Source organism: Blautia sp. AM42-2 (assembly GCF_003480245.1).
GTDB lineage: Bacteria > Bacillota > Clostridia > Lachnospirales > Lachnospiraceae > Fusicatenibacter > Fusicatenibacter saccharivorans.
In genome coordinates, this window is record NZ_QUIM01000004.1 from 57,672 (window position 1) to 115,342 (window position 57,671).

Annotated in this window: 53 protein-coding genes (1 of these 53 only partly in view); 38 read left to right on the top strand and 15 right to left on the bottom strand. The window is 49.0% G+C overall.

The genetic code is table 11. The annotated features are described in order from the left end of the window. Positions 1 to 263: 263 nt before the first annotated feature. On the top strand, positions 264 to 938 hold the full coding sequence (locus DW915_RS06750; protein WP_118741829.1) for a rhomboid family intramembrane serine protease: 675 nt from the start codon (positions 264 to 266) through the stop codon (positions 936 to 938). Here DW915_RS06750 and DW915_RS06755 read toward each other — a convergent pair. Next, positions 913 to 1,596: a two-component system sensor histidine kinase NtrB gene (locus tag DW915_RS06755; RefSeq protein WP_055219129.1), complete on the bottom strand. Its 684-nt coding sequence runs from the start codon at positions 1,594 to 1,596 to the stop codon at positions 913 to 915. The genes DW915_RS06750 and DW915_RS06755 overlap by 26 nt on opposite strands. Before the next feature lie 202 nt (positions 1,597 to 1,798). Between DW915_RS06755 and DW915_RS06760 the strand changes: the two genes are divergently transcribed. Together DW915_RS06760 and DW915_RS06765 are read left to right on the top strand one after the other, a co-directional pair. Beyond that, positions 1,799 to 2,215, top strand: a complete 417-nt coding sequence (locus tag DW915_RS06760; RefSeq protein WP_172680766.1) for an HIT family protein — start codon at positions 1,799 to 1,801, stop codon at positions 2,213 to 2,215. Between the two features lie 59 nt (positions 2,216 to 2,274). Further along, a complete protein-coding gene (locus DW915_RS06765; RefSeq protein ID WP_158581033.1) occupies positions 2,275 to 2,799 on the top strand; it encodes an RNA polymerase sigma factor in 525 nt (174 codons plus the stop codon). Between the two features lie 3 nt (positions 2,800 to 2,802). On the opposite strand, the gene DW915_RS06770 is transcribed toward DW915_RS06765, so the two are convergent. Continuing rightward, on the bottom strand, positions 2,803 to 3,870 hold the full coding sequence (locus tag DW915_RS06770) for an undecaprenyldiphospho-muramoylpentapeptide beta-N-acetylglucosaminyltransferase (protein WP_022461936.1): 1,068 nt from the start codon (positions 3,868 to 3,870) through the stop codon (positions 2,803 to 2,805). Positions 3,871 to 3,980: 110 nt separating this feature from the next. Here DW915_RS06770 and DW915_RS06775 point away from each other — a divergent pair, with 110 nt between their 5' ends. The 3 genes from DW915_RS06775 (at position 3,981) to DW915_RS06785 (ending at position 7,747) form a co-directional block, all read left to right on the top strand. After that, on the top strand, positions 3,981 to 4,907 hold the full coding sequence (locus DW915_RS06775) for a DUF4367 domain-containing protein (RefSeq protein WP_158581034.1): 927 nt from the start codon (positions 3,981 to 3,983) through the stop codon (positions 4,905 to 4,907). Positions 4,908 to 4,965: 58 nt separating this feature from the next. After that, positions 4,966 to 5,463 carry a DUF6147 family protein gene (locus DW915_RS06780; protein ID WP_118741832.1) on the top strand — a complete coding sequence of 166 codons (498 nt, stop codon included), beginning with the start codon at positions 4,966 to 4,968 and terminating at the stop codon, positions 5,461 to 5,463. 661 nt (positions 5,464 to 6,124) lie between these two features. Continuing rightward, positions 6,125 to 7,747: an MBL fold metallo-hydrolase RNA specificity domain-containing protein gene (locus DW915_RS06785; protein WP_022461365.1), complete on the top strand. Its 1,623-nt coding sequence runs from the start codon at positions 6,125 to 6,127 to the stop codon at positions 7,745 to 7,747. A gap of 184 nt (positions 7,748 to 7,931) precedes the next feature. Here the strand turns inward: DW915_RS06785 and DW915_RS06790 are convergent, their stop codons facing one another. Next, positions 7,932 to 8,174, bottom strand: a complete 243-nt coding sequence (locus DW915_RS06790; RefSeq protein WP_118741833.1) for a TIGR03905 family TSCPD domain-containing protein — start codon at positions 8,172 to 8,174, stop codon at positions 7,932 to 7,934. A 304-nt stretch (positions 8,175 to 8,478) separates the two neighbouring features. Between DW915_RS06790 and DW915_RS06795 the strand changes: the two genes are divergently transcribed. The 3 genes from DW915_RS06795 (at position 8,479) to DW915_RS06805 (ending at position 11,590) form a co-directional block, all read left to right on the top strand. Beyond that, entirely contained in the window at positions 8,479 to 9,177 is a 699-nt protein-coding gene (locus tag DW915_RS06795) for a 5'-methylthioadenosine/adenosylhomocysteine nucleosidase (RefSeq protein ID WP_022461363.1), read from the top strand. 495 nt (positions 9,178 to 9,672) lie between these two features. Further along, the gene (locus DW915_RS06800; protein ID WP_118741834.1) at positions 9,673 to 10,458 is read left to right on the top strand and encodes a hypothetical protein; all 786 of its coding nucleotides are present in this window, start codon (positions 9,673 to 9,675) and stop codon (positions 10,456 to 10,458) included. Positions 10,459 to 10,633: 175 nt separating this feature from the next. Next, positions 10,634 to 11,590 carry a D-2-hydroxyacid dehydrogenase gene (locus DW915_RS06805; RefSeq protein ID WP_022461361.1) on the top strand — a complete coding sequence of 319 codons (957 nt, stop codon included), beginning with the start codon at positions 10,634 to 10,636 and terminating at the stop codon, positions 11,588 to 11,590. 147 nt (positions 11,591 to 11,737) lie between these two features. On the opposite strand, the gene DW915_RS06810 is transcribed toward DW915_RS06805, so the two are convergent. Further along, on the bottom strand, positions 11,738 to 12,001 hold the full coding sequence (locus DW915_RS06810; RefSeq protein WP_055219147.1) for a hypothetical protein: 264 nt from the start codon (positions 11,999 to 12,001) through the stop codon (positions 11,738 to 11,740). Positions 12,002 to 12,055: 54 nt separating this feature from the next. Continuing rightward, positions 12,056 to 12,931: an AraC family transcriptional regulator gene (locus tag DW915_RS06815; protein WP_118741835.1), complete on the bottom strand. Its 876-nt coding sequence runs from the start codon at positions 12,929 to 12,931 to the stop codon at positions 12,056 to 12,058. Positions 12,932 to 13,135: 204 nt separating this feature from the next. On the opposite strand from DW915_RS06815, the gene DW915_RS06820 reads away from it, so the two are divergent. From DW915_RS06820 to DW915_RS06835, 4 genes are all read left to right on the top strand, one after another. Then, positions 13,136 to 13,774 (top strand): bifunctional 4-hydroxy-2-oxoglutarate aldolase/2-dehydro-3-deoxy-phosphogluconate aldolase, encoded by a 639-nt coding sequence (locus tag DW915_RS06820; protein WP_055265555.1) that lies wholly within the window; start codon positions 13,136 to 13,138, stop codon positions 13,772 to 13,774. Further along, positions 13,771 to 14,322, top strand: coding sequence for a glycoside hydrolase family 3 N-terminal domain-containing protein (locus tag DW915_RS06825; RefSeq protein WP_243033801.1), 552 nt, complete (start codon positions 13,771 to 13,773; stop codon positions 14,320 to 14,322). Before DW915_RS06820 ends, DW915_RS06825 begins: the two co-directional genes overlap by 4 nt. Positions 14,323 to 14,403: 81 nt before the next feature. Next, complete coding sequence (locus DW915_RS06830) at positions 14,404 to 14,661, top strand: hypothetical protein (RefSeq protein WP_022461406.1); 258 nt, start codon at positions 14,404 to 14,406, stop codon at positions 14,659 to 14,661. A gap of 26 nt (positions 14,662 to 14,687) precedes the next feature. Then, complete coding sequence (locus DW915_RS06835; RefSeq protein WP_055219153.1) at positions 14,688 to 15,293, top strand: NUDIX hydrolase; 606 nt, start codon at positions 14,688 to 14,690, stop codon at positions 15,291 to 15,293. Positions 15,294 to 15,402: 109 nt separating this feature from the next. Here DW915_RS06835 and DW915_RS06840 read toward each other — a convergent pair whose 3' ends face one another. The 8 genes from DW915_RS06840 to DW915_RS06875 form a co-directional block, all read right to left on the bottom strand. Beyond that, positions 15,403 to 17,223 carry an ABC transporter ATP-binding protein gene (locus DW915_RS06840; protein WP_118741836.1) on the bottom strand — a complete coding sequence of 607 codons (1,821 nt, stop codon included), beginning with the start codon at positions 17,221 to 17,223 and terminating at the stop codon, positions 15,403 to 15,405. Then, positions 17,223 to 19,025 (bottom strand): ABC transporter ATP-binding protein, encoded by a 1,803-nt coding sequence (locus DW915_RS06845; RefSeq protein ID WP_055219157.1) that lies wholly within the window; start codon positions 19,023 to 19,025, stop codon positions 17,223 to 17,225. Before DW915_RS06845 ends, DW915_RS06840 begins: the two co-directional genes overlap by 1 nt. 184 nt (positions 19,026 to 19,209) lie before the next feature. Continuing rightward, positions 19,210 to 19,869, bottom strand: coding sequence for a sensor histidine kinase (locus tag DW915_RS06850; protein ID WP_055219159.1), 660 nt, complete (start codon positions 19,867 to 19,869; stop codon positions 19,210 to 19,212). Between the two features lie 51 nt (positions 19,870 to 19,920). Next, positions 19,921 to 20,661: a LytR/AlgR family response regulator transcription factor gene (locus DW915_RS06855; protein ID WP_055219161.1), complete on the bottom strand. Its 741-nt coding sequence runs from the start codon at positions 20,659 to 20,661 to the stop codon at positions 19,921 to 19,923. Position 20,662: 1 nt separating this feature from the next. Continuing rightward, on the bottom strand, positions 20,663 to 21,568 hold the full coding sequence (locus DW915_RS06860) for an alpha/beta hydrolase (RefSeq protein WP_022461400.1): 906 nt from the start codon (positions 21,566 to 21,568) through the stop codon (positions 20,663 to 20,665). 58 nt (positions 21,569 to 21,626) lie between these two features. Further along, a complete protein-coding gene (locus tag DW915_RS06865; RefSeq protein ID WP_118741837.1) occupies positions 21,627 to 23,015 on the bottom strand; it encodes an alanine/glycine:cation symporter family protein in 1,389 nt (462 codons plus the stop codon). A gap of 213 nt (positions 23,016 to 23,228) precedes the next feature. Continuing rightward, positions 23,229 to 24,623, bottom strand: a complete 1,395-nt coding sequence (mgtE, locus tag DW915_RS06870; protein ID WP_022461398.1) for a magnesium transporter — start codon at positions 24,621 to 24,623, stop codon at positions 23,229 to 23,231. A 418-nt stretch (positions 24,624 to 25,041) separates the two neighbouring features. After that, on the bottom strand, positions 25,042 to 25,446 hold the full coding sequence (locus DW915_RS06875; protein ID WP_082424869.1) for a GGDEF domain-containing protein: 405 nt from the start codon (positions 25,444 to 25,446) through the stop codon (positions 25,042 to 25,044). A 245-nt stretch (positions 25,447 to 25,691) separates the two neighbouring features. Here DW915_RS06875 and DW915_RS06880 point away from each other — a divergent pair, with 245 nt between their 5' ends. Together DW915_RS06880 and DW915_RS06885 are read left to right on the top strand one after the other, a co-directional pair. Next, positions 25,692 to 26,387 carry a response regulator transcription factor gene (locus DW915_RS06880; RefSeq protein ID WP_022461396.1) on the top strand — a complete coding sequence of 232 codons (696 nt, stop codon included), beginning with the start codon at positions 25,692 to 25,694 and terminating at the stop codon, positions 26,385 to 26,387. 16 nt (positions 26,388 to 26,403) lie between these two features. Then, the gene (locus DW915_RS06885; RefSeq protein WP_117509947.1) at positions 26,404 to 29,082 is read left to right on the top strand and encodes a sensor histidine kinase; all 2,679 of its coding nucleotides are present in this window, start codon (positions 26,404 to 26,406) and stop codon (positions 29,080 to 29,082) included. A gap of 104 nt (positions 29,083 to 29,186) precedes the next feature. On the opposite strand, the gene DW915_RS06890 is transcribed toward DW915_RS06885, so the two are convergent. Then, positions 29,187 to 30,002, bottom strand: coding sequence for a YesL family protein (locus DW915_RS06890; RefSeq protein ID WP_070100805.1), 816 nt, complete (start codon positions 30,000 to 30,002; stop codon positions 29,187 to 29,189). A 349-nt stretch (positions 30,003 to 30,351) separates the two neighbouring features. On the opposite strand from DW915_RS06890, the gene DW915_RS06895 reads away from it, so the two are divergent. The 5 genes from DW915_RS06895 (at position 30,352) to DW915_RS06915 (ending at position 38,101) form a co-directional block, all read left to right on the top strand. After that, positions 30,352 to 31,464 carry an ABC transporter ATP-binding protein gene (locus tag DW915_RS06895; RefSeq protein ID WP_055219170.1) on the top strand — a complete coding sequence of 371 codons (1,113 nt, stop codon included), beginning with the start codon at positions 30,352 to 30,354 and terminating at the stop codon, positions 31,462 to 31,464. 196 nt (positions 31,465 to 31,660) lie between these two features. Next, positions 31,661 to 32,752, top strand: a complete 1,092-nt coding sequence (locus tag DW915_RS06900; RefSeq protein ID WP_055219318.1) for a PucR family transcriptional regulator — start codon at positions 31,661 to 31,663, stop codon at positions 32,750 to 32,752. A 119-nt stretch (positions 32,753 to 32,871) separates the two neighbouring features. Next, positions 32,872 to 35,160 (top strand): hydratase, encoded by a 2,289-nt coding sequence (locus DW915_RS06905; protein ID WP_055219172.1) that lies wholly within the window; start codon positions 32,872 to 32,874, stop codon positions 35,158 to 35,160. 895 nt (positions 35,161 to 36,055) lie between these two features. Then, a complete protein-coding gene (locus DW915_RS06910) occupies positions 36,056 to 36,721 on the top strand; it encodes an RluA family pseudouridine synthase (RefSeq protein WP_118601529.1) in 666 nt (221 codons plus the stop codon). Between the two features lie 159 nt (positions 36,722 to 36,880). Then, the gene (locus tag DW915_RS06915; protein WP_158580611.1) at positions 36,881 to 38,101 is read left to right on the top strand and encodes an ABC transporter substrate-binding protein; all 1,221 of its coding nucleotides are present in this window, start codon (positions 36,881 to 36,883) and stop codon (positions 38,099 to 38,101) included. 77 nt (positions 38,102 to 38,178) lie between these two features. Here the strand turns inward: DW915_RS06915 and DW915_RS06920 are convergent, their stop codons facing one another. Beyond that, complete coding sequence (locus DW915_RS06920; RefSeq protein WP_158565052.1) at positions 38,179 to 39,270, bottom strand: TM7S3/TM198-like domain-containing protein; 1,092 nt, start codon at positions 39,268 to 39,270, stop codon at positions 38,179 to 38,181. A 163-nt stretch (positions 39,271 to 39,433) separates the two neighbouring features. On the opposite strand from DW915_RS06920, the gene DW915_RS06925 reads away from it, so the two are divergent. From DW915_RS06925 to DW915_RS07005, 18 genes are all read left to right on the top strand, one after another. Beyond that, complete coding sequence (locus tag DW915_RS06925; protein WP_117762052.1) at positions 39,434 to 39,859, top strand: hypothetical protein; 426 nt, start codon at positions 39,434 to 39,436, stop codon at positions 39,857 to 39,859. A gap of 147 nt (positions 39,860 to 40,006) precedes the next feature. Beyond that, positions 40,007 to 41,164 (top strand): class I SAM-dependent methyltransferase, encoded by a 1,158-nt coding sequence (locus DW915_RS06930; RefSeq protein ID WP_022461540.1) that lies wholly within the window; start codon positions 40,007 to 40,009, stop codon positions 41,162 to 41,164. Next, the gene (locus DW915_RS06935) at positions 41,164 to 43,632 is read left to right on the top strand and encodes a hypothetical protein (protein WP_118741838.1); all 2,469 of its coding nucleotides are present in this window, start codon (positions 41,164 to 41,166) and stop codon (positions 43,630 to 43,632) included. The genes DW915_RS06930 and DW915_RS06935 overlap by 1 nt, the downstream gene beginning before the upstream one ends. Positions 43,633 to 43,708: 76 nt before the next feature. Further along, entirely contained in the window at positions 43,709 to 45,100 is a 1,392-nt protein-coding gene (asnS, locus tag DW915_RS06940) for an asparagine--tRNA ligase (protein WP_022461542.1), read from the top strand. A 129-nt stretch (positions 45,101 to 45,229) separates the two neighbouring features. Next, the gene (locus DW915_RS06945) at positions 45,230 to 46,294 is read left to right on the top strand and encodes a metallophosphoesterase family protein (protein ID WP_118741839.1); all 1,065 of its coding nucleotides are present in this window, start codon (positions 45,230 to 45,232) and stop codon (positions 46,292 to 46,294) included. A gap of 26 nt (positions 46,295 to 46,320) precedes the next feature. Continuing rightward, a complete protein-coding gene (locus DW915_RS06950; protein WP_055219190.1) occupies positions 46,321 to 47,853 on the top strand; it encodes an ATP-binding protein in 1,533 nt (510 codons plus the stop codon). 60 nt (positions 47,854 to 47,913) lie between these two features. Continuing rightward, on the top strand, positions 47,914 to 48,744 hold the full coding sequence (locus tag DW915_RS06955; protein WP_117509937.1) for a deoxyribonuclease IV: 831 nt from the start codon (positions 47,914 to 47,916) through the stop codon (positions 48,742 to 48,744). Positions 48,745 to 48,763: 19 nt separating this feature from the next. Beyond that, complete coding sequence (gene rlmD / locus DW915_RS06960) at positions 48,764 to 50,053, top strand: 23S rRNA (uracil(1939)-C(5))-methyltransferase RlmD (RefSeq protein WP_118741840.1); 1,290 nt, start codon at positions 48,764 to 48,766, stop codon at positions 50,051 to 50,053. 89 nt (positions 50,054 to 50,142) lie between these two features. Next, complete coding sequence (locus tag DW915_RS06965; protein ID WP_118720392.1) at positions 50,143 to 51,078, top strand: carbohydrate kinase family protein; 936 nt, start codon at positions 50,143 to 50,145, stop codon at positions 51,076 to 51,078. A 12-nt stretch (positions 51,079 to 51,090) separates the two neighbouring features. Then, a complete protein-coding gene (locus tag DW915_RS16335) occupies positions 51,091 to 52,215 on the top strand; it encodes a non-canonical purine NTP pyrophosphatase (RefSeq protein WP_118741841.1) in 1,125 nt (374 codons plus the stop codon). A gap of 85 nt (positions 52,216 to 52,300) precedes the next feature. Further along, positions 52,301 to 52,852 carry a flavin reductase family protein gene (locus DW915_RS06975; protein ID WP_117813520.1) on the top strand — a complete coding sequence of 184 codons (552 nt, stop codon included), beginning with the start codon at positions 52,301 to 52,303 and terminating at the stop codon, positions 52,850 to 52,852. Between the two features lie 140 nt (positions 52,853 to 52,992). Further along, the gene (locus tag DW915_RS06980; protein WP_022461550.1) at positions 52,993 to 53,310 is read left to right on the top strand and encodes a PadR family transcriptional regulator; all 318 of its coding nucleotides are present in this window, start codon (positions 52,993 to 52,995) and stop codon (positions 53,308 to 53,310) included. Next, entirely contained in the window at positions 53,307 to 53,924 is a 618-nt protein-coding gene (locus tag DW915_RS06985; RefSeq protein ID WP_022461551.1) for a DUF1700 domain-containing protein, read from the top strand. Before DW915_RS06980 ends, DW915_RS06985 begins: the two co-directional genes overlap by 4 nt. Further along, positions 53,921 to 54,850, top strand: coding sequence for a DUF4097 family beta strand repeat-containing protein (locus tag DW915_RS06990; RefSeq protein WP_022461552.1), 930 nt, complete (start codon positions 53,921 to 53,923; stop codon positions 54,848 to 54,850). Before DW915_RS06985 ends, DW915_RS06990 begins: the two co-directional genes overlap by 4 nt. 327 nt (positions 54,851 to 55,177) lie before the next feature. Beyond that, positions 55,178 to 56,155 (top strand): LacI family DNA-binding transcriptional regulator, encoded by a 978-nt coding sequence (locus tag DW915_RS06995; protein WP_022461553.1) that lies wholly within the window; start codon positions 55,178 to 55,180, stop codon positions 56,153 to 56,155. Positions 56,156 to 56,406: 251 nt separating this feature from the next. Then, positions 56,407 to 56,562, top strand: a complete 156-nt coding sequence (locus DW915_RS15720) for a hypothetical protein (protein WP_158565053.1) — start codon at positions 56,407 to 56,409, stop codon at positions 56,560 to 56,562. Between the two features lie 141 nt (positions 56,563 to 56,703). Continuing rightward, positions 56,704 to 57,645 (top strand): ABC transporter permease, encoded by a 942-nt coding sequence (locus DW915_RS07000; protein ID WP_022461554.1) that lies wholly within the window; start codon positions 56,704 to 56,706, stop codon positions 57,643 to 57,645. Between the two features lie 19 nt (positions 57,646 to 57,664). Continuing rightward, on the top strand, positions 57,665 to 57,671 hold the beginning of the coding sequence (locus DW915_RS07005; RefSeq protein WP_082426161.1) for a carbohydrate ABC transporter permease. Its footprint extends 905 nt past the window's final position; the window shows 7 of its 912 coding nt (coding positions 1-7); it begins with the start codon at positions 57,665 to 57,667; its stop codon lies beyond the right edge, outside the window.

The window sequence follows — 57,671 nt, forward strand, 5'->3', positions numbered from 1 at the left end:
CTGTGAGTTGAAACAATATGGCAGAATGATCGAAGAAAAAAGTTATGCGAATGAAACAAAAATATTATAGAAAAGAAAATTATGTATAAAGCTAAAAAGAGAAATAATGTAAAAAATAACGTCATAAAACGTCGAAAGCCGTTGTGAAGCGTCAATAATTGTCGAAAAACATTTATCAAAAAAGAAAAAAATTTGACGATTTCTTGCATTTACAAGTGAATTAAATTATAATAAAAAAATAGCACAAATAAGGAAATGATGTAATGGAAGAACAAAGGAAAAACAGTTACGATCCGAACGAAGATATCGTGGACCGTATGTGGAAGAGATCAAAAAACAGCATCAATCTGGTCATCATCGTATGCAATATTCTGGTATTCCTTGCAGTCACACTGACCGGAGGGACAGAGAGCTCCAGACATATGATGGACTGCGGTGCGGCGTATGCGCCGCTGATTGAGAGCGGAGAATACTATCGCCTGTTTACGAGTATGTTTCTTCACTTTGGCATCCAGCATCTGATCAACAACATGCTGCTTCTTTTGTTCCTTGGGGATTACCTGGAACGCGCAGTTGGAAAGACCCGTTATCTGGTCATCTATCTGGGCGGCGGACTCGTCGGAAATCTGTGCTCGTATCTGCATGAACTGTCCCTGATGAAAACAGGGGAAGCACCGGCAGTTTCCGCCGGCGCTTCGGGAGCGATTTTTTCTGCTGTCGGAGCGATGCTTGTTCTTCTGGCATTTCGGAAAGGAAGGCTGGAGGATCTCACCTTCCGGCGGATGGCCGTCATGGCTGTCCTTTCGCTGCTGGTCGGATTCCAGTCTTCAAATGTGGACAACTTCGCACACATCGGCGGTTTTCTGGCAGGTGCAGTCTTGATGGCGGTTCTCTATCCGGGAATGGCAAGGATCAGGAAAAGGGGAAAACGACCGTAAAGGTGCTTCCTTCCCCGGGAACGGAAGAAACGGAAATCGTGCCGTCGTGTGCGGTTACAATTTCCTTGCAGATGGCAAGTCCAAGGCCGGTTCCGTTTTTCTTATGTGTGACAAAAAGGTCAAAGAGAGTCGGCAGATCCTCGGCGGGGATTCCGCAGCCAGTGTCCTGCACACGGATGGTCAGAAAGTCACCGTCGAAACAGAGAGAGATTTTGATCGTTCCGCCGGAAGGCATTGCTTCCGCCGCATTTCGGATCAGGTTCAGAAAAAGCTGACGAAATTGCGTGGTATCAAGGGCAAAGCGCGGAATGGCAGATTCCTTGACAAGTTCAATGGAAACCTGTTGTTTTTCGAGGAGAACGCCGGTATCGGCACAGAGATTCTGGAGCAGAAGATAAGGATTCACGTAAGCGCGTACCGCCCGATATGAATGATTATAGCAGGAGAGCTCATCGAGCAGGGAGTTCAGAAAAGCCATATTTTCCTGGATTTTCTGAAAATAGAGATCGTTGGAAAGCTCCGGATGCGCTAAAAGAAGAAGCTGATGAAAGCTGTGGATAACCGCAACAGGATTTCGAACCTCATGTGAAATCCGGGAAATCATAGCGTGACATTCTTCCGATAAGCCCTGTGAATTGGTTGTTGGTTCTTTTGACATAGCCGTATCCTCCTTATGATGCGTAGGTAATGATTTTTGATTAGGCAAAAGTTTAGCATTGAAAGGGGGAGCGCGCAACAAAAAGCGTTCTGCATTATTTGACATTTTTCGACAAATAGTGAGAAAATAGAGTTGTTCGGAACCGTGCAGAACGGGATTTTGAACAACAGAAAAATTAAAAAAAGTAAAGGAGAAAAAGATCATGGATTGTATTTTTTGTAAATTAGCAAACGGAGAAATTCCAACCGCGACACTGTATGAGGATGATGAGTTCCGTGTCATTCTGGATCAGGGACCGGCAACGAAAGGACATGCGCTGATTCTTCCAAAACAGCATTTTGCAAACATTTATGAAATTCCGGATGAAACCGCAGCGAAAGCAATGATTCTCGGCAAAAAAATGGCGACGGCCATGACGAAAGCGCTTCATTCCGATGGCTTCAATCTGGTACAGAACAATGGTGAGGCAGCAGGACAGACGGTATTCCACTTCCATATGCATCTGATTCCAAGATATGAAGGTGACAATGCCGGTATTGCTGCATGGAAGCAGGGAACTCTCGAGGATGCGGTAAAAGAGCAGATCATTGAGAGCGTGACGGCAGAGCTGAAGGCCTGAGAAAAGGCTGGCAGCAGCCAGAAAAAGAATCAATGACAGACGAACAGGGGCGGAGAACAATGGACAAAAATAACTTTTCAGAAATATATAAAAAGTATGTAATGACAGCCTATTCAGCCGCAATGCAGGTGGTACACAATGAAGCCGATGCGGATGATATCGCACAGGAAACGATGGTGAAACTGTACCTGAATATTGATGCGCTGGATGAAGACAGAGTAGAAGGCTGGGTCCGTGTCGCTGCAAAGAATCTGGGAATTGATTATCAAAGAAAAGCACAACGTTTTGACTGGAACGAACTGGATGAGGATCTTCGGGCGGAAGAGATGGAACTTCCGACGCTTGCAGAGGAAGAAAAGCAGGAGAGAAATCATTTTTTGCGGGAAGTGATGGATGCACTGAAAGATCATGATGAATCGGGTTATTATATTACGCGTGAAATCAAGGTGCATGAGCGTTCGGAAAAGGAAGTAGCATCCGAAATGGGTATCACCATCGGAAATCTGCGGGTGAAAATGACCCGGACGAAAAAATGGCTTTGCCAGCACTTTGCTGACAAAGCCAGAGAAAGGGGATTTCTGTAGTTACTATTTGCGTTCGCATTCCTGGATCAGGGAAAGGATGCGGCCGATGGAATCGGTGTGGCTGCTCTTCTTCATCGCATTGATATAGGTCTGACGGTTTTCGTAAACCTCACGGATTGCGGACTGAAGGGTCTGCGCATTCACGGATTCTTCTTCCAGAACTTTACTGTAACCCTGACGCTCAAAGGAACGCGCATTTAAAATCTGGTCTCCGCGGCTGGCATTGGCAGAAAGCGGAATCAGAATGTTTGGTTTTGCCAGAGCACTGATTTCGCAGATCGCATTTGCGCCGGCGCGGGAGATGATCAGATCTGCTGCGGCGAAGAGATCCGGGAGCTCATCTTTGATGTACTCGAACTGAACGTAACCTTCGGTACCATTTAAGGATGCATCCAGTTTATCTTTACCGCAGAGATGAATCACCTGGAAATCTTTCAGAAGTTCTGGTAAAATAGAACGGACCGCATTATTGACAGCGACGGAACCGAGGCTTCCTCCGATGACGAGAATAACCGGTTTTGCGGCATTGAATCCGCAGAACTTCAGGCCTTCCCGTGCATCGCCGGACAGCAGTTCCTGGCGGATTGGCGTTCCGGTCAGAACGGCTTTGTTTTCCGGGAGACATTTAACGGTTTCCGGGAAATTACAGCAGACCTTTGCAGCGGACGGAATACACAGCTTATTTGCCAGGCCAGGCGTCATATCCGATTCATGGATGAGCGCCGGGACTTTACATGCTTTGGCGGCAAGGACAACCGGTACCGAAACGAAGCCGCCTTTGGAGAAGACAACGTTTGGTTTCAGCTTTTTGAGCAGTTTTTTTGCTTCAAAGTAGCCTTTTACGACGCGGAATGGATCGGAAAAGTTTTTCGGATCGAAGTAGCGGCGCAGCTTTCCGGATGAAATTCCGTAATACGGAATGCCGAGATCTTCGATCAGCTTGCGCTCCATACCGTCGTAGGAACCGATATAAGAGATTTTATAACCTGCTTCCTTTAATTTTGGAATCAGGGCAATATTCGGGGTAACATGGCCGGCGGTACCTCCGCCTGTCAGAACAATATGCTTCATGAGAATTCCTCCCTGGAATTTGATAATATCATTTGGCTTTTATTATCCCCTCAAGAAGAAAAAAAGTCAAGAGCGGTTACAACATGGAAAATGCCGAGGAACGGAAGAAGATGAAAAAGATAGAAAAAGAAGAACAGCTGAAAAAGAAACTGGAGCAGACGATAGAAGAAAAAATGGCTGCGGATTCGAAAACGGTGGAAGGGGAATCGGCAGTTGTAAAGGCAGAGGAAGGAAACACAGCAACAGAACAGGAGGCTGCGCCTGCGCTCTCAGAGGAAGAACTGAACGCAATGTACGAGCGCTTCCAGCAGCGCCTCCAGAAGGAAGGACTCGCGGACGCGGAAGGGAATCCGACAGAAAAAACACTGGAGATCCGCCGTCAGATCGTGGAGAAAAAGGTGGAACGCGAGAAGCAGGCGAAGAGACAGAAACAGATTGCGAAGAGAGTGAAAACAACAAAACACTGGGTACAGACGGCAAAGGCGGCTGGTGTTGTGTTGGTTGTGGGAGCGTGCGTTTTTGGAGCCAGTATGACGAGCGAGGCAAATCGGATTCGGTTGGTGGAGACGATTAGTGGGGTTCGGAATACTGGTGATGTGGCGAAGATGAATAATGGTGAAGATAGAGAACCGTCAGGTGGAAGTATTGATGAAGCGGCGCGAAAAATAGAGGATACTTTGCATATTGCAGTTCCGGAATTTTATTACATTCCGAATGGAATGAAATATAATAAGTTTATGATGTTTGAAGAAACACAAATGGCTGTGATTAAATATGAGTATAATGGATATTCGATATATTTCCATTTGGCAGCCAATGAAAAAGATTTATCTCAAGGGAATTGGAAAGATAGACAACAGATAAAAGTTGAAACATTAGATGAAGAGATTAATGTTGAAATGGGAAAATTATTAGAAAATAATGAAGAATATTATTATGCAACGTGGAAATACAAGGATGCGTATTATCAGCTCGGAGGGAATATTGAAAAAGAGGAAATAATAAAAATATTGAATGAAATGCAGTATAATATGTAATTTTCTACGAATATGCACGTATATAGTATAAGTGATGAAGACGAGAGAAAGAGGGTATATGAAAAGACGTATTAGTTTAAAAAGTATGTTTCTTTGTGCTATAATGATTTTTACAATGACATTTAATATGGTAAATGTGCAGGCGGAATCGTTAGATTATTTAGGAAGTATTATAGATGGATCTGTATTAACAAATGATAATGAAGCATTAGGAACATATAAAAGTATTGCTAGAAGTACGTATTTGTTGGAAGGATTTGTAAGAATCACAAATAATGGAAATGGATACGTTGGTATAACTGGTGGAACCGAATGTAATGTTAGTTGCAATACTGTAAAATTAAATGTCTATTTAGAGCGTTCAAGTGGTGATGGTAATTTTTATAGCTATAAAAAATGGGGGAATGTAGATTACAATACAGATTGTTTGTATTTTAGCACACAAATAAAGGTAGAAAAAGGATATTACTATCGTTTAAGAGGATATCATTCTTGTACGAAAAACGGTGTTACTGAAAATGGTGGAAGCGTAACAGATGGCATCTATATCGGCTAAAGAAGAATGTTAAGGATTTTATAAAAATTCAAACTAAAACGGATAATAATTATAATTTATGTAAACACAAGAGAGTAGGTGTAAACAAACGGAAACAGTTTTTAACCCAGTAATTTACACACTCCCTCATCCCCTTTCGGGGCCAGTCCCCTATAGAAACCTTATAACAATGAATATATTAAGACGAAAACGCAGATCTTTCAGGATTTTCAACGCGTCGAAATTCCTTTTTCCAACCACAACACAGATCTGAGTCATCATGTGTTACTATGTTCAGCGTGTGAGTGATCATACGGAACATCGGCTGGCCCCGATAAGTGAGGCATCGGTATTACTGCAGGAATACCGGTGCCTCTTTTCTGTACGCTTCTACAAGCCGATGCCCATAACTGAACAAAAATATCAAGATTGTTGTGCAATCTGCTTTAAAATTCCGTTGGAATCCGCCAGATATTATGCTATAATAATCAAAAAAGAGAGAATAAGCATAAAATACAAAAGAAATTTCAGACTATTTTCGCGGACAACGCGTCAAAGACCATGCTGGCATGAGAACTTGACGACTGCTGGCCGCGATAACGGGCCAAACGCATAACGCGTGTTTTGACCCGTAGTGACAACATTTTGTCCCCGAACAAAACGGGAGAACAGGAGGCATCTTATGCGTCTTACATTTCTTGGAGCAACACATGAAGTGACGGGCAGTTGTTATTATCTGGAGGCTGCCGGAAAGAAGTTTTTAGTGGACTGCGGTATGGAGCAGGGACCGAATATTTATGAAAACAAGCCGATTCCGGTCCCGGCATCCCAGCTTGATTTTGTATTGATCACGCACGCGCACATCGATCACACCGGAAATCTGCCGCTGCTGTATGCGCACGGCTTCCGTGGCCCAATCTATATGACTCCGGCGACGGTAGCGCTTTCGGACATCATGCTCCGCGACAGCGCACACATTCAGCTTGCCGAGGCCGAGTGGCGGAACCGCAAGAACCGCCGGGCGGGAAAAGAAGATTACGTTACGCCATATACGATGGAGGACGCCCTCGGCGTGATCCGTCTGCTGGAAGGCATTCCGTATCATCAGCGTGTGACACTATCGGACGGCATCCAGATCCGTTTCCTCGATGCCGGTCATCTGCTCGGCTCCGCATCCATTGAGCTGTGGCTGACAGAGGACGGTGTGACGAAAAAACTGCTCTTCTCCGGCGATATCGGAAATATCCATCAGCCGCTGATCAACGACCCGGAGTACCCGGAGAGCGCTGATTACGTGATTATGGAATCCACCTACGGTGACCGGAGCCACGGTCCGAAACCGGATTATGTACCGGAGCTGGCAAAAATCATTCAGGAAACGCTCGACCGCGGCGGCAACCTCGTGATCCCGTCGTTTGCTGTTGGAAGAACGCAGGAGATGCTGTACTTTATTCGTGAAATTAAGGCAGAACATCTGGTTCACGGCCACGGCGAATTCCCGGTTTACGTGGACAGTCCGCTTGCCGTTGAGGCAACCAATATTTTCCGCGATCATCAGAAAGAGTGCTACGATTCCGATGCAGCTGCGCTCCTTGCGCAGGGCATTAATCCGATTCTGTTTCCGGGCTTAAAGCTCTCGATTACATCCGATGAGTCGAAAGCCATCAACTTCAACGAAACCCCGAAGGTCATCATATCCGCGAGCGGCATGTGCGATGCAGGACGAATCAAGCATCATCTGAAGCACAACCTCTGGCGGCAGGAGAGTACGGTTCTCTTCGTCGGCTATCAGGCCGTCGGTACACTGGGACGGGCGCTGATCGGAGGCGCGAAGGAAGTGAAACTGTTCCAGGAAGAGGTTCATGTGAACGCGCACATCATCCAGTTCCCGGGCATGAGCGGCCACGCAGATCAGGAAGGACTGCTCAAATGGGCGGGCAGTCTGCAGGCAAAACCGGACCGCGTTTTCGTAACGCACGGCGAAGATAAAGTGACGGAAATTTTTGCAGAAAAACTGTGGGACGAATTCCGCTACCCGGCGATGGCTCCGTTCTCCGGCACGGTATTTGACCTGAAAGAAAATGAATTCATCGAAAAAACCGTCGGCATTCCGATCCAGAAGGAAACAACGGCAAACGCTGGAACACTGCGCACGAGAAGTAGCGGAAATGCCGTCTTCGATCGTCTCGTTGCGGCTGGTCAGCGGCTGCTCACCGTCATTACAAGAAACAAAGGCGGTGCTAACAAAGACCTTTCGAAATTTGCCGATCAGATCAACAGTCTCTGCGACAAATGGGACAGATAAAGCAGTCCGGTGGCTGGAAGAAAGACTGTGCTATTAATATAGAAGAAAAACCGGAAGAAAGCAGGCGGCAGGGAAGCTGTGCTGCATCAGAAAAGAAAAAACAGAAGTGGATAAATTACAAACTCCCCGGGGTGAGCATTCCCCGGGGAGGTATTATAATAAAAAAGAGCAAGCGTAAAAAAAGTTATTTCTGGATAGCCTGTTCCAGTGCTTTTGCAAGCTGGTCTGGACATGATGTTCCGCGTCCGTTGCAGTCGATGCCTTTCATGCGGGAGATGGCTTCGTTTACGTCCATGCCCTCAACGAGTCTTGCAACACCCTGTGTGTTTCCGTTGCATCCGCCTACGAACTGTACGTTGTGTACTTTACCGTTTTCTACCTCAAACAGAATTTTTCTGGAACAGGTACCTTTTGTTGTATATTCCATCGATAAGATCCTCCTTTGTGAATAAAAAATTAGAACATTATCGTGAACTTCAGCCACGATAATTCTTCGGTTCCTGCTATTATACCATAGATTACGAAAACAGCAAAGAAAAAAGATACCACAGATCCAAAATTTATTGTATACTGTAACAGGAATTACAAAGAAACCAGAAGGAAAAGAAAATGGACTCCCGGAGTTTTCCGTTCTTACTTTAGCGGCTGACCGCTGACAAAAATGATTTCATAAAAGCAAGAACAGAAAGAATCGGAGAGTACATGTAAAGTTATTGGAGGATATCATAAACATGAAGTTAATTGGAATTATCGGTGCAATGGAAGTTGAAGTTGCAAGCTTAAAGGAAATGATGACGGATGTTACAATCCGCACGAAAGCATCCATGGAGTTCAACCACGGTTACCTGAACGGAAAAGAAGTGGTTGTTGTGCGCAGCGGAATCGGTAAAGTAAATGCCGGTATCTGCACCCAGATTCTTGTAGATGATTACGGCGTGGACTGTGTCATCAACACCGGAATTGCAGGCTCCCTGCGGAATGAAATTAACATCGGCGATATCGTCATCTCGACCGATGCTGTTCAGCACGACATGGATGTGCGCATCTTCGGATACCCGCTCGGCGAGATTCCGCAGATGGGCGTTTTGAGCTTCCCGGCAGACGAGCACCTCGCAGAGGTGGCAGAGGAAGTCTGCAAGGAAGTCAATCCGGAAATCCAGGTATTCCGCGGACGCGTGGTCAGCGGTGACCAGTTTATTTCCAGCAAAGAAGTGAAAAACCATCTGATCGAGGAATTCAACGGTTCCTGCGCCGAGATGGAGGGCGCTGCGATTGCGCAGGGCGCTTATCTGAACAAGATTCCATACGTCGTACTCCGCGCCATCTCCGACAAAGCAGACGACAGCGCAACAATGGACTACCCGACCTTTGAGAGCGAGGCAGCCCGCCACTGTGTCAACCTGCTACAGGAAATGGTAAAACGCCTGTAATCTAAAAAAAGCAAGAAGAAAAAATCGACAAACGAGTAGGTGAAAACCAGCGAAACCACGCGAACCGGCACGAAAGCAGTCCCCTGAAAGAACGAAAAATAAAAATTCACGCGAAAAAGCACAGAATCACAAAGAATTTGACGAACGTTTTTTGTTTCCAAATTTTTCCGGCAGTGCTATACTGTGGCACATCGGAACAAGAAGATGCTCACTACGGATTGCTCAGCAGTAAAACACTTGCTGTTTTGCTGCGTAAGAAAGTGATTCAGGTGTGAACAGCCCTCCTTTTGCGAAGCAAAATTTTCAATGAGGGCTGCGAATGTTACAGTTCCCAGGTACCTGGGAACTGTAACACGTCTCCACTGCCGATATGCCAGCGGAAGAATCCTGTGCGCGCAAATTCTGCCGCGGCATCCGCCGATGCACCGCAACGGAACGGGAGCACCGGCATATGATCATGACAGGCAAATTCAAAAATCGTCAGGGGGAATAAGAATGCTGGAGTTTTGTGTGAAACAAAATGTGTTCTTATACGCAATGATAGCAGCAGGAATCGCCGGTGTGTGGTGCCTGTTCTGGAATAACCGTTTCTACACCCGGGCCATCCGCGATCTCGGAAGGCTGAAGGAACCAAAGTCGAAATGGACCAGGTCGGTGCTGGAAACGTGTCAGAGAAAAGCGCATCCCTTTTCGAATGCCGGGGCGTTTATGCGCAGTCAGATTGCACAGGGCAGGTCAGCGGGAATGGCAGTCCCGACGCTTCTGCGCGGAAGCCAGAATATGATCCTCACGGTTCTGGCGCTGTCGATTCTTTCGCTGTGGGCGATCTACCGATACCGTTATGGAGAGGCGGAGCTGATGCGCTACCTCGGAACGGGAATCGCGCTCGCCGGAGGCCTTGTCTTTTTCCGGCTCTGTCTGGATTTCGGCGGAAAAGAGGAAATTCTGCTGAACGGCTGGACAGACTATCTGGAAAATGAGTTTGCAGCGACGAAACAGAGTGTGGTGCTGGAAACCGTACAGCAGACCGAACGGCAGCCGGTGCAGGCGGAAACCATGGCACAGGCAGGAACCGGAGCGGCGAAAGCAAAACCGCAGACTGCGGGAAGCGAGTCCGCCAAAGAGCGGAATGAACTGTTCGCAGACCCGGAAAAAGAAGCGAGGATTTCGAAAGTCAGGGAGGGCATCCGCCAGACCGCCGCGGCCGAGAGCAGGTTTGCCGGAATGTTGACGCCCGAGGAAGAGAAGCTGATGAGGGAAATTATCAGCGAATACGTGTAAATACCAGGGGATCAGGCCGGGGAGCATGGCATATCGACATGACCATATTTCCGAATCGGCAGTCCGCAGGTATCTAAGATAAAAATATTTCAGGCAGTGCCGTCTTTCAAAACAGACAGGCGGCACTGCTTTCCCGGATAAAGCAGAATCATCATCTGCAAAAGGAGGAACCAACATGAGACTTGTAATTCTTGAGGCAGAGTCACTGGGAAAGGACATGGATCTGTCCGGCTTTTCCCGTTTTGGAGAAGTGACAGTATATGAAAAAACAACGGAGGAGGAATGCCCGGAGCGTGTGCGGGAGGCGGATATCGTCATCTGCAACAAGGTGCGCATGTGCAGCCGCACCCTGTCCGGCGCGGAGAACCTGAAACTGATCTGCGTCACCGCAACCGGCATCAACAACATCGATCTCGATTATGTGAAGCGCCACAACATCGCCGTGACGAACGTCGCCGGCTATTCCACCGTCAGCGTGGCCCAGCACACCTTTGCGATGTACTTCTATCTGGCAGAAAAACTCCGTTATTACGATGATTACGTAAAAAACGGCAGCTACGCCGCCAGCAGTCTTTTCACCTGCATGGACAGACCGTTCACCGAGCTGGAGGGCAAGACGTGGGGCATCATCGGCCTTGGCGCGATCGGCAGAAAAGTGGCTTCGATTGCACAGGCATTCGGTTGCCGTGTGATCTATTACTCCACCTCCGGTGCACACGACGATCCGGACTACGAGCGGGTCGATCTCTATCGTCTGCTGAAGGATTCTGATGTGGTTTCCATCCACGCCCCGTTAAATGAGGCGACCGAGAACCTGATGAATATCGAAACGTTTGCCAACATGAAGCGGAACGCAATTCTGATCAACGTCGGCCGCGGCTCGATCGTGAATGAGCGTGACCTCTGCTGTGCCCTGCGAGAGGGCCTGATCGCCGGAGCAGCGCTCGATGTACTTTCCAGCGAGCCGATCCGCAGTGACAGTCCGTTGCTGAAAATGGCGGACGACGACCGCCTGTACATCACGCCGCACATCGCCTGGGCATCGAAGGAAGCCCGCACGCGCCTGATCGGACTGGTGCAGAAAAATATTGCTTCGTACCTGGAAGGCGGCATGGAAAACCGCGTGGTATAAAAGGGATACAAATCCAGGGACAAAATACATAAAAAGAGCCGGACATCCGACGGAACCGCAGAGGGGACTGTAAGAACAGCCGCTCCCAAGTTCCGCCGGATGCCCGGCTTTTGCATTTGCTTTATTCGCTGCAAAAACGAGAGAACATTATTCCTCTGTAATCTGAATTTCCAGATAATCAAACTCCAGAGATTCAATAAAATTATCCTGTGTGAACCGCGTTTTCGATCTCCGTTTAAACTCCGAAATATTCGTATCGAGCCAGATCGGCTTCGCCAGATTCCAGGCATCACAGATTTCATCGAGCGCACGGAAGACCTTGTGCGTTCTGGTATCCTCATCGTCGATGCAGACGGTAAGATCCTGAAGAATATGATTGTTTTCCACTAATTTTCCCCACATCTGAAACATATTAAAAATCCTCCTGAAAAGTACAAAGTAAACAGTGCATTTGGAACGACCGTGTTAATCGCTGGTAACGGTATGCAGTTCTTTAAAATCCTTCGGCGAGATCCCGTACTCTTTTTTAAACGCGCGGTAAAAACTCGAATAGTCGTGAAATCCGAACAGCAGATACACCTTCGTGACCGGTACATCGCCGAGCAGCGCTTCACGGCACCTTGCCAGCCGCTTTTTGGAAATGTACTGGTGGATCGACATGCCGATTTCATCCTTGAAAACGTGTGCAATGTGATATTTGCTCACAAAAAGTTCCGCCGCCAGCCGTTCGAGCGACAGATCCTCGGACAGGTGCTCATCAATATAGAAACAGAGCTGTTCATACAGCGAGAGCTGTGCTTTCCGGGTGAGCGGGTGATGCTGCTCATACACCGTTCGGTTGATCTGCATCAGCAGGTCGCTGACGTAGAGAAAAATCTGCGTCTCTTTTCCAAAATGATCGGACCGCATTTCCTCAATCAGTCGGATGGTGCGGTACTGAATCGTGTTGAACTCGACGGAATCGAGCGGGAACAGATATTTCTGATTTTCGGCAGCGTATTCCATCAGGTAAACGTAGTCGGCGGAACGGGCGCGGAGCTGCTCTGCAAAAGAGGCGCTGACCCAGAACACAAAGCGGCGGTACGGCACAGACAGGTCGTGCATCACCAGATGATGCGGCACGCCGGGCGGAATCAGAAGAAGATCGCCGGGCGTCGGTGTGTAGAGCACTCCGTTGATTTCCAGTGAGATCGCCCCTTCGAGAAAGAGATAGAACTCATAATGGGTATGCGTATGTTCTTTTACGCCGGGCACATCGACGGTGCTGTAATAGTATAACTCAAACGTATCCGAAATCATGTACTGCCGGGTGGCAAATTTCGTCTGCAGTTTTTCTTTCATAATAAAAGCATCCTTGCAAAAAAATGATATTTTTGAACCATAACAACAATTCCCAGCATATCACAAAACAGCAAGTTTTACAATGTATTCGACAATCCGCACAATAGAAAAAAACAACTTGTCCGGTTATGATACAAGGGAATAAAATAAAAACAGAATGCAGAATAAATTTCAGATAAAGATCAAAACGGAGGAACAGCTATCATGAATCAGATTCTCGAACAGCTTGGAACATATGGCATTGTGCCGGTTGTCGTTTTACAGGATGCAGCAAAAGCAGAGCCGCTTGCCGAAGCTCTCTGCAAGGGCGGACTTGCCTGCGCCGAAGTGACCTTCCGCACTGATGCGGCAGAAGAATCCATCCGCATTATGAGCGAAAAATTCCCGGAGATGCTGGTGGGAGCCGGAACTGTGCTCACAACCGAGCAGGCGGACCGCGCCGTGAAAGCCGGAGCAAAATTTATCGTCAGCCCGGGCCTCAACCCGGAGGTAGTAAAATGGTGCCAGGCACACGAAGTACCAGTGATCCCGGGCATCGTGACCCCGACTGAGATGGAGCAGGCGATCGGTCTTGGGCTCACCATGGTGAAATTCTTCCCGGCAGAACCGGCAGGCGGACTGAAATACATCCGTGCCATCGCAGCACCGTACACCATGATGAAATTCATGCCGACCGGCGGCATCAACCCGCAGAATGTAAGAGAATACCTGGCATACGACCGCATCGCAGCATGCGGCGGAAGCTGGATGGTAAAAAATACGATGATTGAAAACAACGAATTCGACCGCATCGAAGAGCTGGTGAAAGAGGCGGTTGAGATCGTAAAGGAAAGCCGGACGTGACGACATCCTTCCCGCAGCCGATCGGCATGAGTGCCTCGTGGGATCCAGAGCTGATAAAACAGGCTGGTGAAGTGACAGGAACCGAAGCGCGAGTCATCTGGCACCGTCATCCGGACTATGGCCTCAGCCGCTGGGCACCGACCGTTGACCTCGAGCGTGATCCGAGATGGGGAAGAAACGAGGAGGGCTACGGCGAGGACCCTGTGCTGGCCGGAAAAATGGCCGGCGCTTACATCGAGGGAATGCAGGGCGACGATCCAAAATATCTGCGCTGTGCATCAACCCTGAAACACTTCTATGGAAACAACACCGAGGTCGGCCGCGGCTGGAAGAACTCTTCGATTGACCCGCGGAATAAATATGAGCTGTATCTCGAGCCGTTCGGCAGATGTATTGAGGAGAGCGGCGCAGAGGGCATCATGACGGCGTACAACAGAATCAACGGCACCGTCGGCGGAATGGTCCGGGAAAACATGGAAATCTCGGAATCCGTCATCATGAAACAGGCGGACCAGAAGATGTATGAAAATAAAAAAAGTTCACGGTGAATCGCCGCAATGGATTGTCCCCGCGGGTCTTTTCGTGGTACAATGAAACATAACAGATAAAAAGAAAAACGAGGGCAGAACATGAACGAATTATATGAAATGATTGAAAAGAAAATCAAAGAATCCGGCTATCCGCGGCCGATTTCGGGAAGCGATGTTTACGATGACATCTGCGACCAGATCGAGGGAAAAGAGAACGGTTCCTATGTGGTATTATCGAAATTTGATGATGATGTGATTTTCGAGTACCACATCACGGTGATGGATGATGAATTCAACCTCGGCGTGCTGACGATGCGCACCCCGGAGGGCGTGTTTGAGGCTGATTTTGACCAGTAAAAGAGAAAAGAAAGAGGTTGTTACTTATGCCGAATGTTGAAAAAATCACAAAACAGACGGAAAATCCGTTCGTAAATCTTTACCTGGTGGAAGGGACAAACAAAGTAAACCATCACTTCCGCTATTACGTGGCTTCCCGCGCAAAATCCATCGAGCAGATGAAGATTAAAACAAGGAAAAATACGCCGGACGGCGTGCTGATGTACAGTCTGTACGGGGAAAAACGCGACAAAATTGTCCTGGTGCGCCAGTACCGCGTTTCCATTGATGACTACATCTACGAATTCCCGGCAGGCCTGGTGGAACCGGGCGAGGAGTTCCATGAGGCTGCCGTGCGCGAGATGCATGAGGAGACCGGTCTTACGTTTCACCCGTTGAAAGTAGATCCCTGCTACGAGAAACCGTTCTTCACCACAATCGGCCTGACCGATGAAGCATGCTCTGCCGTTTACGGCTGGTGCGAGGGCGAGATCAGCCGCAAATACCTCGAAGAGAGCGAAGTGATCGAAGTTGTCCTTGCTGACCGCGAGGAGGCAAAGAGAATCTTAAAGGAAGAAAATGTAGCAATTATGTGTTCTTATCATCTGATGCATTTTATTCATGATGAGGAGCCGTTTGCATTCCTGAAATAAGTGGAGGGGAGCCAGAAAAACACAACCCCTGGAAGTTCTTAGCACGAACTGCCAGGGGTTGTGTTTTTCTGACTCCCATTTACGTTGTGGGGGACGGGAGGGTGAGGACTCAGGTGTAGTATTGGGCCTGGGTTTCGTAAAGATTGGCGTAGATGCCGTGGTTTGCGAGGAGGGTGTCGTGGGTTCCGTCTTCGGCGATGCGGCCGTGGTCGAGGACGATGATGCGGTCGCAGAATTTGCAGCTGCTCATGCGGTGGGAGATGTAGACAGCGGTTTTGCCGGCGGTCATCTGGCTGAACTGTTCGTAGATTTCAGCCTCAGCGATCGGGTCGAGGGCTGCGGTCGGCTCGTCGAGGATGACGAACGGGGCATCCTTGTAGAGGGCGCGGGCGATGGCGGTGCGCTGGGCCTCGCCGCCGGAAAGGTCGACACCGGAGCCGTTGTTGTTGTAAAGGCGGGTGCGGACGCCCTGCGGGAGTTGCTGTACACGGTCGGTGAGACCGACTTTTGCAAGAGAGGATTGCAAAGCAGCTTCATCAATCTCGGTTCCGGCGGCGATGTTTTCGTCGAGCGGGAGGGAAAACAGGTGGAAATCCTGGAAAACGACGGAGAATGCCTGCGTGTACTCTTTGTAGCTATATTTGCGGATGTCAATGCCATTCAGGGTGATGTAACCTGAAGTTGGCTCATACAGGCGGCAGAGCAGCTTGATGAGTGTTGTCTTTCCGGCTCCGTTACGGCCAACGAGGGCGGTTTTTTCGCCGACGGCAAAGGACAGTGTCACATGTTCGAGTACCGGAATATTCGCACCGGGATAAGAGAATGAGACATCGTGGAATGCAAATTCGTACTGGCCGTCGTCGCGTTTCTCAATCGGCAGTGTACCGTCGTAGGCCATAGACGGCTGCGCAATGAAATCCTCATAGGTCGAGAGATAGGAATTGATATAGTCGAACTCCGATCCGGTTGCGAGAAATGTCTGAAGATCACTCATGGCGCGTGTCACGGAACCGGCATACAGAAGAACATCCCCAATGGGGAGAACGCCGTACAGAGCCCTGGCGCCGATCACAAGGTACGCAGCGAAATTGGAAAGGAGCGAAAGCAGCGCGTTTTTTCCGTCTGTGATGGCGGAGAAGCGGGCGAAGTCGAGGTACATCGGCAGAAAGTGTTCCATGGCTTTTCCAAACTGTACGTCGAGAAAATGATCGAGATGACCGATGCGGATATCGTCCGCGCGCCGTTCTTCAAGCATCACATTAACGAGATAATTGGCAACCGAGTTGGAATGGTCGTTGCCCTGGTTCAGCTCTATCTTTTTCTGCGTACTCCTGCGGTTGATGCGGGAGGAAAGTGCAAGCTGCACACCACAGAGCAGGAGCAGTGCAAGCATCGAAAACGACGAGGTGAAAAAGTTATTCCTGCTGCTGTCGGACAGAAGAAACAGACGGAGCAGGAAAAACAGGGCATAGAGAACCGAGAGCAGGGAAGTGATCAGCGTATGAATGACAATGAGCTGGTCACCCACATTTCCCGATCCCATGGAGGAGACGTTGGTGCGCCGGATGGCATCCATCGTCTCTGTTTTTTCGAATTTCTCAAACTCCAGCTCCAGCGCCTTTGCGGTGATTTTCTGTTCCGTGCGTGCAAGACAGAGTTCTTTTTGGCCGTCGAGATACTGACGGCAGATTTTTTCAAACAATCCCAGCCCATACTGCGTAAGCAGAAAGACGACAACAGTATACAGACAGGCGCGGTACGACTTTGCAAGCAGTAAATTCAAAATTCGCGCCGAGAAAAACAAGGAGAGATACGGCAGCGTTGCAGCTGCAAAAGCGCTTCCGAGAAGCCAGAACAGCACGCGGTGATTGCCCTGGCTCACCATAGTTAAAAAGCGGCAGATGGCATGAAACCGTTCTTTCATTTTCATCAGATATCTTCCTCCGTTTCCTGATAATACTGGCTCTGCACCTCAAACATATGCGCATACGATCCGCCAAGGGCAATCAGCTCATCGTGGGTTCCGCATTCTTTGATCTTTCCGTTTTCGAGAAACAGGATCGTATCGCAGAAGCGTGTCGATGCAAGACGGTGCGAGATGAAAAGCGCAGTCTTATTTTTCAGCAGTGTGCTGTAGGTTTCGTACATTTTATTTTCCGAGATTGCATCGAGCGCAGCCGTCGGCTCATCGAGCAGGAGCAGATGGCAATTTTTATAGAGTGCCCGCGCCATCATCAGTTTTTGCATTTCACCGCCGGAAAGCGTAATGCCGTCGTCCGCCATATCCTTGCCAAGATAGGTTTCTTCTTTCTGCGGCAGACTTGCAATTTTTTCCCAGAGTCCGGCGCGGATGAGTGCTTCTCGGCAACGGTTACGATCGGTCTCTTCCAGTGGGGAGCAGCTCACATTTTCTGCAATCGAAAACGAGAGTGCAAACGGGTCCTGAAAGACCGCCGCGATTGCTTTGTAATACTGTGCCGGATTCAGACTGCCAAGGGGAATGCCGTTGATGGTGATATTCCCTTCCGTTGGCTGATATAGCCCGCAGATCAGCTTGACAATGGTGGATTTTCCGGCGCCGTTGATGCCGACAAGTGCCGTATGCTCGCCCGCATGGAGTGTAAAACTGACATCATCGAGGATCCTTTTATCGCCGCCCGGATGGGAAAACGAGACGTGGGAAAAGCAGATTTCCAGCGGTTTTTCTTCCGCAAGTTCCGGCCGGAACGGCAGCGTGTGGCCTGCAGGGAACGGGAGATCGAAGAATTCCCGCAGCCAGCGGATCTGCTCGAGACAGAGCACGGATTTGGAGAGCGCGGCGGTGATCTCGTTAAAATATGAAGAAAAACCGGAGACGGCACCGAGCGCAAGCACAAAGCCGGATACGGTCATCGTGCCGTGGGATAGACGGTAAATCAGAAAGCCATAGCAGATTCCGTCGCGCAGAAGCTGTAGTGTAAGTGTCAGCAGATCATTTGCAAAGTAGGCGCTGCGGATGCGGAACAGAATTTTCTGATACCGCTTGTTGAGCTGGCGATAAACACCATCGAGCCATCCGTTCAGCTGATACAGACGGATATCCTTTCCGGCGGATGTGTTGTACGACTGTTTCTGGAAATAGCGCTGCGATACTTCAATTTCAGACAGATCGTCTCTGCGACGGACTTCGTAAGAAGCCGCGCGGCGGTAGCTGAGAAACTGCAGAACCGAGAGCACAAGCAGCAGAAGAATGATAGCCGGATGGACGGTTCCGATCAGTCCTGCGTAGAGAATCAGCCCAAGAAACGAAGAATAAATTGTGACATCGTATCGGAACATGCCTTCCACGCCGACCCAGTTGCTGCAGGTGGCTCCGACGGCTTTTTCGGCGAGCTGCAGCGTTTTTGGTTCTGTCAGAACCGCATAATCTATCTGCATGAAATGACAGAGAAGGCGGCGCGTAAAAAAGCCGGTCCGGAATTCGGTATACTGCCAGGCGTTCCGCGATTGCAGAAAGGTGTGGCTGACAAAAACAACGGCATAGCAAAGAAAGAGAACGAGCGTTCCAAGTGCAAATCCGGAAAAGCCGCTGCTCTGTTCCAGAAACAGGAGAATCCCGGCAGGAAGCAGAATCCCGAAAAAGCCGGTGAGCACCTGTGAGACGATTTCGAGTGCCTGAAAGAGAAACGGCTTTTTGCTGTAATGCCACAGCTCCCGATGAATATAAATGTAGTTAGACCATAATGAATACATAAAGACCTCCTCTGTCACATGTCTTTCGTGAACTGTAGTTATCCTACCATATTCATGCAAAACACGGGGGAAAAGTACGTAAATGGAACAAAAAAGAACGCGAACAGCAAAAAAAGTGTTCACGTTCTGCAAAATTTTTCTGTAGAATCATCGGACAAAATCAAAAAATTCTGGAAAGAGCTTTTTACAGCGGCAGCATAATCTCCGTCACGAAAACGCCGGGCTCGTTCTGCCGGTTGATATATCCTTCGTACTTTTCCACAACAAGATTGATCCGTTTCAGCCCATGCCCGTGATTTCCGCGCTTCGTGGTGATATACTCGCTGTCCAGCTTCCGCACAGTATCCTTTGTTGCATTCGTAACGGAAATATACAGCTGGTTTTTCAGCACACCAATATAAAGCCGGATATAGGGATCCGCAAGGCCCTCGCATGCTTCCACCGCATTGTCAATCAGATTTCCGATCAGCGCGCAGAGATCAATATCACTCACCGTAAGATTGGCCGGGCAGGCTGCCTTGTAATCCACGCGGATGCCGTTCTTTTCGGCGAGTGAAATTTTGGAATTTAAAATCGCATCGAGATTCACATTCCCCGAGTCGCAGAGCTGGTTGACCTGATCGAGATCATTTTCGAGCAGCCCGAGATATTCCTGCAGCTTATCATACTGTCCCATCTCAACATATGCCTTCATTGACTGCAGATGATTGTGGTAATCATGGCGCCAGCCGCGCATTGTCAGATAGATATTCTGCACTTCCTCGACCTGGCGGGCGAGAAGCTGGTTCTGGTATTCGATATTTTTGCGTTCCAGATAGTGGGATAAAAAAGGAATGTGCGCCATGAAACATCACCTCGGTTCGTTCGGAATTGGAAATTAAAAAATGCAAAACCTTTAAAACGCATTCGGCCGGTAAAACTGCAGGAACGCATGGTTGAGTGATGCATAGCATCCGCGGCTGACCGGAATTTTTGTTCCGTCCGACAAGAGACATTCCGTCCGCGTGATCCGCTCCACATGAGCGAGATTCACAAGATAACTCCGGTGTGCGGCCGCAAAACATTCCCCCGTCTCACCAGAAGCCTGCCATGCGGCAGAAAGTTCTTCGCGGAACTCCGACAGATTTTTCTTAAAAGTTTCCATTCCGGCGGCTGTATGCAGCGTCAGATAATGATTATCGGATTCCACAAAAAGCAGGTCGGAGAGAAACAGCTTCTGCGTCTCCCCGCCAAGTGAAAGCAGCAGATGCGGCTTTTCCTGTCCGCGCATCGCCTGCAGCTCCTCGAGCAGCGGAAACAGTGTATCCTCTGTCACCGGCTTTAAGAGATACCGGAACGCCTGCACCTCATATCCTTCGAAAACATATTCTTTATGATTCGTCAGAAAGAGAATCGGCACCTCACTGTCCGTTTCACGGATTTTCCGCGCCAGCGCCATGCCGTCCATTCCGCCGAGATCAATATCGAGAAAGATGAGATCAAACGGATACGAGCCGGGATACTGGAACAGAAAAGCGGCGGAGTCTGAAAAGGCTTCCACGGTCAGAGGAAGCCTTTTTCGCTCCGCAAAGGTGCGGAGCAGCAGTTCCATCCGGGAACGCTGCGCCGGTTCATCTTCGCAGTAAGCAATTCTCATGTTATTCACCCAAACATTTTTTGAAGAAGTTATCGTAAACGGTAATCATTTCCTCGGTCCAGAATGCGGCACCGCCGTGGTCTGCGCCGCGAAGAAGATACAGCTGTACATCTTTTCCGGCATCCTTTAATGCGTGGTAGAGATCGACACTCTGCTGGCAGAACACCATCGTGTCCTTGGTGCCGTGTGCGATCAGCATCGGCGGGAAATCCTCGTTCACGTATGTTTTGGAGCAGGCTGCCTTAGCCTCCTCAAGATGCTCGGTAATGTCATAGCCCATCAGCATGCCCTCCGGGCTGTCTGGTTTCTGATGGTTCAGCGTTATCGGATAGCCGTACGGCAGTGTCACATCAACAGCTCCGTACAGATCGATAATACCGCATACCTCGCAGCTTTCCTCATTGATCGGCTCGTCAAGTTTTCCGCTCTTTGCGGTCATGCCGGCAACGGAAGAAACCTGTCCGCCGGAAGAATCTCCCATCAGGAACATCTGCGATGGATTCAGCTTGTATTCCTCCGCATGCGCACGCAGAAAACGTACCGCATTTTTTGCGTCGATGATCTGCGCTGGGAAATGTGCGATTCCGCTGTGACGGTATTCGACGATTGCAACAACGTAGCCGCGCTGCGCCAGACGGGCGATCATGCCGACCTTCTGGTAGACATACTGTTTCATCCAGGCGGATCCCTGAATAAATGTGATGCACGGCCAGGTGCGCTCCGGGTGCGCCATCTGGAATGGTGTGAAAATTTCCAGATGAAGATTGTGTGCCTCGTCGTAGACAACTTCATGGGCATAGCGGATCTCAATTTCCTCTCCGGTCACCGGAATCTCCACAGCACCGTCCACTGCGTCCTCGTAGTCCGGCATTGTCTCATACGTATAATTTGATGGTTCAATAATCATGTGTAAAAACCTCCTTTTTGGTAAACCCCTTCTGTCAGAAACAATAAGTATGGATGACTTATGATTTCTTCGACTCCTCATATGATTTTAACTCGGAAAGCGCCTCACCTGCAAGTGGATACAGCGCAATAATGTTGAAAATCGTCATCAGCCCGATGCCGACATCACCGAGATCCCACACAAACGTGTAGGCCGCAATACCGCCGATAAACAGCATCACAAGCGCCAGCACCTTGTAAGCGGTCTGGAAGCACCATTTGTCGCCGAACAGGTAGGCAACGTTGCATCTGGCATAAAACAAAATGCCGAGGAACGTGGAAAAGCTGAACAAAAACAGCGTAAGTGCGATGAAAATCACACCGAATTTTCCCAGATGATACTGCATGGCGGTCTGTAAGAGATCCATGCCGGAAAGGCCATCAATCAGATCCTTTGGTGCAAGCAGCATAATCATTGCGGTGCAGCTGCAGATGACGATTGTGTCAACAAAAACGCCGAGCGCCTGTACAAGGCCTGCTTTGGCCGGGCGGTCACATTCTGCGGCGGCAGCGGCGCATGGGGCGGAGCCGGAACCGGCTTCATTCGAAAACAGACCACGTTTTACACCGTTCATCAGAACAGCACCAAAACCGCCGGCTGCCATCTGACGAAGCCCGAAGGCTTCCTCAAAAATGCGCGCAAACACAGAAGGAATCTGACGGAAGTTGACTGCGATGATAAACAGTGTGATAAAGAAATAGCAGACCGCCATGACAGGAACTACAAAATCCAGCACCTTTACGGTTGCATTTTTCCGCAGTACGATGATTGCAGAAAGAATCACCAGCATGATACTGGTGTAAAGCGGCGGAATGGAAAATGCATTTTTAAAAGAAGAAGCCACGGAATTGCTGATTACCTGACTGATGCCGCACCAGCAGATCAGACCGGCAATGGCAAACAGAACAGCCGGCAGAACGTATCGTTTTTTCTTCTTGAGGCGGTCTTCAACCAGATCGTGAATGTAGTAGGCAGGACCGCCGCGGTAGCCGCCGTACAGAGGATCTTCTTCTTTGTGAAGCTGTGCGAGCGTAGCTTCGATAAACGCGGTAGACGAGCCGATGATAGCCGTCACCCACATCCAGAACACAGCACCTGCGCCTCCGGCGGAGACTGCAGCGACAACGCCGACCAGATTTCCCATACCGACACGTGTTGCGGTGGAAACGATCAGTGTCTGAAAAGAAGAAAGGCTGCTTTTTTCATTTTTCTTTTCTGACAGGGCACGGATCATGTCCGGGAACAGACGGATGGGAAGAAAACGTGTCCGGATCGTAAAATAGATGCCGGTTGGGATCAGCAGAAGAATCAGAAGGGAGATTCCGAGACTGCCGCCGCCTGGGAGCGGAATCGTAAAAAGATCGCCCCAGAGAAAGTTGTAGACTGTGGTGATGAGATTGACAATCATGTTTTCAAAAACCCTCATTTCAAAATATTTTCGGCGCTGTGAAACGTCAAAGCATAAAAGCACCGTTACCTGTTATTATATCGGTTTCTGTTTGGAATGTAAAGAAGGGAAGAGAAAAGATAAGAGGCAAATATCAGCTTTTTCCGAAACCAGAAAAAGTTGATATCTGCCTCTTAAAAGGGCATCTTTTGTTTTACGGTACAGATTACGCGGTCAGCCTGCGAGATGCAGCATCTCGATCAGGAACAGCCAGCTCAGGCCATAGAATGTAACGACAGCGACAAGGTCGTTGACCGTTGTGATCAGCGGGCCGGAAGCAACCGCCGGATCGATGTGGATCTTTTTAAAGAACAGCGGAATGCAGGTGCCGACTGCACTGGAAATCAGCATTGCCAGAAGCAGTGCGATGCCGATGCAGGCGGAAACGGAAAATGCGAACATCATGGTCTTTCCCTTGAATAAGAAGATGAAAAGTCCGATGACAGCAAAGGACAGAACACCAAGCAGAAGACCATTGCAGAAACCGATGCGCATTTCCTTGAAAACAAGCTGTAATTTCTGTTTTCCGGTCAGTGACTCATCCATCAGGACACGGATGGTAACAGCCAGGGACTGGGTACCAACGTTTCCGGCCATGTCAAGGATCAGGGACTGGAAGGTCATGATGATCGGAAGGGTTGTGACAACCTGTTCGAAAATACCGACTACAGAAGAAACCAGCATGCCAAGACCGAGCAGGATGATCAGCCATGGAAGACGTTTTTTCATACTGTCTTTTAACGGCTCTTTTAAATCCTCCTCTGCGGTCAGACCTGCGAACATCGCGTAGTCCTCACCCATCTCATCATCAACCAGGTCGATGATGTTTGATGATGTGATGACACCGAGCAGGCGGTTGTCATTGTCGAGGACCGGAATAGAATCCTCGGAATAATCCTTCAGTTCTTCGATACACTCGTTGATCGGCTCCTCTGCATATACGTATGGGTAAGAAGTTACGGTCAGATCCTCGAGCGTCTCGTCGCGTCTTGCGATGATCAGGTTTTTCAGATCGATCGCTCCGTAAAATTTCTGCTGCGCATTGACAACAAAGATGGTAGAGATGTTGTCGTTCTTTGCGGCCTGATCGATCAGGCTGCTCATCGCCTGTTTGACATTCAGATCCTCGCGGATGATGATGCAGTTTGTCGTCATGCGGCTGCCGATTTCATCTTCATCGAAGGAGGCGATCATCTCAATATCGTGGCGTACTTCCGGATCGAGCAGTTCGATCAGAAGTTTTTTCTTTGCTTTGTCGAGTTTCTGCAGAACCTCGGCCAGTGCATCGGTCTCCATTTTGGAGAGGATGGAAGCGGCTTTTTTGACATCCATCTCTTCGAGGTACTCGGCTACGTTGTCGGATTCAGCATACTCAAAAATATCGGACAGCATGTCCGTGTCCAGAATGCGGTATAGTTTGCATCGCTCCGGAACCGTTAAAAGCGGCAGAACATCTGCCAGGTCATTTTCGTGGTAATCTTCCAGGCGGCTGCCCATGACAGCCGGAGAAGAGTTACTGCGGATTGTATCCAGGATCTCCTGGGTATAATCCTGTACTCGTTTTTCCATTTTTTCGTTATCCTCCATTCTTTTTTTGACAGCAGAAAAAAACATGCGTGCTGTCGGTGCGAAAAAGCATGTTGGAACCCTCACAGGGCAGTAAAAGCACACGAAAAAAGAACCAGAGAATTACGTTTCAAAACTGGTTTGGATCATGTGTCTTACTTCGGGTTTTCATAGGATAAGAAGGGAAAATATTTAAGATTAAAGCAGGACAGAAGGATGGCCGTCATCCTGCATATTTTCCGGTTCCCGTCCTATGCTGGTACTTCGCCCATGAGAATCACAACTATCCATTCTGTTCACCTGCCTTTTTTAGAAATTTTTTGATCAAACAGCCGTTTTTGCCGGTCTGTTTCGCTTGAAATACGGGATTCAAAAATCATCCCTCAAGTATTCTAACTGCTTTCCGGAAAAAAATCAATTCCTATTTTGGTAAAATTTTCGCAACATTCTTATCTCGTTTCTGTTTCTCCTCGTAAAGCATTGCATCCGCATGCGCGAGCATCTCCGGAAGTGTGGAATCCATGTCTTTCGGAAGCAGATAAAAGCCGGTGGAAACGGTAATATTATATGCTTTTTCGCTCGTTCTATTAAAAATGTCGAATGCGGAGTGCAGCGTCCGGTACAGATCCCTGGACATTGTTTCGTCGGAACACGGAACAAGACATGCGAATTCATCGCCGCCGATGCGTCCGCAGACACCGCGTTTGCCGATGGAATCCTGCAGAAACTGTCCGACAAGGCGGATGGAGAAGTCCCCTTCTTCATGCCCGTACCGGTCGTTGATGATCTTTAAATTATTGAGATCCGCATAGACGGCAAGCAGGATGTGCTAAGAAAATAATTGCAATTGTCTAAAAAATGTTTGAGCTCTGAATTCACAGACAAAACTTTATAGAAACTTAAGATTTTCCTTTGCGGACCTAAAGATTCCTTTGGTACAGTAAGGATGAAAACAAAAGACATCTGGCAACTTGAGGGAATTTGCGGTACAATCATCTTTGAATCATGTGGGAGGTCCGGCGCGGAAAAAAAGTGCCGGAAAAGAAAAAATGAAAGGTGGAGAAAGAAGAAATGTACAACATTTTAGTATGTGATGATGATAGAGAGATTGTAGACGCCATTGAGATTTATCTGACCCAGGAGGGCTATCATGTGCTGAAAGCATATGACGGCATGCAGGCCATCCAGATGCTCGAGAGGGAGGAGATTCAGCTGCTGATTATCGACGTCATGATGCCGAAACTGGACGGCATCCGTGCGACGCTGAAAATCAGAGAAAAGAGCAGTATTCCGATCATTATTCTGTCCGCAAAATCAGAGGATGTGGACAAAATTCTGGGACTGAACATCGGCGCGGATGATTACGTGACGAAGCCGTTCAATCCGCTCGAGCTGGTGGCGAGGGTGAAATCTCAGCTGCGGCGCTACACGAAACTTGGAAATCTTCCGGCGGACGACGGAGAAAATGTGTATCAGGTCGGGGGTCTTCTCGTCAACGACGATTTAAAAGAAGTCAGCGTCGAGGGCGAACCAGTCAAACTGACCCCGATCGAATACAACATTCTCCTACTGCTGGTAAAAAATCCAGGCAAGGTATTTTCGATTGAACAGATCTACGAGAGCATCTGGAACGAGGAGGCGATCGGTGCGGACAATACCGTTGCGGTCCACATCCGTCACATCCGTGAGAAAATCGAAATCAACCCGAAGGAGCCGCGCTATCTGAAAGTTGTATGGGGAATTGGGTATAAGATTGAGAAACAATAATAAGGAGTGAATAATTGTGAAAGAACGAAAACTCTACAGCCTGACGGGGAAGTTGATCGTTTTTCTTCTGCTGATCGTTTTTGCCGCCAGTGCGCTGTTCGGGGGCATTCAGACACTGATGCTTTCCAGCGTCGGCCTGACGCCGAATGCGGCAGCAAAAAAGTATGCGTTTGAAGAAACCACCGCATGCGGCACACTGGTGCAGCGGCAGCTTCATAACGTCATGAGCTACTATAATGATATGAGTAAATTCGGCACAAACGGTCGATACGACGGAACAAAAGAGATTGATTACCGTGCCTTTGCAACCGATGGAGAGGGAAGCGGCGGGATAAGTACAACGTACACCATTGACCAGCTTGTCAAGATGTACGATGACGGCAGCAGCGCAGACCTCAATGAGGTGGCAGCGTATACTGCGGACAATTATGCGACGAACGATGCCGGAATTGACAAAGAAGCCTATCTTGCATACGAAGATGGAACTGACGTGAGCCAGGAAACAGAAGAGACGGATGTAGCCGCACTCACCGAAGAAGTGAGCGCGGCAGATGCAGAGACGTTTGACAGCTTTTCCCCGGACGGCGAGGTCTACTTTCCTTCCGATAATGCAGTGAAAAGCCTGAAAGAGAAAAAAATTGATCCTGCTGATGTTTCCTCCCAGTTTTTGTATCTATACGATCAGGGAATGAGCCTGGAAACGCAGAAAACGAAAGCGGGAACGTACCTCTATGAGTACGCGGCGGCAAATCTGAAAAAGGTATCCATCCGCGATCTGTATATGACACTTTCCGGGGTCACGGAAGAAGTTGCTGCTTTTAAAAACCAGGAGAGCGGCATCAGCGTCGATGCGGACGATGCCAATCTCTGGTACTGTCTGGAGGATAAAGAAGGAAATATCTATACGAATGTGGATTCCTGGAAAAATGGTTACACAACAGCCATTGCGCAGAAATCGCCCTATCCGTTCGCCTTTGCTGTTGACCGGACCGGCGGTGCCGACAAAGTCCGTTCTTATGCAACAAGAAAAAACAGCCCGGCCGTGGAAGCAGCGAGAAGCTATCTGCTGAACAATCAGATTGCAGATAATTATCAGAAGATCTTTGTTGCACTGGATCCGGATCTGGCAGCAAGCGACTATTTCTCCCAGTACAGTGAGATCTACAGCCAGTGGCTTCCGAAAATGCAGCTCCTTCTTCTGATGATTGCAGTTGGCGGAATCGGAACGCTGGTCTGCCTGGTCCTGTTCACACTGCAGGCAGGAAGAAATGGAAAAAACAAAGAAATCCGCCTTTACTTTTTCGATCAGTGGTACACGGAAATCGCAGCTGCAGCCGCCATCCTGATTGTGATGGGAGCAGTTGGAATCGTTGCTGTCTGCATCGAACTTTCCTACGGCGGCGTTCATTATATCCAGAATTTTGACGGAAACTACATCTACAGCGGATCCTATGGAAATGAAGCAGATACATGGCGAAGCCTGGTGGCCGCATCGGGCATCCTCGCCGGATTTCTGATCACACTGATTCCGTACTGCTCACTGGTGCGCCGGATCAAAGCACGCAACGTCTGGAAACAGTCGTTTTTGTACTGCGTCGGCCACCGGATTGTGTCTGCCGGAAGAACCTTCTATGAAGGCAGACAGGAGTCGGAGCGAACGATCCTTATGTTCTGCGTTTTCTGCGGCGTGCAGATCATTCTCTGCTGCGGCTTCGGAATGTTCGGCGTATTCCTTACCCTGGTGATGGATGCCGCAGTGCTGCTTCTTCTGCTGCGCGAGGCATCCGGAAGAAAACAGATTGAACATGGCTTAAAAGAGATTGCTGCGGGCGATCTGGATTACAAGATTGACCTGACGGAGCTGCAGGGGGAAGACAACCTTCAGCTTGCCGGAATTGTCAATTCGCTCGGAGAGGGAATGAAAGCGGCAGTGCAGGAGCAGATGAAGAGCGAGCGCTTAAAAGCGGATCTGATCACGAACGTATCCCACGATATCAAGACACCGCTTACTTCTATTATTAATTATGTCGATCTGCTGAAACGGGAAAATATTGAAAACGAGAAAGCGAAAGATTATATCCGCGTACTCGACGAAAAATCACAGCGCCTGAAACAGCTGACGGAGGACCTTGTCGAGGCATCGAAGATCAGCTCCGGAAACATTAAACTGGAATTTATGAACCTGAACCTGAACGAACTTGTACAGCAGGTGAACGGAGAATTTGCGGAGCGGTTCGAAGGCCGCAATCTCGACCTGATCTGTATTCTCCAGCCGGAACCGCTTCTGATCCGTGCGGACAGCCGCCGCATCTGGCGCGTGCTTGAGAACCTGTACGTAAATGTCTGCAAATATGCCATGCCGGGAACACGGGTTTATGTGGATGCCATCAAAAAAGACGGAAAGATTCAGCTCTCGATTAAGAACATTTCCGAGAACCCGCTGAACTTCCAGGCAGATGAACTGACGGAGCGTTTTATCCGCGGCGATGTCAGCCGGAGCACCGAGGGCAGCGGCCTGGGTCTTTCAATCGCAAAGAACCTAACGGTATTGCAGCATGGAAGCTTCAACATTTATCTGGACGGCGACCTGTTCAAGGTTACGATTACGTTTGATGAAGCTGTAAAGGAGAAAAAACCGATGCCTCCGATGATCGTACCGGAAGCGGTACAGGAGGAAGCACAGCAGGATGCCTGAGAAGTGTTGAAAAATAAAAGAGAATAGAAAACGACAACTCCCCGCCGGGAAACACGCAGCAGATGCGGTTCCCGGCGGGGAGTTGTTTATGAAATGCAGTTTATTTATTCGTTTGTTTCGTCTGTTTCTGTCTGTTCAGCCGGGCTTGCAGATTCCTCTTCCGAAGCAGTTTCTGCAGCATCGGTAGTTTCAGCCGGAGCAGCGTCATCGGAACGTTCAGTCAGCGGGCTTGGTCTGTCCATTGCTTCGAGTGCCCGTAAGGATTCTTCTTCCGGTGTCAGAACCTCGTTTTCTTCCTCAGGCATATAGAATGGGAAGATTTTGTTTACGAAGAACCAGGAGCATCCAAGCGCTACCGTGGAAAAGCCCAGAAGGAACATCAGAAGAATCAGATAGCTGACAATCTTTGTCGTGGAGAATACATAGATCAGCAGCGGACAGAGATTGACGAGCAGGATCATGATGGTCCACGGCAGGTGGCGGATTGCCATCAGGATGGAGTTCTTGATCGTGTTTTTTACAGTATTGTCAAAGCGGCTCAGTACCGGAAATACATAGGAAAGTACCATGGCCTCGAAAAAGATCAGTACCAGGAAAACAAAACGCAGGTAGGTGATGGTACCCGGCATTCTCATGACCAGCAGAAGATCAAGAATCAGAACAATCAGAACCGCCAGCAGGATGAGCCAGATGGCAGTTGCCTGCTTGAAGTTTTCGCGGAAGGATTTCCAGTAGGTACGGAAGATATACGTCTCCTCATTTTTGATCATCTTCAGCGTGACGTAGTACATTGCTGTGAAATTGGCGCCGATTGTCACAATCGGGATACACATAATAAGGAAAATAATGTTCAGCATCATCAGGTCGAAGACACGGCCCATAATCTGCGAGAACTTACTGTCCAGGCTGAAAAAACTCATAATTTGTTCCTCTTTTCTGTTGAATTAAGTGTGCCGCCGATTAACGTTCCGGCTGGCAGACATCATAGAAAAGTATAGCGAATTTTTCAGAAAAATGCAATGAAGAGAATATAAACTTTTCGTTTCGTCATTTTGTATAAGAGTGAACATTTTGTTTGTGCAAAGTGGACAGAAGAGAACGGTTCGAGAAAATCCGAAAGCAGAATTGCCAATCTGCCGGAGGAAAGTTTGTGTAATTGTGGCATGGTCGAATGCGGGTAGAAAAGGTATACTAATCCCATAAGCAAGAGAGATGCAAATGCAAAACTCATAATAAAACGCATGATGTTCATTTAGGGAGGATTCAAAAATGGCAAGTTTATCTTTACAGCACATTACAAAAAGATATCCGAACGGTTTTGAAGCAGTAAAAGACTTCAACCTGGAAATCGCTGACAAAGAGTTTATCATCTTCGTAGGACCATCTGGATGTGGTAAATCTACAACACTTCGTATGATCGCAGGTCTTGAGGAGATCTCCGATGGTACTCTGAAAATTGACGATAAAGTAGTAAACGATGTAGAGCCGAAAGACCGTGATATCGCAATGGTATTCCAGAACTACGCTCTGTATCCACACATGACCGTATATGATAACATGGCATTCGGTCTGAAACTGAGAAAAGTTCCGAAAGATCAGATCGACAAACAGGTTAAAGAAGCAGCTAAAATCCTTGACCTGGAGAAACTGCTTGACCGTAAACCGAAAGCTCTTTCCGGTGGTCAGAGACAGCGTGTTGCTATGGGACGTGCAATCGTACGTGATCCTAAAGTATTCCTTATGGACGAGCCTCTGTCAAACCTGGATGCAAAACTTCGTGTACAGATGCGTACCGAGATTTCCAAACTGCATGAGAGACTGGGCGCTACCATCATCTACGTAACACATGACCAGACCGAGGCTATGACACTTGGTACCAGAATCGTTGTTATGAAAGACGGAGTTGTTCAGCAGGTAGATACCCCGCAGAACCTGTACAACGCACCGGGCAACCTGTTCGTTGCAGGATTCATCGGATCTCCGCAGATGAACTTCCTGGATGCAAAAGTAAAAGTTAACGGAAACGACGTTACTCTTACTGTTGGTAAATACAACATGAAACTGCCGGCTTCCAAAGCAAAAGCTGTTATCGACGGCGGATATGACGGAAAGACCGTTGTTATGGGTATCCGTCCTGAGAACGTACATGATTCTCAGATGTTCATCGAAACTTCCAAAGACAGCGTAGTTGAGTGCAAGATCAACGTATACGAGCTGTTAGGTGCAGAAGTTTACCTGTACTTCGATTGCGAAGGCTTCCCAATGACAGCCCGCGTAGATCCTCGTACAACTGCAAGAAGCGGTGATACCGTTAAATTTGCTCTGGATATGGAGAAAGTTCATCTGTTCGACAAAGAGACAGAGATCACCATTACCAACTAATCCATATGAACATCAGCGCGTATGCGCAAACATAGAGAAAAGGATCGGCATCCGTTCGGATGCCGGTCCTTTTTGCATATGCACCGCCCTCCTTTTGCGAAGCAAAAAATAGTTGCCAATGAGAAAAAAATAAGCTATAGTTATAGATAAGACGCACCCTGGAGTAAAATACGCCAGGAGAAAGGAAGTGGCAGATTTGGTATCAAGTCAGGTATTACAGAAAACCCTTGATGAATTAAGAAATATTACAAGAATTGATTTATGTGTGACGAATACGGATGGTGTTCTGCTGGTGACCACATTCCCGGAAACCGCGATTGATGCAGAAAGCATCCGTTCTTTTGTATTATCCGCTGCGGACAGCCAGATTGTACAGGAATATCATTATTTTAAAGTATATGACAACCAGAATGTGGAGTATATTCTGATTTCTAAAGGAAGCAGCGACGATGCATATATGATCGGAAAGGTTGCCGTATGTGAGATTCAGAATCTTATCATTGCATACAAAGAGCGTCTGGACAAAAACAACTTTATCCAGAACCTTCTTCTCGACAATCTTCTTCTGGTGGATGTCTACAACCGCGCGAAAAAGCTTCGCATCGACACAGATGTGCGCCGCGTTGTTTACATGGTAGAGACGAAGCTGGAAAAAGACATCAGCGCACAGGAGACAGTAAAGAGCCTCTTTGCTTCAAGACCGAGAGATTTCATCACCGCAGTCGATGAGAAGAGCATTATCATTGTAAAAGAACTGAAGGATACCGACACCTTCGAGGATATGAACCAGACCGCAAGAATGCTGGTTGATATGCTGAATGCAGAGGCAATGTCCCAGGTACGTGTTTCTTACGGAAATCCGGTCAGCGAGATTAAGAGTGTTTCGCGTTCCTACAAAGAAGCGAAGATGGCGCTTGAGGTAGGAAAAATTTTCTACGCAGACAAAAACGTGGTACCATACAACAACCTCGGCATCGGCCGTCTGATCTATCAGCTCCCGATTCCGCTGTGCGAAATGTTTATGACCGAAGTCTTCGGCGAAAATCTGCCGGATACGTTCGATGAGGAAACACTGACCACAATCAATAAATTTTTTGAAAATAACCTGAATGTGTCCGAGACATCCCGTCAGCTCTATGTACACAGAAATACTCTGGTGTACCGTCTGGAGAAGCTCGAGAAGAGCACAGGACTCGACATTCGTAAATTTGACGATGCGCTGACCTTTAAAATTGCCATGATGGTCGTAAGCTACATGACGTATATGAACAACAGCGAAAATCTGTAAAACCGTTCAGAGCCGTACAGGATTGCGGGAGTGCAAAGCACGGAGCAATCCGGGTATCGAAGGGGTCAAAAGACTTTTTGACCCTGACATTTTATCAACAACAAGAGGAGAGGAACGACATGATTGAATTACTGAACACAGGTGCATACCTTGTCAACGGAATCGATATCATCCCGGATACAGAAGAAGGCCGCGCGGAACTCAAAGCGCGTACCGGCGCTGTGCCGTGTCCGGCGGATGCTGCAAAAGAAACCATTGCCTATGGAATCTTAAAAGACCACAATGTTTCCGGCAACATGGAAAATCTGCAGATCAAATTTGACAAACTTACATCGCATGACATTACTTTTGTTGGAATCATTCAGACCGCGCGCGCGTCAGGACTGGAAAAATTCCCGGTACCGTACGTGCTGACCAACTGCCACAACTCCCTTTGCGCAGTCGGCGGAACCATCAACGAAGATGACCACATGTTTGGTCTTACCTGTGCGAAAAAGTACGGCGGCGTCTATGTACCGCCTCATCAGGCAGTAATTCATCAGTTTGCCCGCGAGATGCTTGCCGGCGGCGGAAAAATGATCCTCGGATCCGACTCCCACACCCGTTACGGTGCACTCGGAACCATGGCCATGGGCGAGGGCGGACCGGAGCTGGTAAAACAGCTTCTCTCCAAAACATATGATATCGCTATGCCGGGAGTGATCGCAATTTACATGACAGGCGCACCGCAGCCGGGCGTAGGACCGCAGGATATTGCACTTGCCATCATCGGTGCAGTCTTTGCAAATGGTTACGTAAAGAACAAAGTTATGGAGTTCGTAGGACCTGGCGTATCTTCCTTAAGCGCAGATTACCGGATCGGTGTGGACGTTATGACAACCGAGACAACGTGTCTGTCCTCCATCTGGAGAACCGATGAGAAGATCAGCGAGTTCTATCAGATCCACGGCAGAAGCGCAGATTACAAAGAGCTGAATCCTGGCGCGGTTGCTTACTATGACGGCGTTGTAAAAGTAGAACTCGACAAGATCAAACCGATGATCGCGATGCCGTTCCATCCGAGCAATGTTTATACCATTGAAGAGCTGAAAGCAAACCTCGATGACATCCTGAACGATGTAGAGAAGAAGGCAGCCATCAGCCTCGACGGAAAAGTTCCGTTCACTCTGAAAAATAAAGTACACGACGGAAAACTCCTGGTAGACCAGGGAATCATCGCAGGATGCGCCGGCGGCGGATTTGAGAACATCTGCGACGCAGCCGATATCCTGAAAGGCCACAGCATTGGCGACGATGCGTTCACCTTAAGTGTTTACCCGGCAAGTACCCCGATCTATATGGAGCTGGCAAGAAACGGAAAACTGGCAGATCTTTTGGAAACTGGTGCGATCGTAAAAACCGCATTCTGCGGACCGTGCTTCGGCGCAGGCGATACTCCGGCAAACAATGCGTTCTCAATCCGTCACTCCACCAGAAACTTCCCGAACCGCGAGGGATCCAAGATCCAGAACGGCCAGATTTCTTCCGTTGCCCTGATGGATGCACGTTCCATTGCAGCAACCGCAGCAAACAAGGGATTCCTGACCGCAGCAGACGAGTTCACCGGAACATACACGAAGCCGGCATACCACTTCGACAAGAAGATTTACGAGAACCGTGTCTTCGACAGCAAGGGTGTGGCAGATCCGTCTGTAGAAATCCAGTTCGGACCGAACATCAAAGACTGGCCGGCTATGCCGCAGCTTGCCGAGAACCTGATTCTGAAGGTTGTTTCCGAGATCCACGATCCGGTTACGACAACCGACGAGCTGATTCCATCCGGCGAGACTTCTTCCTTCCGTTCCAACCCGCTCGGACTGGCAGAGTTCACCCTGTCAAGAAAAGATCCGGCTTACGTGGGACGTGCAAAAGAAGTACAGGTCGCAGAGAAAGCCATCCAGGAAGGAAACTGCCCGGCAGAGGCACTTCCGGAACTGAAACCGGTCTTCGCAGCCATCCATACCCAGTACCCGGATATCGACAAGACAAACGTCGGTGTCGGATCCACCATCTTCGCTGTAAAACCGGGCGACGGCTCTGCGCGTGAGCAGGCAGCTTCCTGCCAGAAGGTATTAGGCGGCTGGGCAAACATCGCCAACGAGTATGCAACGAAGCGCTACCGCTCCAACCTGATCAACTGGGGCATGCTTCCATTCCTGATCCCGGCAGGAGATCTGCCGTTTGCAAACGGAGATTACCTTTTTGTACCGGAGATCCGCAAGGCAGTAGAAGAGAAAGCTGATGTGATCAAAGCGTACGTTGTAAAAGACGGAGCACTTGTTCCGTTCGAGATGACGTTAGGCGCGCTGACCGATGATGAGAGAGAAATCATCCGCAAGGGATGCCTGATCAACTATTATAGAGGATAAGTATTTGAGAAAGAGCTGTGTGGCAGGAGAAAAGTCTGTTTCATAGCTCTTTTTCTGCGCACTTATTTGAAATAAAATATCAGAAAACAATATAAAATTCAGAAAATAAACACAATAATTAAGAAAAGGAAAAGTGATATAAAAAAACAGTAAAAATATTTTAAAAATGTGTTGACAAATACTGGCGGATCTGTTATATTAAAATCACAAAGAAACAAGAAAACAAAAACCTAACCAAGAGGTACAAAGAGAAAGACTTGGGACCCCCTTTTCAAGAGAACAAACCATTTTCATAGAAAGAGACGAGAAATCTTCTATAGAAGAATGGAAAAAAAGGGAAAAGGAAGATGTTCTTAAGATGAGAGACTTCCGAAAGGAAAGAAAACCTGAGATAAAGATCCATACAAAAGAAGTTCGAAAGAAAACCTTTTGATAAACATGAGATCAGAGCAGATCTTAGGAAATCCTAAGGAAAAGATTTTCGGAGTGGAAATCTTAACCGCAAAGGAAAAGCCTCTGAAAAAGAACATCTTCCCGAAAAAAAGAAAATCTACAACAGGGAAATGGAAGAGAAACGATCTTTGAAATATCAAACGAAAGCGAAAACAAAGATCACAGATCGGTAAAGAAAGAAAACCAGTGAAAATCCTTGAAAGTAGAGAAAAAACTGAATATGGAAAATAAAGAAAAAGCGGTCGCTGTATCAGAAAAAATGATTGGTATGGCGATCGCTTTCTGTGTTGTGTAATTCGTCCGCCGGGCATGTTTTTCTTGACAGATGCGGCGGAAATGGTGCATACTTCTTAAAGCATAACAGCGGAGAAATCCGTGTATCGAAAATAAGAAGTCAGAACAGGAGAAGAAAGTGGCTGGATTTTGCAGAGAAGATATTTTAATGGAAGATAACGATATTCTTGTTGTTCACAAGCACGCGGGTATGGCAGTGCAGAATGCGCGGATGGGACAGATGGATCTGGAGCATGCGCTGCTGAATTATTTGGCGAAGCAGACAAGGGCGGAAACACCGGGACAGGCGCGGACTCAGATTCCATATCTGGCGGTCGTTCACCGGCTCGATCAGCCGGTTGAGGGCGTGCTGGTGTTTGCGAAAAACAAAGACGCCGCAGGAAAACTGGGACGGCAGGTGAAGGACGGGACAATGAAGAAAGAGTATCTCGCCGTCTGTGAGGGAAAAATCGAAAAACAGGGCGTGCAGAAGTTTGAGGATTTCCTTGTAAAAGACGGACGGAGCAACACATCCCGCGTCGTACAGCCAGGCACCGCCGGAGCGAAAAAAGCGGTGCTGAAATATGAAGTGATAAGGACACAGGAGAACCGAACCCTGGTGCAGATCCACCTCGGAACGGGCCGCCACCACCAGATCCGCGTCCAGTTTTCCCATGCGGGATATCCGCTGGCGGGGGATGCAAAATATGGGGCGAAAGAGAAAGGATCTCTGGCGCTGTGCGCGCATCATCTCGAGCTGAAGCATCCGCGGACAGGCAAACGGCTTTCGTTTACCGTAAAACCAGAAGGTGAAATCTTCCACAGCTTTGTGTAACTATTCAGAGCTATGTGAAATTGCAAAAAAGTTCAGAAAATCATAAGAAAACAGGACTGGACTATTTTTACGGTTTGTGTATAATAGAGAAAGGTTATGTAACAAAACTGTAAAAAATAATGGAAAATGATTCATCAGGCAAAGCAGAAAGGGAGAATTATGAAACGCAGAATGATTGCAGTACTGCTTTCCGGAATCCTGCTGTGCTCGGCAGCTGGATGCGGAAAAGAAGCAGTGACAGACAAGAGCACCGCAGCATCGTCGTCTCAGGAAGTGACAGAAACTCCGGCGGCAGAAGAAAGCCCGGAGGCCTCATCGTCCAGCGCAGATTCTACAGCAGAGTCAGCCAGTGCATCCACATCTTCTGAAAGCTCTGGAGATGAAGGAAAAGAAGCAGACAAAAAACGAATAGAAATCACCGTTCCGCACAAGGACGGCATGGAAGCATTGTATGACACCGTGGATGGACTTACCGTTGAAAAAGGCTCTTACATCGCCGTGGTTGCAAAAGACTTAAGTGCCGGTTTCTGGAAAGCCGTAAAAGCCGGTGCACAGCAGGCACTTGACGATCTGAACGCCTCGCTTGGCTACAACGGAAACGACAAAGTTTATATGACATTTGAAGGCCCGGAAAATGAAAGTGACACCAACTCTCAGATCAATATCATCGACTCTGTCATTTCGGAAAATCCGGACGCGCTGATCCTTGGCATCATTGACCAGCAGTCGGGACAGGCACAGATGGAAGAGGCTTCCGACAGCCAGATTCCAGTCGTCATCGCGGATTCCGGTATCGAGAGTGATCTGATCACCTCGACATGTGCGACTGATCACGCAGCGGCAGCAAAGCTTGCGGCAGATCATCTCTGCGAGGCCATCGGCAACAGCGGAGAGGTTGCGATTGTTGCACATCAGTACAACACCGAGAGCAGCGTAGAGCGCGTGGAAGCATTTAAAAAAGAGATCGAAGAAAAATATACCGACGTGAAAGTGGTTCAGGTGAATTACGGAGATGGAGAAGAATCCATCGCGGACATGCTGAAAAATACACTTGAAACCTACCCGGCTCTGAAGGGCATCTTCTGTACGAACGAAGACATGGCAGACCAGACGCTGGATGCGCTGGCGGATATGGAAAATACTGAGCAGATTCAGATTGTCGGTTTTGATTCCGGTGAAAAACAGCAGAAAGCGATCCAGGAGGGACGCGAGTACGGTACCGTAACGCAGAATCCGTACGGTCTTGGCTATGCGGCAATCGTGGCGGCCGTCCGCGCGATTCAGGGACTTCCGGTAGATCAGAAGATCGATACGGGATATCAGTGGATCGACAAAGACACGATCGATCTGGAGACAAATCAGAAGTATCTTTATAACTGAAAATCAGGATAAAAAATGAACCCGGCAGACAAGGGAATGTTCCTTTGCCTGCCGGGTTTTCTGCGCTGCAGTGCGGATTACGAGTTCTGATCGTCTTCGTAAATTCTCTGTACCTCTTCGGAAATCTGCTGCCGGATCGCGGAGAGATCGACATCCGGGATGCCGTCCTCGGTGATCTGCGGTTTGGAAGGAGAGGTATACGGCTTCGTGTCGCCCATGGAAGCTTTTGGGGATGTTTCTTCTTCGTCAAACTCCTCCGGAGCGGCCGGTTTTGCGGATGGCCGGCGGCGGATGATTTTCGGAAGATCTTTCTCATCGTCGTCATCGTCAGGTTCTTCCGGAACAAAACGGAAATCGTACATGGTGTTCTGCGAAACACGGGTACGGTTCGACGGTTTCTGATAGCTGCGGTACGGATCTCTTGCGTTGCCGGAAGAAGAGGAAGAGGAGCCGCGGCGTTTCTTTTTCTTCTTTCTGGATGGAAGAGGATCGAAACCGGATCTGCGCTTCCGTCTGGCGCGCGCTTTTGCACGGTGTTCGCGTTCTTCTTCGTCGTCATCCTCCCAGTAGTCCGCCTCTTTCCACGGTTTAAACTGGAAGAGCATGCCTGCTGCGGCGAGAATGGCAGAGACAATCCAGAACATCATGTTCAGATCGAGGTCCTTGAAGAAATATGCCATGCGGATCGTCGTGAGGGCGCCGCAGATGGAGGTGACCAGGATTACGGAAATGCGTTCGAACGGAACGCAGATCAGGCTGATCACGAAAGCGACGAGGGCGACGAGTCCATAACCTGTGATATCGTTTGGATTAACGAGATGCCAGAGGCAAAAGCCGACGAGCCCGCAGATCAGAAGAAAAAGTCCGATCCGGTAGAGGACGAAGGCAATGATTGCGGTCAGAAGACCGGTGCCGACGGCAAGCGCCAGGGTGATCGTCGTGGTCTGATTCGTGTAGGTACCCGCTGCATAACCAGCGGCCGCGCCGAGAAAAAATCCGGGAATGACGCTCCAGAGTTTGCGGAGCGCATAGCCGAAGAAACAGTTCAGCAGGGCAAAAACAATCACAATCAGAAGAAGCTGCTGCTGGTAAACACCCATGACGTCCCGGACTTTATCGAGACCGCCAAGCAGCGTGTTGATGTTAAAAGCTTGCATATTCAGATTCATGATATTCACTCCTATATGATGTATCGGAAAAATAGATACAGGTTGTATTTTAGTACGGAACGGCGGTTTTGGCAAGTGAAATTGTGTTTGAGATCTGGAAAACGGCAGAATGGCGGCGGTGTGCATATGGTATAAGGAAGAGCAAAAAGGAAATAAAACAGGCATGAATCAGGATAGAGTGTATGAAAATAGAAGAAATTCCTATCAGGGAAATCCGATGGAGCGGCCGGAGCCGTTTTTTGCGGCACAGCCCTTATGGGGAAGAAGTATGGAGGAGCAGCAGGAAGCGCGGGAACGGCAGCGGATGCAGTCGTATTATTCCCGGACGGCATCTGATCTGCAGAGGCTGGTGGAGGCAGAGTGTGACCGCATGGATTACCGCGGCAGCATGATGTACGACGAATTCCCGGACCGGCTCATGATGGAGCACACCTGCCGGAATATCGCACGTCAGTACAGCAGGGAAAACGGCGGGAAGGATGAGAAAACGGCAGAAGAGGAACTGCTCGATTTAATCGGCGTTCTTTTTTATAATGAAATGTTCCGGAGGCGGAGCAGGAGGAAACATTATTACAATCTGTGGCTTTAAACCGCGCCATAAAGTAATAAGAGGGTAACACATTTTTAATAATTTTTTTGTTGTGGTTTTGCGGAAAACAGATTACAATATTAGCGGGGTTGTAAGGGGCTTTATTACACATGTTTACAAACGATTCAGGAAGTTTGGAGAGTATAAATGGAATTACAGAAATTATTACAGGATGAAATCCGGGAAGGGCTGTACCGTATCACGATCAGCGGTCCAAGAGGGGACAGTGAAGTGTCCAAAGTGAGAATACGCCCGGTTGAAATAAAAGGAAAACTGCTCTTTCAGTGCCAGGAGACCGTCGGCACGAAGGAGTTTCATAAAAATATGACAAAAGACGATGTGATCACCCGGATCAGCGACTGGATGAACGGAACCTTCAAGCAGATGCAGCTCGAATCCGACACCTGCACAGCATCCGTTCTGGTCAGCAAAAAGGGAACGATGACGATCAAAAAGAAACCGCATATGAAAGGAACCGGCAAACCCGTCAATCTGGCGCACAACCGGAAGAAACGGTATATTCTGGAAGAAGGAATCCCGGTTCCTTTTTTACAGGATCTTGGTGTTATGACAAAAGAAGGCAAAATCGTGCGGACCCGCTACGACAAGTTCCGCCAGATCAACCGCTTTCTGGAGTTCATCGAAGATATCCTGCCGCAGCTCCCATCGGACCGCGAGATCACGATTCTCGATTTCGGCTGCGGAAAATCGTATCTGACGTTTGCGATGTATTATTACTTCCGCGAACTGAAAAAACTGGATGTCAATATCATCGGACTTGACTTGAAAGAGGATGTCATCGCAATCTGCAACGGACTGGCGGAGAAATACGGCTATGAAAAGCTGCATTTCTATCAGGGTGACATCGCTTCTTATACCGGCCGCGACGAGGTCGATATGGTGGTGACGCTGCACGCGTGCGACACGGCGACTGACTATGCGCTGGAAAAGGCCGTCAAATGGAATGCAAAAGTTATTCTTTCCGTTCCGTGCTGCCAGCATGAGCTGAACCGCCAGATTGCAAACAAAGAACTGTATCCGATCATGGATTACGGCATCTTAAAAGAGCGCATGGCGGCGCTTCTGACCGACGGAATCCGGGCAAAGCTTCTGGAGAATGCAGGCTATGAGACACAGATTCTCGAATTCATCGACATGGAGCACACGCCGAAGAACCTTCTGATCCGCGCGGTAAAACGCCAGGAAGGCTCGAAAAAACTGCCGGAAGAACTGAAAGTGTGCATGGAAGCGTACCATGTGAAGCCGACACTGGCAGACCTCCTCACAGAAAAGGAGGAGCCGTGATGAATAAAAGAGCAGCAAGGATTCTGATCCTTTTTCTTGTTTTTGCCGCATCAGTCGGTGTGTTCACACACCTGATGAGCCACGAGACGACGGAGAATGCGACCGATCTGGACGCAGCGAGTCTTCCGGTGCTGTACATGAAGACCGCGGACACGACAGTGAACCGCATGTACGGATACCGCCAGGAGATGAACGGCGTAACGACAAGAGAAAACCTGACACCGCTGCCGATGGACCGTTCGCTTACGCTTGAAATTGATGCGAAGGGACAGAAAATTATAAACGTGACCTATACGGTGGAAAGCACAGACGGCGGAGCGCTGATTGAAAACTCGGTGCTGAAATCGTTTGACGAGGACGGAAGCTATCTGAAAGCAGACTTCCAGTTAGAGACCGCGATTCTGATGAATCAGGAATATACGCTGAAGCTCGAGGTTGCCTACGGAAACGGCCAGTCTGCCTGGTATTACACCCGCATTGTACAGCGCAACGGCGTGGAGGTCGGCGATTATCTGGCCTACACGCAGATGTTTGCGCAGACATGCCTGGATAAAACGCAGGCGGAAGCGCTCGTTCCGCAGCTTGAGCCGGATGAGACGGGGGATAATTCTTCGTTCCTCAATGTCAACATTCATTCCAGCCTCGACCAGATTTCCTGGGGAAGCCTCGCACCGACGATCGTACAGCAGCCGGTGCAGCAGATCAAAGAAGCGAATGAGACGACGACCAGCATCAAACAGGAGTACATGATCAGTGCGCAGGATGAGAACGGACAGACGGAGTATTATACCGTAAGCGAGTTCTACCGGATGCGAGAGTCCGACGGAGAGATTATTCTGCTGGACTTCGAGCGGAGCGCACAGCAGATCTTTGATCCGGAGCTTGGTGTTCTGACGAAATCCGGCATTAACCTCGGTGTGACCGGCGAGGATACCAAGTATGTGACGAATACGGCAGGTGATATTGTCGCATTTGTAGTAAACGGTGATCTCTGGTGCTACAACCGCAGCGCCAACAAGACGATCCGCGTTTTCAGCTTCCGTGAGAACGGCAGCATGGATGACCGGGAACAGCACGGAGAGCATGATGTCAACATTGTACGTGTGGATGATGCGGGCGATGTGACGTTTGTTGTTTATGGCTATATGAACCGCGGAAACCACGAGGGTGAAGTGGGAGCAGCCGTTTACTATTATCGCGCCGAGCGGAATGTGGCAACCGAGGAGATTTTCGTTCCGGCGGATATTTCCTACGAGATGCTGAAAAAACAGCTCGACCGCCTCTCCTACGTCAACAAGCAGAGAGAGATGTATCTCTATCTGAATGAGAACCTGTGTAAGGTAGATATTGAAACCGGCACGACGACGGTGGTCCGGGAAAGTATCCCGGAGGACTGCTTTGTAGTATCGGAAAGCCAGGAGAGCATCGCGTGGATGGATGCGGACAATGCAAGCAGTGCGATGAACATCACCGTGATGAATCTGGAGAGCGGGGAAACGCAGCGCTTTGCGGCGGATGACGGACAGAAGATCCGGGCACTTGGCTTTATCAATGAAGACTTTGTCTATGGTATGGCAAATGACAGCGATATTTTAAAAGATATTTCCGGCAATGAAGTTTTCGCTATGCATACGGTGCGGATTGTCAGCATCGACGGAAACGTGAAAAAAGAGTATCACCAGGACGGCTATTATGTGACAGGCGTGTCGATTTCGGACGGCCTTCTGGAGCTGGACCGCGTGGTACGCCAGGAAAACGGCTATGCGGATGCGCCGGAGGATCACATCATGAACGGCGAGCAGCAGAGCCAGGAACTGGTGACGGGCCGCCTGGCAACGGTGGACGACAGAAGAGAGCAGCAGTTCCTTCTGGAATTCTCGACGAGCGGCAAAACACAGTCGCTTCTGACACTGACACCGAAATATATCTATTCAACCTTACGGACCGATCTTACGATGTCGTACGACACGGGCAGCGCAGATCTTTACTATGTATATGGAAAAGGAAAACTGATCGCCATTTTAAGCTCCCCGGCCGAGGCCGTACAGCTTGCCGATGAGAATGTCGGCGTTGTGCTGAACAGCAGCCAGTCCTATGTGTGGGAGCGCGGAAACCGCCAGCAGGGCATGCGCCTCGACGAGACAACGATGCCGTCGGGATTCCAGAGTGCATCTCTGGACGAAAACGTGCTGAAGGAGTCACTCGGTGATGATTACGAACTGCTGAACCTGACGGGCTGCACAAGAGAAGAAATTCTCTACATGATCAGCAGCGGCTACGGCGTTGTTGTAAAGACCGGCGCGAACGAGAGTCTGCTTCTGACCGGATACGATATTTTTGGAAATTCCTGGCTGTATAACCCGGCAACGGGCGAGACAACTGCACTTTCTGACGATGACAGCGATGCATTGTTCGCACAGAACGGCAATGTCTTCATCAGTTATATTAAAAAAGTAAAGATCGAGTGATTTGCGGGGTTTTCTAATGACGCAAAAAGTGCTAGAATAAAGAAAGCACTATGAATATTTAGGGAGAAAAAAGACAATGAAACTTACAACCATCCGAGAGATTTATAAAAACCGGGAAGCATACCTGGACAAAGAAGTAACCGTAGGCGGCTGGGTGCGCAGCGTACGTGATTCCAAAACCTTTGGTTTCATCGTTCTGCACGACGGAAGCTATTTCGAAACCCTGCAGATCGTATACCACGATGAGATGGAAAACTTCGCTGAGATTTCCAAAATGAACGTCGGCGCAGCCATCATCGTAAAAGGTATCCTCGTTGCTACCCCGCAGGCAAAACAGCCGTTTGAGATTCAGGCGGCAGAAGTTACCGTAGAGGGCGTTTCTGCACCGGATTACCCGCTGCAGAAAAAACGCCACTCCATGGAATACCTTCGTACCATTTCCCATCTGCGTCCGAGAACCAACACCTTCCAGGCAGTATTCCGTGTTCGTTCCCTCTGCGCCTATGCGATCCATCAGTTCTTCCAGGAGAGAGACTTCGTTTATGTCAACACCCCGCTGATCACCGGCAGCGACTGCGAGGGAGCCGGCGAGATGTTCCAGGTAACCACCATGGATCTTGACAATATTCCGAAAACCGAGGACGGCGCTGTTGATTTCACACAGGACTTCTTCGGAAAGAAGACAAGCCTTACCGTAAGCGGACAGTTAAACGGCGAGACCTTTGCACAGGCATTCCGCAATATCTACACCTTCGGACCGACCTTCCGTGCAGAGAATTCCAACACCACCCGCCACGCAGCTGAGTTCTGGATGATCGAGCCGGAAATCGCATTCGCTGATCTGGAGGACGATATGGAGCTTGCTGAGGCAATGCTGAAATATGTCATCCGCTACGTTATGGAGCATGCACCGGAAGAAATGCAGTTCTTCAACAGTTTCGTGGACAAGGGACTGATCGAGCGTCTGAACCATGTCGTAAATTCTGAGTTCGGCCGTGTAACCTACACCGAGGCTATCGAGCTTCTGGAGAAAAACAACGACAAATTCGATTACAAAGTATACTGGGGATGCGATCTGCAGACCGAGCATGAGCGTTATCTGACCGAGCAGATCTTCAAGAGACCGGTTTTCGTTACCGATTATCCGAAGGAGATCAAAGCGTTCTACATGAAGCTGAACGATGACAACAAGACCGTTGCCGCTATGGACTGTCTGGTTCCTGGCATCGGAGAGATCATCGGCGGAAGCCAGCGTGAGGACGACTACGAGAAACTGCTTGGCCGTATGAAAGAGCTGGGACTTGCTGAGGAAGATTACGGATTCTATCTGGACCTCAGAAAATATGGTTCTACCCACCATGCAGGATTCGGACTGGGATTTGAAAGATGCGTCATGTATCTGACCGGAATGGGCAATATCCGCGACGTCATCCCGTTCCCGAGAACAGTAAACAACTGCGAGCTGTAATTACGAAAAGTGATATAGAAACTTAAAAAATACGGATGCCGGGTGCAGTGGAATCCAATGTGGATTTGGTGCACCTGACGTCCGTATTGTAGTAATAGAGAAAATGAATCCAGAAAGGGGTATGCGCCTATGCGGTTTATTCATATTGCGGATGTGCATCTCGGCATGCAGCCGGATGCGGGATTTCCCTGGAGCGAGGAGCGCGGGGAGGCCATCTGGGAGAGCTTCCGGCGGATCATCCGCCTGGCCGGTCGGGAAAAGACGGACTTTCTGCTGATCGCGGGAGATCTGTTTCAGTGCCAGCCGCTTCTGCGGGAACTGAAAGAGGTTAATGATCTCTTTGCTTCCATCCCGGAGACGATCGTCGTGCTGATTGCCGGAAACCACGATTATGTGAAGCGGGAGAGCTTTTACCGCGGTTTCGACTGGGCAGACAACGTGGTAATGCTCCTGTCGCCGGAGCCGGAGTGTGTTGAAGTCCCGGAGAAGAAGACGGCGGTGTACGGATGCAGTTACGACAAAAAAGAGATTCTGGAAAACCGGCTGGACGGCGTGCGGCCGGAGGGAAAAATGAAATATCATCTGCTGCTCGCGCACGGCGGCGATGCCCGCCACATGCCGTGGAATCCGGGCCGCATGGCGCAGGCTGAGTTTGATTATATTGCGTGCGGGCACATTCATAAGCCGGGGATTCTTATTCCCGACAAAATGGCATACGCAGGCGCACTCGAACCGACGGATGAGACGCAGTTGGGGCCGCACGGCTACATCCGCGGAACGGTGGACGAGCACGGCATGCGGATTCAGTTTGTGCCGTTTGCCAGATATGAGTACGAAGATCTGGTGTTGAACGTGACGGAGGATCTGACACAGTATGCGCTGGAGACGAAGCTGAAACAGGAGCTGGCGCTGCGGGAGGATGGGAAGATTCGAAAAATTATCCGCCTGAAACTTGTGGGACACCGTGCCGCCGAGCTGGAATTTTCTCCGAAACGGCTGCTGGACTGCGGCAGAGTCATCTCCGTGGAGGATGAAACACGTCCGGCATACGATCTGGAACAGCTGAAGAAAACGTATGGCGCTAGTCTGATCAGCGCCTATATTGAAGCATTTGAAACAAAGACGGATGCGCAGTCACAGAAGGCGCTCGACTATGGTCTCGAGGCGCTGCTGGCGGCACGCAGGAACGGCTGAAAAAAAGATTGCGGGAGGCGTAGAAGATGAAAATAGAAAAACTGGAAATCCGCAATTTTGGAAAAATGCAGAACCGCACACTGGAATTTTCCGATGGGATTCAGCTCATCAGCGGGGAAAATGAGAGCGGAAAATCGACCGTCCATACCTTCATCCGCAGCATGCTGTTCGGCATGACACGCGGCCGGGGGCGGGCGGCAAAAAATGATGTCTACAGTCGTTATGAGCCATGGGAAAATCCGGCATACTATGCGGGAGAGATGGTGCTTGAAAGCGGCGGCAAACGGTTCCGTCTGACACGGAATTTCGGGCGGCAGAACGCCAATGCAAAGCTGGTGTGCCTGACGGACGGCGAGGTGCTCTCCGTGGAGGACGGCGATCTTTCCATGCTGCTCGGCGGTGTCAGTGAGATTGTGTATGATAATACGGCTTCGATCGGGCAGTTAAAAGGAAGAACCGAGGAAGGGCTTGCGGATGAGCTGCGGAACTATATGGCAAATTACCAGGGGAGCAGCGATGGAGAGCTCGATGTGGCGGCGGCGCTGGATCTGCTGAAGCAGAAGAGAAAGCGCCTGGAGCAGGAACAGAAAAAGACGCTGGCGGGACTGGAAAAACGGAAGGAAGAACTTGAGACGAAAATTTCCGTTTTTACGGAGGAGTGCCGTCAGAGCGAGGAGAATCTGCAGCAGGCGAAAGAGCAGATGAAGCGGGATATTTATCAGAAGGATGTGCCGATCGAACGGGTGCGGAAGATGAAAAAAGAATCTCGGAAGAGCCGCAAATGGGGTGCCGCGTGCGTGGCGCTGGCTGGATTTCTCTTGTTCTTATGCATTCTGCAGTTCTTCCATATTGATTCGCTGCTGACGAGAACGGGACTCGGGCTTGCGATTGCGGCGCTCTTGTATCTGGCGTACAGTCTGTTCCGTCACCGGAAAACGGAGGTCGAGCAGGTCGTGACGGAGCCGGAGGAGCAGGCGATCCGCCGCCAGCAGTGGAATGTGGACCGCCTGAAGCAGGAGCTGGGGCAGAAACAGACGGTGCTGTCGAACTTGCAGAGTGAATACGAAGAGCTCTGCATTTCCATGACGGAAAAAGATCATCTGCAGGAAGAACTCGATGCGCTTTCCATGGCGGGGGAGACGATCCAGAGTCTCTCCGTACAGATGCAGAGCCGGATCGGCGACCGCTTAAAACAGCAGATGTCAAAAACGCTGTCATCGCTGACGAATGGCCGCTATCTGCAGGTGAATATGGATGAGAATCTGCGGATCGGCCTTCACACCGCAGACGAATATGTGCCGCTTGAACAGGTCAGCCGCGGCACGATCGAGCAGGCGTACTTTGCGCTCCGCATGGCGGCGATGGATGTGCTCTGCGGCGAGGAGGAGCTGCCGGTGATTCTCGATGAATCGTTTGCGTTTTACGATGAAAACCGGCTGAAAGAAACTTTGAAATGGCTGGCGGAAAACCGGACGCAGGTGCTGCTCTTTACGTGTCAGAAGCGGGAGGAGGAAGCACTCTCGGAGATGGGAATTCCGTACCGGAAAATTGTGCTTTAAGTAATGCGGCTCGCAGAGAATCGGTGAGTTGTGGTTTGGAAATAAAGGAGAATAAAAGTTATGCTGACAATAGGATGTCATTTATCATCGTCCAAAGGATATCTTGCCATGGGAAAAGAGGCGGTGTCCATCGGGGCGAATACCTTTCAGTTTTTTACAAGAAACCCGAGAGGAAGCAAGGCGAAAGCCATCGACGAGGCGGATGTCGCAGCGTTTCTTTCTTACAGTAAGGAGCATGGAATCGAGCGCATTTTGGCACATGCGCCGTACACGCTGAATCCGTGCTCGAAGGATGCGCACACGAGAGAGTTTGCATGGATGACGATGGCGGATGATCTGAAACGGATGGAGTATACGCCGGGAAACTGCTACAATTTCCACCCGGGCAGCCATACCGGACAGGGGGCGGAAGAGGGAATCCGTCTGATTTCGGAGATGCTGAATGAAATTTTAAAACCGGAGCAGACGACCACGGTGCTGCTCGAGACGATGGCAGGAAAAGGAACCGAAGTCGGCCGCTCGTTTGAGGAGCTGGCGGCGATTCTGGAGCGCGTGGAATTAAAAGACCACATGGGTGTCTGCCTGGATACGTGCCATGTGTACGATGCGGGATACGATATTGTGGATCACCTCGATGATGTGCTTGAGAGGTTCGACCGCGTGGTAGGACTTTCGAAGCTGAAAGCGGTTCATCTGAACGACAGCAAGAATCCGTTTGAGAGCCATAAGGACCGCCATGAGAAGATCGGCGAGGGATCGCTGGGACTTGCGGCATTTGAGCGGATTGTGACACATCCGGCGCTGGCGGGACTGCCGTTCTATCTGGAAACACCGAATGAGCTGGATGGATATGCAAAAGAGATCGCGCTGCTGCGCGGGTTTGCGAAATAGAGGAAGAAGGTAAGAGAAAGTGGAAAACACGAGAGAGAAGAATAAAAGATCTGACGGAAGAAAAAAGACGTATTTCGACAGGGAAAATAAAAAGAAAGCCGTTCGTACCGAGAAAACAAAGAGCGTGGCACCGGAAAAAGGAAAGCAGAAAAAGAGTTCATCATCGTCGAAATGTCCTTATCAGAAAAAATGCGGCGGATGCACATATCTGAACCTCTCCTACGAAGAGCAGCTCGCGAAAAAAGAGCAGTTCCTGAAGAAGACTCTGAAGGGCATCGTCCCGGTCAAAGGCATGGTTGGCATGGAAAATCCTTATCATTACCGGAATAAAGTCAATTCCGCCTTTGCACGCAAAAAAGACGGAACGATCATATCCGGCATTTATGAAAAGGGCACACACAAAGTGGTCCCGGTCGATGAGTGCCTGCTCGAGGATCAGCGTGCCGATGCCATCATCCGCGATATCCGCAGTCTGCTGAAGAGCTTCAAAATCATGATCTACAACGAGGATAGCGGCTACGGCCTCCTGCGCCACGTCATGGTGCGCACCGGCTTTGCTTCCGGCGAGATCATGGTCGTCCTCGTCTGCGTATCACCAGTCTTCCCGTCAAAAAACAACTTCGTAAAGGCCCTGCGCAAACTCCACCCGGAGATCACCACGATCGTACTGAACGTCAACGACCGCACCGACAGCATGGTACTCGGAAAACGCGACATTGTCCTCTTCGGACGCGGTTACATCGAGGATGAACTCTGCGGCTGCACCTTCCGCATCTCCCCGCAGTCCTTCTACCAGGTCAACCCGGTTCAGACGAAAAACCTGTACGAAAAAGCCATCTCCCTGGCCGGTCTCACCGGAAACGAACGCGTCATGGACGCCTACTGCGGAATCGGAACCATCGGCCTCATCGCATCCCGCGATGCCAGAGAAGTCATCAGCGTCGAACTGAACCCGGACGCCGTCCGCGATGCCGTAACAAACGCCAAACGAAACCAAATCAAAAACGTCTCCTTCTACCAGAACGACGCCGGCGCCTTCATGGTCTCCATGGCCGAAAAAGGCGAAAAAGCCGATGTCGTCTTCATGGACCCGCCAAGAGCCGGCAGTGATGAAGCCTTTCTGTCCTCTGTCGTAACCCTTTCACCGAAAAAAGTGGTCTACGTCTCCTGCAATCCGGAGACATTGGCGAGAGACCTGCGGTATCTGACGAAACACGGATATAAGGCAGAAGAGGCATGGGGGTATGATATGTTCGCGTGGTCGGAGCATGTGGAGACAGTCTGTTTACTAACGCAAAAGAAGGCTTAATACAACAGAAGAAAATAATTTCGTGAAACAGACGAAGAGGCTTGTCTGAAAAAAGAAGGAATGAAAAAACAGGAGAGGAAAAAAGAAACATGGCAGTAAATAAAAATGGAATCGTAGTATTAGGAGCAGTTTTTGTGGATATCAAAGGTTTTCCAGAGGACATCTACGTCCCGGACGGCAGAAACGCCGGCCATGTCGAATACATCCACGGCGGTGTGAGCCGAAACGTGGTGGAGGATATCGCAAACCTGGAACTGCGCCCGACCTTCCTTGGAATCGCGGATAATACCGCACTCGGCGAGGATGTTGTGCGCAAACTGCAGCGCCACAAAGTCAATATCGAATACATGAAAGAAATCCCGAACGGCATGGGAACATGGCTTGCTGTCTTCGATCACAACGGTGACCTGGCGGGCTCCATTTCCCAGCGCCCGAACCTGATGCCGATTCTCGATATTCTGGAAGAAAACGGAGATGAAATTATCGAAAACTGCGATTCCATTGTGGCAGAGATCGATATGGACAAAGAGATCATCAAAAAGCTGGTACAGCTCTGTGAAAAATACGATAAAAAACTGTACGGCGTTGTCAGCAACATGAACATCGCGGTCAGCAGAAGAGATCTTCTGCAGAAATTTGACTGCCTGATCTGCAACCAGCTCGAGGCAGGCGTTCTCTTCTCCGATGATTACAGCGAAAAAACACCGGCCGAGATGGAAAAGATTCTCGCCGAGCGTCTGAAAGCGGCAAATGTTCCGGCCATGGTCGTAACAATGGGTGGCGACGGAGCGGTTTATGCGGAAGCAGACGGAGAGAGCGGCTTCTGCCCGGCGCAGAAAGTACAGGTAAAAGATACAACAGGAGCCGGTGATGCGTTCTGCGCAGGTGTTTCCGCCGGTCTGACCTATGGAAAAACGATTGGCAAGGCAGTTGAAATCGGTACGCGTCTTGCTGCATCCGTCATCACATCGTCGGAAAATGTCTGCCCGCGCTTCCGCCCGGAAGAGTTCGGCATCGAGGCATAGAAGGGGGCAGAAATGAAGTTACTGTACGGAACCGGCAACCCGGCAAAACTCGACGCGATGCGTCACCGCCTTGCCGGTCTTGGGATTGAGCTGATCGGGCTGAAAGATCTTGGCGGTGTTAAGCAGCCAGAGATTATCGAGGATGGAAAAACGCCGCTGGAAAATGCCAGGAAAAAGGCGGAGGCGTATTTCAACGCGCTTCATATGCCGGTGTTCTCCTGTGATTCCGGTCTGTATTTTGACAACGTGGCAGAGGACGACCAGCCCGGCGTCCATGTGCGGACCGTGAACGGAAAGTATCTGTCCGATGAAGAAATGACCGCGCATTACGCCGCCCTTGCAGAAAAGTACGGCGGCCTGACGGGACGCTACAAAAACGCAGTTTCGCTGATTCTTGATGCGGACCACCGCTATGACGCGATGGACCCGTCAATGGAGAGCGCTCCTTTCCGCATGGTCAGCACACCCCATCCGATGAGCAAAAAAGGCTTTCCGCTCGACCGTCTGTCGATCGATCTGCGGACCGGAAAATATTATTACGATCTGAATGAGCAAGAAGCCGCGCTCGATCAGCTTGCCGTGGAAGACGGTTTTCTGCAGTTTTTTGAGCGGGCAATGGAGGAATACCATAAAATGGAACGATATGAACTTCGAACCATCCGCCAGGATGAAATGGAACAGGGCGTTGCCATTGAGCTGGCGTGCTTTCCGCCGAATGAGGCGTGCTCCGAAAAGAGCATGCGCGAGCGGGTGCAGTACGCGCCGGAGCTGTTTCTGGCGGCAGTAGACAAAGAAACCGGAAAAATCGCCGGAACGCTGAACGGACTTGCAACAAACGAGACAAAATTCCGTGATGCCTTTTTCGATGAAATCAGTCTGTACGACCCGACGGGAGAAAACGTCATGCTGTTGGGACTCAGTGTCCTGCCGGAATACCGCGGCCAGGGAATCGCCCGCGCGCTGATGGAAGAGTACAGCCGCCGGGAACAGAAAAACGGAAGAAAACAGCTCATTCTGACCTGCCTGCAGGATAAGGTGGAGATGTACAAAAAGATGAATTTCCGCGACGAGGGAATCTCCGCATCCATCTGGGGCGGCGAGGAATGGCATGATATGACGAGAAAATTAAACGATTAAGAAAATTTGCAGAGAAAATCTCTTGTGTTAAAGTTTGCTGTAAGCGTTATAATAAAGAAAATCAAGCAAAACAGGAGGAACAACCATGAGCAGAATAAATTTTGGAGCAAAACCAAACATGTATCCACTTCCGGTTCTGATTATTGCAACATACGACAAAGATGGCAACCCGGATGCCATGAATGCTGCATGGGGTGTAGTCACAGATTTCAATGAGATCTCCATCAGCATGGGCGACCACAAGACAACAGACAACCTTGCCGCAACCGGTGCCTTCACCGTCAGCATGGCAACCGAGGATACTGTTGTTGGCTGCGATTACGTCGGCATCGAGTCCGGCAGAAAAGTTCCAGATAAATTTGCACGCGCCGGTTTCCATGCAACGAAGAGCGAATTCGTCAACGCGCCGCTGATCGACGAGCTTCCGATGGCACTGGAGTGCAAAGTGAAAAGCTTTGACAACGGCATTCTGGTCGGCGAGATCGTGAACGTCTGCGCAGACGAGAGCGTTCTGACCGACGGAAAGATCGACCCGAAAAAACTGAAACCAATCGCCTTCGACCCGGTCAACAACACCTATCTCGCCATGGGCGACAAAGTCGGCGACGCATTCGGTTCCGGAAAAGCCCTGAAATAAACACAGATGATGACATGACAGCGAATATGTAAAAATTTTATATATTCCCCTTGACAAACCGCCTCCATAGTCTTATGATATGTATAAATTATATATATATAAATATTTTACATATCAGAAACTAACGGAGGTGGTTTTTTATGTATTTTCCGGTATCAGCACTGCTGATCGAATTTATGATCCTGTCGATTGTGAATCGGGAAGATTCTTATGGATATGAAATCAGCCAGACGATCAAACTGGTTGCAGACATCAAAGAGTCGACACTGTACCCGATCCTGAAAAAACTGGAAAAGGCGGGCTACGTGACGACGTATTCCGCAGAGTACCAGGGCAGAAAACGGAAGTATTATTCGATCACAGAAGCAGGAAAAACACAGATGGCGTACCTGCAGGGCGAATGGAAGTCCTATCGTGACACCATTGACAACATCATCGAGTGGAGGAAAAAAGAATGACGAGTGGGGAATATCTGAAACAATTGGAAAAGTATCTGAGGAAGCTTCCGCAGAGCGACTATGAAGATGCGATGGAATACTTCACCGAGTATTTTGCAGATGCCGGTCCGGAAAATGAGCAGGCCGTGATCAAAGAACTCGGAACACCGAAACAGGCAGCCGCCGAGCTGATGCGGAATCTTCTGGACAAAAAAGTAGATGAACGCGAGGCAATGGAAAAGGAAGAAAAACAGAAAGAGAAGAAAAAAACGACAGGCGCCAACGTCGTCTGGATCGCGATTCTCGCCCTGTTTGCAGCCCCGATCGGAGCCCCGATTCTGATCAGCATTCTCATTGTTCTGCTCTGCGCGGCCCTCTGTGCGGCACTGCTTGATATGAGCGTCTTTCTGATTGCAGTTGTCGGCGTGGCCGCCGGAATTAAGATGCTGCTGCGCGGCATTCTGGCAGTCTCGGTTTCCTTCGGCGGATTCTGCTTTATTACCGGAATGGGCGTTTTCATGCTGGGAATCAGTATTCTGTGCGCGGTGTTCGGCGTATACTTTGCAAAATGGATGGGACGGCTGTTCGTGTGGTGTACACGTAAGGTAACGAAAAAAGGAGGAAGCAGATCATGAAAAAATGGACAAAAACAGCATTACTGACAGGATGTGCCTGCTGTATTGCCGGTGCAGTGCTGATGTTCAGCGGATGGGCAAGCGGCGGAAAAGCATACGCGGAAACGTATGATCTGAATGCGATGAGCGGTTCTGCGAAGAAGGAAGACGGCATTTCCACACAGGAAAAGATAAAACTTGATGATTTTGATGAACTGCAGGCAGACCTTACGATCGGCGACCTGAACATCCTTCCGTCCGGTGACGATTCCTGTTATCTCGCCTGGCGGATTCCGTCGAAAAAAGGAGAGACTGCAGTGGAATATCGCGTGCGGGACGGTGTTCTGAGCATCGAAGAGACAAGCGCAGTGTCCGATACGATTTACATTAATATTGACTTTACGGAAGAAATCTTAAGTGGCGGTAAACAGTCGGAAACAGGAGTGATTCTGTATGTACCGGAAAAGAAGGTACTGAAAAAAATAGAGGTAACGATGGGATTCGGTGATGTGCAGATGAATGGCATCCAGGCGGAAAGCGGAAGACTGCAAAATGCGGATGGAGATATCACACTTTTCGGATGTGACATGCAGAATATCAAATGCAAAGCAGATTACGGTGATGTAGAACTGAAGAGCGGAACGTGGGAAAATGGGTCGATCACGCTGGAGGATGGCGATGCGAAAATCCAAAATACGAAGCTTTCCGGAGACGTGTCGGTGGAAAACTCCTACGGCGATATTGAACTTGAACTGGGTAAAAAAGATCTGGAACGGCTGGAAATTACGGCAAAGACAGATTTTGGGGAGATCGATGTACCGGATACCATGGAGAATCTGATGCAGAAAGAGGAGGACGAGCAGAGCTTTTCTTATGTACCGGATCAGCCAGCGGGCAGAATCACACTGATGACAAAGGATGGTGATATCTCGTTGGAAAACGATTAAGCGTTTCTGAATGTTCAGGGACATATGAAATTCCAGAAAAATCGCAAAGCATGCCCGCATGAATGAGCGTTTTTGGAAAATAAGACAAAAGTGACAAAAACACAGGAGGCTGTTTGGATGGTTTCACCAGAAAAAGGGAAATGATCCAAACAGTCGCTTGTTTTTTGTACTTAAATTTTCAGCTTTTAACTTGATTTGTAGATTGCGGTGCTTTAAAATAAAAGTAATCAAGCATTGTGGAACGGGCTCCACAGACTGGCAGCGGGGGAAAAGCCGGAACGAGTCAGAGAAAACAGCCCAGTGTCAGAATAGGAGTTAGGAGAAACTATGGCAAGTATTAGAGATGTCGCGATCAAAGCGGGAGTAGGAATCGGAACGGTATCCCGTGCACTCAATGGGAGCGGGTATATTTCCGATGAAACAAAACAGAAGATCATGCAGGCAGTGGAGGAACTGAACTATAAACCAAATGAGCTTGCCCAGAACCTGTTCCGCAACAAGTCCGGTTTTATCGGAATTGTTGTTAAGAATCTTTCACATCCGTTTATGGCATCTCTGGTGAAACATGTCGAGAATAATCTGTACACCAATGGCTACAAGTGCATGCTCTGCGAGGTTGGGGACAATCCGAACCGCATCGAGGAATTTGTGGAAATGCTGCAGCGAAATGTCATGGACGGCATTATCTGCTGTGCGGATATCCCGTCTTCTGTCAGCCTGGCGGAAATTCACCGTCCGATTGTCATGATTGACCGCTACGTCACCGAAGGGATTCCGTGTATACATTCCGACCATAAGCGCGGCGGTGAGCTTGCGGCGCAGGCGCTTTTGAGCGCAGGATGTAAGAATGTGCTCTATTTTGCATCGAGTGCAACAGAGCGTGGTTGCTCCATGGATCGTTACCGACGGTTTGCGGAAGTCTGCAAACAGCATAAATGTAAAATTACAGCGATTGATGCCGGAAGCAAGATTCTGAATTTTCAGAGCGGCCCGACGATCTGGAAAAAATACATCAGCCATTTTGATGGAATTGATGGACTCTTTACAGCCGATGTCACAGCGGCAGCGTGCATGAAGATGCTGCAGAAAAAAGGGATTAAGATTCCGAAAAAACTGAAGGTGGTTGGCTACGACGGCCTGGATTTTACCCGCTTTTTGACACCGGAGCTGACGACGGTCTGTCAGAATGTGCCGGAAATCGCAAAGCGGAGCGTGGACACAATCATCCGCATGATTGACGGAAAGAAGATTGAGGAGATGGAGCAGATTGTGGATGTGACCTTCCGAAAAGGAGAAAGTACCTGAAGATAACAAAACAGGGAATTACCGAATTTTGCATCATTTTCCGGGATTGCGATAGAACAGAAGAAGAACAGATATCAGAGACACTCGATCTGAAAAGAAAGGGTGTCTCTTTTTCATGTATAAAATAAAAATGAAATAAAACCAACTTATATACGGCAAAAGGGCAGAAAGACTGAGCAAAAGGATATGAAATCGCTGCTGAAACAGTTGCAATTGTCGAAAAAATAGTGAAAAACGGAAAAGTGGAACATATGGAACAGGAAAAGCATGGAACAGCGGAACATGTGGAACAGGAGAATGGGAGAAGAAAGAAGATAAGTGTGAATTTTATGAAAAACAGGATGCATATTGCACAAAAACACAAAATAAAAATTGTGAAAATATTGAAAATGACGAAAAAATATTGATGATTTGTTGACATTGGGCGAACTGCGTACTATGATACAGGTATGGAACAGGTTCCACAAGGCAAAGTGCCAAAACGGAAACGATGCAAATGTGGAACGAAAAGCGGTTGGTAAAGCTTTTAGAGAAATAAGGAGGGAACTATGAAGAAAAAAACGTCATCGCCGAAAACGGCAGAAAGTGGAAAATTGAAAAAAGCGCTCTCGTGCTGGCAGCTGTACATCCTGCTGATTCCTGCACTGATCTGGCTGATCGTTTTTGCTTACTATCCAATGTACGGCCTGATCATCGCCTTTAAAGATTTTAAAGGCCGCATGGGAATCATGGGAAGTCCGTGGGCAGATCCGATCTTCAAGTATTTCAAGATGTTCTTCAGTACCAGTATTGCCATGACGGCAATCAAGAACACGATCGTCATCAGTCTGGAGAGCCTGATCATCGGATTCCCGATTCCGGTTATCTTCGCACTCTTACTGAACCAGGTACAGAGAAGCGGACCGAGACGAATCATCCAGACCATCTCCTACGCACCGTACTTTATGTCAAACGTAGTTGTAGTCAGCCTGATTTCCGTACTGTTTTCCGCAAACGGTCTTGTAAACCACGCAGTTATGGGAGCCGGCGGAAAAGCAATCATGTTCACCAGCCTTCCGGAGTACTTCCGCAAACTCTTCATCGGAAGTAACATCTGGCAGACGATGGGATTCAACGCCATCATCTTCATCGCAGCACTGACCGCAATCAGCCCGGAATATTACGAAGCAGCAACGATGGATGGTGCTTCCAGATTTCAGAAGATCCTTTACATTGATTTACCTCTGATTATGCCGACCATCATCCTGATGCTGATCCTTCAGGTAGGTAACATTATGAACGTGGGATATGAGAAAGCTTATCTGATGCAGAACGGTACCAACACAACCGTCAGTGAGATCATTTCGACATACGTATACAAAGTAGGTCTCCAGACCGCACAGTACAGTTTTGCGACAGCCGTTGGCTTATTTAACTCCGTTGTAAACTTCATTATTCTGGTTATCACAAACGCAGTTGCAAAGAAGACCAGCGATATCAGTATTTTCTAAGAGTCAGGGGGCTTGAAAAATGGCAA

Excerpts from the sequence above, each read along its gene's own strand:
- DW915_RS07000 (WP_022461554.1), top strand. The coding sequence starts at position 56,704 with ATGAAGAAAAAAACGTCATCGCCGAAAACGGCAGAAAGTGGAAAATTG.
- DW915_RS06800 (WP_118741834.1), top strand. The coding sequence starts at position 9,673 with ATGCTGGAGTTTTGTGTGAAACAAAATGTGTTCTTATACGCAATGATA.
- DW915_RS06815 (WP_118741835.1), bottom strand. The coding sequence starts at position 12,931 with ATGAAAGAAAAACTGCAGACGAAATTTGCCACCCGGCAGTACATGATT.
- mgtE (WP_022461398.1), bottom strand. The coding sequence starts at position 24,623 with ATGGAAAAACGAGTACAGGATTATACCCAGGAGATCCTGGATACAATC.
- DW915_RS06980 (WP_022461550.1), top strand. The coding sequence starts at position 52,993 with ATGTATTTTCCGGTATCAGCACTGCTGATCGAATTTATGATCCTGTCG.
- DW915_RS16335 (WP_118741841.1), top strand. The coding sequence starts at position 51,091 with ATGAAGTTACTGTACGGAACCGGCAACCCGGCAAAACTCGACGCGATG.
- DW915_RS06915 (WP_158580611.1), top strand. The coding sequence starts at position 36,881 with ATGAAACGCAGAATGATTGCAGTACTGCTTTCCGGAATCCTGCTGTGC.
- DW915_RS06930 (WP_022461540.1), top strand. The coding sequence starts at position 40,007 with ATGGAATTACAGAAATTATTACAGGATGAAATCCGGGAAGGGCTGTAC.
- DW915_RS06855 (WP_055219161.1), bottom strand. The coding sequence starts at position 20,661 with ATGAGAATTGCTTACTGCGAAGATGAACCGGCGCAGCGTTCCCGGATG.
- DW915_RS06850 (WP_055219159.1), bottom strand. The coding sequence starts at position 19,869 with ATGGCGCACATTCCTTTTTTATCCCACTATCTGGAACGCAAAAATATC.
- DW915_RS06790 (WP_118741833.1), bottom strand. The coding sequence starts at position 8,174 with ATGGAATATACAACAAAAGGTACCTGTTCCAGAAAAATTCTGTTTGAG.
- asnS (WP_022461542.1), top strand. The coding sequence starts at position 43,709 with ATGAAACTTACAACCATCCGAGAGATTTATAAAAACCGGGAAGCATAC.
- DW915_RS06990 (WP_022461552.1), top strand. The coding sequence starts at position 53,921 with ATGAAAAAATGGACAAAAACAGCATTACTGACAGGATGTGCCTGCTGT.
- DW915_RS06935 (WP_118741838.1), top strand. The coding sequence starts at position 41,164 with ATGAATAAAAGAGCAGCAAGGATTCTGATCCTTTTTCTTGTTTTTGCC.
- DW915_RS06845 (WP_055219157.1), bottom strand. The coding sequence starts at position 19,025 with ATGTATTCATTATGGTCTAACTACATTTATATTCATCGGGAGCTGTGG.
- DW915_RS06965 (WP_118720392.1), top strand. The coding sequence starts at position 50,143 with ATGGCAGTAAATAAAAATGGAATCGTAGTATTAGGAGCAGTTTTTGTG.
- DW915_RS06795 (WP_022461363.1), top strand. The coding sequence starts at position 8,479 with ATGAAGTTAATTGGAATTATCGGTGCAATGGAAGTTGAAGTTGCAAGC.
- DW915_RS06945 (WP_118741839.1), top strand. The coding sequence starts at position 45,230 with ATGCGGTTTATTCATATTGCGGATGTGCATCTCGGCATGCAGCCGGAT.
- DW915_RS06920 (WP_158565052.1), bottom strand. The coding sequence starts at position 39,270 with ATGAATCTGAATATGCAAGCTTTTAACATCAACACGCTGCTTGGCGGT.
- DW915_RS06995 (WP_022461553.1), top strand. The coding sequence starts at position 55,178 with ATGGCAAGTATTAGAGATGTCGCGATCAAAGCGGGAGTAGGAATCGGA.
- DW915_RS06840 (WP_118741836.1), bottom strand. The coding sequence starts at position 17,223 with ATGAAAATGAAAGAACGGTTTCATGCCATCTGCCGCTTTTTAACTATG.
- DW915_RS06860 (WP_022461400.1), bottom strand. The coding sequence starts at position 21,568 with ATGATTATTGAACCATCAAATTATACGTATGAGACAATGCCGGACTAC.
- DW915_RS06955 (WP_117509937.1), top strand. The coding sequence starts at position 47,914 with ATGCTGACAATAGGATGTCATTTATCATCGTCCAAAGGATATCTTGCC.
- DW915_RS06770 (WP_022461936.1), bottom strand. The coding sequence starts at position 3,870 with ATGAAGCATATTGTTCTGACAGGCGGAGGTACCGCCGGCCATGTTACC.
- DW915_RS06865 (WP_118741837.1), bottom strand. The coding sequence starts at position 23,015 with ATGATTGTCAATCTCATCACCACAGTCTACAACTTTCTCTGGGGCGAT.
- DW915_RS06805 (WP_022461361.1), top strand. The coding sequence starts at position 10,634 with ATGAGACTTGTAATTCTTGAGGCAGAGTCACTGGGAAAGGACATGGAT.
- DW915_RS06810 (WP_055219147.1), bottom strand. The coding sequence starts at position 12,001 with ATGTTTCAGATGTGGGGAAAATTAGTGGAAAACAATCATATTCTTCAG.
- DW915_RS06905 (WP_055219172.1), top strand. The coding sequence starts at position 32,872 with ATGATTGAATTACTGAACACAGGTGCATACCTTGTCAACGGAATCGAT.
- DW915_RS06890 (WP_070100805.1), bottom strand. The coding sequence starts at position 30,002 with ATGAGTTTTTTCAGCCTGGACAGTAAGTTCTCGCAGATTATGGGCCGT.
- DW915_RS06925 (WP_117762052.1), top strand. The coding sequence starts at position 39,434 with ATGAATCAGGATAGAGTGTATGAAAATAGAAGAAATTCCTATCAGGGA.
- DW915_RS06910 (WP_118601529.1), top strand. The coding sequence starts at position 36,056 with ATGGAAGATAACGATATTCTTGTTGTTCACAAGCACGCGGGTATGGCA.
- DW915_RS06760 (WP_172680766.1), top strand. The coding sequence starts at position 1,799 with ATGGATTGTATTTTTTGTAAATTAGCAAACGGAGAAATTCCAACCGCG.
- DW915_RS06750 (WP_118741829.1), top strand. The coding sequence starts at position 264 with ATGGAAGAACAAAGGAAAAACAGTTACGATCCGAACGAAGATATCGTG.
- DW915_RS06880 (WP_022461396.1), top strand. The coding sequence starts at position 25,692 with ATGTACAACATTTTAGTATGTGATGATGATAGAGAGATTGTAGACGCC.
- DW915_RS06785 (WP_022461365.1), top strand. The coding sequence starts at position 6,125 with ATGCGTCTTACATTTCTTGGAGCAACACATGAAGTGACGGGCAGTTGT.
- DW915_RS06820 (WP_055265555.1), top strand. The coding sequence starts at position 13,136 with ATGAATCAGATTCTCGAACAGCTTGGAACATATGGCATTGTGCCGGTT.
- DW915_RS06950 (WP_055219190.1), top strand. The coding sequence starts at position 46,321 with ATGAAAATAGAAAAACTGGAAATCCGCAATTTTGGAAAAATGCAGAAC.
- DW915_RS06975 (WP_117813520.1), top strand. The coding sequence starts at position 52,301 with ATGAGCAGAATAAATTTTGGAGCAAAACCAAACATGTATCCACTTCCG.
- DW915_RS06985 (WP_022461551.1), top strand. The coding sequence starts at position 53,307 with ATGACGAGTGGGGAATATCTGAAACAATTGGAAAAGTATCTGAGGAAG.
- DW915_RS06775 (WP_158581034.1), top strand. The coding sequence starts at position 3,981 with ATGAAAAAGATAGAAAAAGAAGAACAGCTGAAAAAGAAACTGGAGCAG.
- DW915_RS06765 (WP_158581033.1), top strand. The coding sequence starts at position 2,275 with ATGGACAAAAATAACTTTTCAGAAATATATAAAAAGTATGTAATGACA.
- DW915_RS06780 (WP_118741832.1), top strand. The coding sequence starts at position 4,966 with ATGAAAAGACGTATTAGTTTAAAAAGTATGTTTCTTTGTGCTATAATG.
- DW915_RS06835 (WP_055219153.1), top strand. The coding sequence starts at position 14,688 with ATGCCGAATGTTGAAAAAATCACAAAACAGACGGAAAATCCGTTCGTA.
- DW915_RS06895 (WP_055219170.1), top strand. The coding sequence starts at position 30,352 with ATGGCAAGTTTATCTTTACAGCACATTACAAAAAGATATCCGAACGGT.
- DW915_RS15720 (WP_158565053.1), top strand. The coding sequence starts at position 56,407 with ATGGAACAGGAAAAGCATGGAACAGCGGAACATGTGGAACAGGAGAAT.
- DW915_RS06830 (WP_022461406.1), top strand. The coding sequence starts at position 14,404 with ATGAACGAATTATATGAAATGATTGAAAAGAAAATCAAAGAATCCGGC.
- DW915_RS06755 (WP_055219129.1), bottom strand. The coding sequence starts at position 1,596 with ATGTCAAAAGAACCAACAACCAATTCACAGGGCTTATCGGAAGAATGT.